Annotated in this window: 56 protein-coding genes, 1 tRNA gene and 1 pseudogene (2 of these 58 cut by a window edge); 17 read left to right on the top strand and 41 right to left on the bottom strand. The window is 67.8% G+C overall.

Features of this window, described 5'->3' with window-relative positions; genetic code table 11:
• Nucleotides 1–775 carry the 5' portion of an acetyl-CoA carboxylase, carboxyltransferase subunit beta gene (gene accD, locus MWN34_RS13585; protein WP_247029836.1) on the bottom strand. The gene continues 128 nt to the left of window position 1, outside the view, so 775 of the gene's 903 nt are visible here — the first part of the coding sequence; its start codon is at nt 773–775; the stop codon falls past the left edge of the window.
• Nucleotides 776–1,095: 320 nt separating this feature from the next.
• On the opposite strand from accD, the gene MWN34_RS13580 reads away from it, so the two are divergent.
• Nucleotides 1,096–1,266, top strand: coding sequence for a DUF3311 domain-containing protein (locus MWN34_RS13580; RefSeq protein ID WP_247029934.1), 171 nt, complete (start codon nt 1,096–1,098; stop codon nt 1,264–1,266).
• Nucleotides 1,263–2,753 (top strand): monocarboxylate uptake permease MctP, encoded by a 1,491-nt coding sequence (gene mctP / locus MWN34_RS13575; protein WP_247029835.1) that lies wholly within the window; start codon nt 1,263–1,265, stop codon nt 2,751–2,753. The genes MWN34_RS13580 and mctP overlap by 4 nt, the downstream gene beginning before the upstream one ends.
• Nucleotides 2,754–2,845: 92 nt before the next feature.
• Here mctP and trpA read toward each other — a convergent pair whose 3' ends face one another.
• The 4 genes from trpA to MWN34_RS13555 all read right to left on the bottom strand — a co-directional run bounded on the left by trpA (nt 2,846) and on the right by MWN34_RS13555 (nt 6,672).
• Complete coding sequence (gene trpA / locus MWN34_RS13570; protein ID WP_247029834.1) at nt 2,846–3,694, bottom strand: tryptophan synthase subunit alpha; 849 nt, start codon at nt 3,692–3,694, stop codon at nt 2,846–2,848.
• An 8-nt stretch (nt 3,695–3,702) separates the two neighbouring features.
• Nucleotides 3,703–4,914: a tryptophan synthase subunit beta gene (gene trpB / locus MWN34_RS13565; RefSeq protein ID WP_247029833.1), complete on the bottom strand. Its 1,212-nt coding sequence runs from the start codon at nt 4,912–4,914 to the stop codon at nt 3,703–3,705.
• A gap of 73 nt (nt 4,915–4,987) precedes the next feature.
• Entirely contained in the window at nt 4,988–5,725 is a 738-nt protein-coding gene (locus tag MWN34_RS13560) for a phosphoribosylanthranilate isomerase (RefSeq protein WP_247029832.1), read from the bottom strand.
• Nucleotides 5,726–5,814: 89 nt separating this feature from the next.
• Complete coding sequence (locus MWN34_RS13555; RefSeq protein ID WP_247029831.1) at nt 5,815–6,672, bottom strand: LysR substrate-binding domain-containing protein; 858 nt, start codon at nt 6,670–6,672, stop codon at nt 5,815–5,817.
• Between the two features lie 97 nt (nt 6,673–6,769).
• Between MWN34_RS13555 and MWN34_RS13550 the strand changes: the two genes are divergently transcribed.
• The 5 genes from MWN34_RS13550 to MWN34_RS13530 all read left to right on the top strand — a co-directional run bounded on the left by MWN34_RS13550 (nt 6,770) and on the right by MWN34_RS13530 (nt 11,489).
• The gene (locus MWN34_RS13550) at nt 6,770–7,702 is read left to right on the top strand and encodes a DMT family transporter (RefSeq protein WP_247029830.1); all 933 of its coding nucleotides are present in this window, start codon (nt 6,770–6,772) and stop codon (nt 7,700–7,702) included.
• Nucleotides 7,703–7,828: 126 nt separating this feature from the next.
• Entirely contained in the window at nt 7,829–8,863 is a 1,035-nt protein-coding gene (gene cysP / locus MWN34_RS13545; protein ID WP_247029829.1) for a thiosulfate ABC transporter substrate-binding protein CysP, read from the top strand.
• 165 nt (nt 8,864–9,028) lie between these two features.
• Complete coding sequence (gene cysT / locus MWN34_RS13540) at nt 9,029–9,862, top strand: sulfate ABC transporter permease subunit CysT (protein ID WP_247029828.1); 834 nt, start codon at nt 9,029–9,031, stop codon at nt 9,860–9,862.
• A gap of 11 nt (nt 9,863–9,873) precedes the next feature.
• On the top strand, nt 9,874–10,749 hold the full coding sequence (gene cysW / locus MWN34_RS13535) for a sulfate ABC transporter permease subunit CysW (RefSeq protein ID WP_247029827.1): 876 nt from the start codon (nt 9,874–9,876) through the stop codon (nt 10,747–10,749).
• A gap of 101 nt (nt 10,750–10,850) precedes the next feature.
• Nucleotides 10,851–11,489: a MarC family protein gene (locus MWN34_RS13530; protein ID WP_247029826.1), complete on the top strand. Its 639-nt coding sequence runs from the start codon at nt 10,851–10,853 to the stop codon at nt 11,487–11,489.
• A gap of 132 nt (nt 11,490–11,621) precedes the next feature.
• On the opposite strand, the gene MWN34_RS13525 is transcribed toward MWN34_RS13530, so the two are convergent.
• From MWN34_RS13525 to pxpA, 10 genes are all read right to left on the bottom strand, one after another.
• Complete coding sequence (locus MWN34_RS13525) at nt 11,622–12,974, bottom strand: acetyl-CoA carboxylase biotin carboxylase subunit (protein ID WP_247029825.1); 1,353 nt, start codon at nt 12,972–12,974, stop codon at nt 11,622–11,624.
• 4 nt (nt 12,975–12,978) lie between these two features.
• Nucleotides 12,979–13,215 carry an acetyl-CoA carboxylase gene (locus MWN34_RS13520; RefSeq protein ID WP_247029824.1) on the bottom strand — a complete coding sequence of 79 codons (237 nt, stop codon included), beginning with the start codon at nt 13,213–13,215 and terminating at the stop codon, nt 12,979–12,981.
• A 19-nt stretch (nt 13,216–13,234) separates the two neighbouring features.
• On the bottom strand, nt 13,235–14,209 hold the full coding sequence (locus MWN34_RS13515; protein WP_247029823.1) for a 5-oxoprolinase subunit C family protein: 975 nt from the start codon (nt 14,207–14,209) through the stop codon (nt 13,235–13,237).
• Nucleotide 14,210: 1 nt separating this feature from the next.
• Nucleotides 14,211–15,077: a 5-oxoprolinase subunit B family protein gene (locus MWN34_RS13510; RefSeq protein ID WP_247029822.1), complete on the bottom strand. Its 867-nt coding sequence runs from the start codon at nt 15,075–15,077 to the stop codon at nt 14,211–14,213.
• A 12-nt stretch (nt 15,078–15,089) separates the two neighbouring features.
• Nucleotides 15,090–16,469 (bottom strand): aspartate aminotransferase family protein, encoded by a 1,380-nt coding sequence (locus tag MWN34_RS13505; protein WP_247029821.1) that lies wholly within the window; start codon nt 16,467–16,469, stop codon nt 15,090–15,092.
• Nucleotides 16,470–16,486: 17 nt separating this feature from the next.
• Nucleotides 16,487–17,956 carry an NAD-dependent succinate-semialdehyde dehydrogenase gene (locus MWN34_RS13500; RefSeq protein WP_281503006.1) on the bottom strand — a complete coding sequence of 490 codons (1,470 nt, stop codon included), beginning with the start codon at nt 17,954–17,956 and terminating at the stop codon, nt 16,487–16,489.
• Nucleotides 17,957–17,992: 36 nt separating this feature from the next.
• Nucleotides 17,993–19,027, bottom strand: coding sequence for an ABC transporter permease (locus MWN34_RS13495; RefSeq protein ID WP_247029820.1), 1,035 nt, complete (start codon nt 19,025–19,027; stop codon nt 17,993–17,995).
• 10 nt (nt 19,028–19,037) lie between these two features.
• The gene (locus MWN34_RS13490; protein ID WP_247029819.1) at nt 19,038–20,555 is read right to left on the bottom strand and encodes a sugar ABC transporter ATP-binding protein; all 1,518 of its coding nucleotides are present in this window, start codon (nt 20,553–20,555) and stop codon (nt 19,038–19,040) included.
• On the bottom strand, nt 20,552–21,619 hold the full coding sequence (torT, locus tag MWN34_RS13485; RefSeq protein ID WP_247029818.1) for a TMAO reductase system periplasmic protein TorT: 1,068 nt from the start codon (nt 21,617–21,619) through the stop codon (nt 20,552–20,554). Before torT ends, MWN34_RS13490 begins: the two co-directional genes overlap by 4 nt.
• 67 nt (nt 21,620–21,686) lie before the next feature.
• On the bottom strand, nt 21,687–22,412 hold the full coding sequence (gene pxpA / locus MWN34_RS13480; RefSeq protein ID WP_247029817.1) for a 5-oxoprolinase subunit PxpA: 726 nt from the start codon (nt 22,410–22,412) through the stop codon (nt 21,687–21,689).
• 46 nt (nt 22,413–22,458) lie between these two features.
• Between pxpA and MWN34_RS13475 the strand changes: the two genes are divergently transcribed.
• The gene (locus MWN34_RS13475; protein ID WP_247029816.1) at nt 22,459–23,211 is read left to right on the top strand and encodes a GntR family transcriptional regulator; all 753 of its coding nucleotides are present in this window, start codon (nt 22,459–22,461) and stop codon (nt 23,209–23,211) included.
• A gap of 33 nt (nt 23,212–23,244) precedes the next feature.
• On the opposite strand, the gene napH is transcribed toward MWN34_RS13475, so the two are convergent.
• The 18 genes and pseudogenes from napH to MWN34_RS13385 form a co-directional block, all read right to left on the bottom strand.
• Entirely contained in the window at nt 23,245–24,126 is an 882-nt protein-coding gene (napH, locus tag MWN34_RS13470; RefSeq protein ID WP_247029815.1) for a quinol dehydrogenase ferredoxin subunit NapH, read from the bottom strand.
• Nucleotides 24,123–24,785, bottom strand: a complete 663-nt coding sequence (napG, locus tag MWN34_RS13465) for a ferredoxin-type protein NapG (protein ID WP_247029814.1) — start codon at nt 24,783–24,785, stop codon at nt 24,123–24,125. Before napG ends, napH begins: the two co-directional genes overlap by 4 nt.
• A gap of 22 nt (nt 24,786–24,807) precedes the next feature.
• On the bottom strand, nt 24,808–25,152 hold the full coding sequence (locus MWN34_RS13460) for a cupredoxin domain-containing protein (RefSeq protein ID WP_247029813.1): 345 nt from the start codon (nt 25,150–25,152) through the stop codon (nt 24,808–24,810).
• 13 nt (nt 25,153–25,165) lie between these two features.
• Nucleotides 25,166–26,257, bottom strand: a complete 1,092-nt coding sequence (mauG, locus tag MWN34_RS13455) for a tryptophan tryptophylquinone biosynthesis enzyme MauG (protein ID WP_247029812.1) — start codon at nt 26,255–26,257, stop codon at nt 25,166–25,168.
• A 13-nt stretch (nt 26,258–26,270) separates the two neighbouring features.
• A complete protein-coding gene (locus tag MWN34_RS13450; protein WP_247029811.1) occupies nt 26,271–27,146 on the bottom strand; it encodes a methylamine utilization protein MauJ in 876 nt (291 codons plus the stop codon).
• 25 nt (nt 27,147–27,171) lie between these two features.
• Nucleotides 27,172–27,531 carry an amicyanin gene (locus tag MWN34_RS13445; protein ID WP_247029810.1) on the bottom strand — a complete coding sequence of 120 codons (360 nt, stop codon included), beginning with the start codon at nt 27,529–27,531 and terminating at the stop codon, nt 27,172–27,174.
• A 74-nt stretch (nt 27,532–27,605) separates the two neighbouring features.
• Nucleotides 27,606–28,166 carry a methylamine dehydrogenase (amicyanin) small subunit gene (gene mauA / locus MWN34_RS13440; RefSeq protein WP_247029809.1) on the bottom strand — a complete coding sequence of 187 codons (561 nt, stop codon included), beginning with the start codon at nt 28,164–28,166 and terminating at the stop codon, nt 27,606–27,608.
• Between the two features lie 47 nt (nt 28,167–28,213).
• The gene (gene mauD / locus MWN34_RS13435) at nt 28,214–28,822 is read right to left on the bottom strand and encodes a methylamine dehydrogenase accessory protein MauD (RefSeq protein WP_247029808.1); all 609 of its coding nucleotides are present in this window, start codon (nt 28,820–28,822) and stop codon (nt 28,214–28,216) included.
• Nucleotides 28,823–28,827: 5 nt separating this feature from the next.
• The gene (locus MWN34_RS13430) at nt 28,828–29,385 is read right to left on the bottom strand and encodes a MauE/DoxX family redox-associated membrane protein (protein WP_247029807.1); all 558 of its coding nucleotides are present in this window, start codon (nt 29,383–29,385) and stop codon (nt 28,828–28,830) included.
• Between the two features lie 4 nt (nt 29,386–29,389).
• The gene (mauB, locus tag MWN34_RS13425) at nt 29,390–30,622 is read right to left on the bottom strand and encodes a methylamine dehydrogenase (amicyanin) large subunit (protein ID WP_247029806.1); all 1,233 of its coding nucleotides are present in this window, start codon (nt 30,620–30,622) and stop codon (nt 29,390–29,392) included.
• Between the two features lie 168 nt (nt 30,623–30,790).
• Nucleotides 30,791–31,648, bottom strand: a complete 858-nt coding sequence (locus MWN34_RS13420; protein ID WP_247029805.1) for a cytochrome c biogenesis protein CcdA — start codon at nt 31,646–31,648, stop codon at nt 30,791–30,793.
• A gap of 696 nt (nt 31,649–32,344) precedes the next feature.
• The gene (locus MWN34_RS13415; RefSeq protein WP_247029804.1) at nt 32,345–32,719 is read right to left on the bottom strand and encodes a lipopolysaccharide assembly protein LapA domain-containing protein; all 375 of its coding nucleotides are present in this window, start codon (nt 32,717–32,719) and stop codon (nt 32,345–32,347) included.
• Between the two features lie 51 nt (nt 32,720–32,770).
• Complete coding sequence (ihfB, locus tag MWN34_RS13410) at nt 32,771–33,064, bottom strand: integration host factor subunit beta (protein WP_247029803.1); 294 nt, start codon at nt 33,062–33,064, stop codon at nt 32,771–32,773.
• A gap of 73 nt (nt 33,065–33,137) precedes the next feature.
• Complete coding sequence (gene sppA / locus MWN34_RS13405) at nt 33,138–34,133, bottom strand: signal peptide peptidase SppA (protein WP_247029802.1); 996 nt, start codon at nt 34,131–34,133, stop codon at nt 33,138–33,140.
• Between the two features lie 153 nt (nt 34,134–34,286).
• Nucleotides 34,287–34,878 (bottom strand): annotated as a pseudogene (locus MWN34_RS13400) (LbetaH domain-containing protein).
• A gap of 11 nt (nt 34,879–34,889) precedes the next feature.
• A complete protein-coding gene (locus MWN34_RS13395) occupies nt 34,890–35,636 on the bottom strand; it encodes a DUF1045 domain-containing protein (protein WP_247029801.1) in 747 nt (248 codons plus the stop codon).
• 115 nt (nt 35,637–35,751) lie between these two features.
• On the bottom strand, nt 35,752–36,906 hold the full coding sequence (locus MWN34_RS13390; protein ID WP_247029800.1) for an alpha-D-ribose 1-methylphosphonate 5-triphosphate diphosphatase: 1,155 nt from the start codon (nt 36,904–36,906) through the stop codon (nt 35,752–35,754).
• Between the two features lie 79 nt (nt 36,907–36,985).
• A complete protein-coding gene (locus MWN34_RS13385; protein ID WP_247029799.1) occupies nt 36,986–38,581 on the bottom strand; it encodes a gamma-glutamyltransferase family protein in 1,596 nt (531 codons plus the stop codon).
• Between the two features lie 177 nt (nt 38,582–38,758).
• On the opposite strand from MWN34_RS13385, the gene MWN34_RS13380 reads away from it, so the two are divergent.
• From MWN34_RS13380 to MWN34_RS13350, 7 genes are all read left to right on the top strand, one after another.
• Nucleotides 38,759–39,010, top strand: coding sequence for a hypothetical protein (locus MWN34_RS13380; protein ID WP_247029798.1), 252 nt, complete (start codon nt 38,759–38,761; stop codon nt 39,008–39,010).
• Nucleotides 39,011–39,692: 682 nt separating this feature from the next.
• Complete coding sequence (locus tag MWN34_RS13375) at nt 39,693–40,823, top strand: type III PLP-dependent enzyme (protein WP_247029797.1); 1,131 nt, start codon at nt 39,693–39,695, stop codon at nt 40,821–40,823.
• Nucleotides 40,824–41,024: 201 nt separating this feature from the next.
• A complete protein-coding gene (locus MWN34_RS13370) occupies nt 41,025–41,705 on the top strand; it encodes a GNAT family N-acetyltransferase (protein WP_247029796.1) in 681 nt (226 codons plus the stop codon).
• Between the two features lie 178 nt (nt 41,706–41,883).
• Nucleotides 41,884–43,311 (top strand): homospermidine synthase, encoded by a 1,428-nt coding sequence (locus MWN34_RS13365; RefSeq protein WP_247029795.1) that lies wholly within the window; start codon nt 41,884–41,886, stop codon nt 43,309–43,311.
• A gap of 150 nt (nt 43,312–43,461) precedes the next feature.
• On the top strand, nt 43,462–44,172 hold the full coding sequence (locus tag MWN34_RS13360) for a glutathione S-transferase N-terminal domain-containing protein (protein ID WP_247029794.1): 711 nt from the start codon (nt 43,462–43,464) through the stop codon (nt 44,170–44,172).
• Between the two features lie 144 nt (nt 44,173–44,316).
• The gene (gene hemH, locus MWN34_RS13355) at nt 44,317–45,429 is read left to right on the top strand and encodes a ferrochelatase (protein ID WP_247029793.1); all 1,113 of its coding nucleotides are present in this window, start codon (nt 44,317–44,319) and stop codon (nt 45,427–45,429) included.
• An 18-nt stretch (nt 45,430–45,447) separates the two neighbouring features.
• Nucleotides 45,448–46,047 (top strand): sugar O-acetyltransferase, encoded by a 600-nt coding sequence (locus MWN34_RS13350; protein WP_247029792.1) that lies wholly within the window; start codon nt 45,448–45,450, stop codon nt 46,045–46,047.
• 26 nt (nt 46,048–46,073) lie between these two features.
• Here the strand turns inward: MWN34_RS13350 and MWN34_RS13345 are convergent, their stop codons facing one another.
• From MWN34_RS13345 to aroA, 7 genes are all read right to left on the bottom strand, one after another.
• On the bottom strand, nt 46,074–46,607 hold the full coding sequence (locus MWN34_RS13345) for a YqhA family protein (RefSeq protein WP_247029791.1): 534 nt from the start codon (nt 46,605–46,607) through the stop codon (nt 46,074–46,076).
• Nucleotides 46,608–46,807: 200 nt separating this feature from the next.
• Nucleotides 46,808–48,514 carry a 30S ribosomal protein S1 gene (rpsA, locus tag MWN34_RS13340; protein ID WP_247029790.1) on the bottom strand — a complete coding sequence of 569 codons (1,707 nt, stop codon included), beginning with the start codon at nt 48,512–48,514 and terminating at the stop codon, nt 46,808–46,810.
• 476 nt (nt 48,515–48,990) lie between these two features.
• A complete protein-coding gene (locus MWN34_RS13335) occupies nt 48,991–51,102 on the bottom strand; it encodes a putative bifunctional diguanylate cyclase/phosphodiesterase (RefSeq protein WP_247029789.1) in 2,112 nt (703 codons plus the stop codon).
• Between the two features lie 152 nt (nt 51,103–51,254).
• Nucleotides 51,255–52,061 carry a precorrin-6A synthase (deacetylating) gene (gene cobF, locus MWN34_RS13330; protein ID WP_247029788.1) on the bottom strand — a complete coding sequence of 269 codons (807 nt, stop codon included), beginning with the start codon at nt 52,059–52,061 and terminating at the stop codon, nt 51,255–51,257.
• The gene (locus MWN34_RS13325) at nt 52,058–52,516 is read right to left on the bottom strand and encodes a carboxymuconolactone decarboxylase family protein (RefSeq protein ID WP_247029787.1); all 459 of its coding nucleotides are present in this window, start codon (nt 52,514–52,516) and stop codon (nt 52,058–52,060) included. Before MWN34_RS13325 ends, cobF begins: the two co-directional genes overlap by 4 nt.
• Entirely contained in the window at nt 52,513–53,145 is a 633-nt protein-coding gene (gene cmk / locus MWN34_RS13320; protein ID WP_247029786.1) for a (d)CMP kinase, read from the bottom strand. Before cmk ends, MWN34_RS13325 begins: the two co-directional genes overlap by 4 nt.
• Nucleotides 53,146–53,152: 7 nt before the next feature.
• Nucleotides 53,153–54,541: a 3-phosphoshikimate 1-carboxyvinyltransferase gene (aroA, locus tag MWN34_RS13315; protein ID WP_247029785.1), complete on the bottom strand. Its 1,389-nt coding sequence runs from the start codon at nt 54,539–54,541 to the stop codon at nt 53,153–53,155.
• 236 nt (nt 54,542–54,777) lie between these two features.
• Here aroA and MWN34_RS13310 point away from each other — a divergent pair, with 236 nt between their 5' ends.
• Together MWN34_RS13310 and MWN34_RS13305 are read left to right on the top strand one after the other, a co-directional pair.
• Entirely contained in the window at nt 54,778–55,179 is a 402-nt protein-coding gene (locus tag MWN34_RS13310; RefSeq protein WP_247029784.1) for a TIGR02300 family protein, read from the top strand.
• 230 nt (nt 55,180–55,409) lie between these two features.
• Nucleotides 55,410–55,485: transfer RNA gene (locus MWN34_RS13305), tRNA-Ala, on the top strand.
• Nucleotides 55,486–55,671: 186 nt separating this feature from the next.
• Here MWN34_RS13305 and MWN34_RS13300 read toward each other — a convergent pair.
• A protein-coding gene (locus MWN34_RS13300) for a lipid-binding SYLF domain-containing protein (RefSeq protein ID WP_247029783.1) crosses the window boundary here: on the bottom strand, nt 55,672–55,795 show its 3' portion. Its footprint extends 311 nt past the window's final position; 124 of the gene's 435 nt are visible here — the last part of the coding sequence; the start codon falls outside the window, past its right edge; the stop codon is at nt 55,672–55,674.

The raw sequence follows: 55,795 nt of genomic DNA, 5'->3' as shown, positions 1-55,795 counted from the left end.
CCATGCCGTGGTCGCGCAGATATTCGGCCCTCTGGAAGCCCTCGGGCAGCTTCTCGCGGATGGTCTGCTCGATCACCCGCGGCCCGGCGAAGCCGATCAGCGCGCCCGGCTCGGCGAGTTGCACGTCACCCAGCATGGCGTAGGACGCGGTGACGCCGCCCGTGGTCGGATTGGTGAGCACCACGATGTAAGGCAGCCGCGCCTCGCGCAGTTCCTGGATGGCGCAGGTGGTGCGGGGCATCTGCATCAGGGAGAGGATGCCCTCCTGCATGCGCGCGCCGCCCGAGGAGGCGAAGATGATGAAGGGCGTGCCGCGCGAAACCGCGGTCTCCAGCCCGGTCACGATCGCCTCGCCGGCGGCCATGCCGAGCGAGCCGCCCATGAAGCCGAAATCCTGCACCGCAACGGTGACCGGAAGGCCGTCCAGCTTGCCGTAGCCGACTTTCAGCGCATCCTGCGCGCCGGTCTTGGCACGCGCGTCCTTCAGCCGGTCGACATAGCGCTTCTCGTCGCGAAACTTCAGCGGATCGGCGGCAACCGCCGGCAACGCCACGTCGAACCACTTGCCGCCGTCGAAGATGGAGCGCAGCCGCGACATGGGGTCCATGCGCATGTGGAAGCCGGAGCCGGGAATGACGTAGAGATTGGCCTCGAGGTCCTTGTGGAACACCATCTGCCCGGTCTCGGGGCACTTCACCCAGAGGTTTTCCGGCACTTCCCGGCGGTTCAGGAAGCTGCTGATCTTCGGGCGGACGACGTTGGAGATCCAGTTCAAGGGGCGTGCTCCGAACGGTGGACAGGCGGCGGTCGGCGAAAATGTCGCCGCGCGGGCCGGGAGGCCGGCCGCGCCCTCATCTAATGCCGAAAGCCCGCCAATGGAAGACGCGACGCTTGGTTTCGCGCCGCCTCCATGACAGCAACATGACGGCATCCCGGGCTATGGGGGCGAAAAAAGCGATCAGCTTACGTAACGATACCAGAAAAGACGCGCTGGACGGCGCCAAGGGCCCGTCCTATGCCGGTTGTCATATGTGCTCGAACGGGCTTGCCCGCCAACCGCGCCGTCAAAGACCACGCCTTCCGAGGAAAACGCTCATGCGCTGGCTGCTGATCTTGCCCTTCATAGGGCTCCTATGGGTGCCGTTCTACAATTTCATGGAGCCCCAGCTCTTCGGCTTCCCGTTTTTCTACTGGTATCAGTTGCTCTGGGTGCCGCTGACCTCGCTCATCACCTATGTGGCTTGGAAGGCGGGGACGGAAGAATGATCGCGGTACATAGCTGGGCCGAGCTTTCGGTCTTCCTCGCCTTCTTCGCGCTCGTCACGGTGATGGGCTTCATCGCCAGCGGCTGGAAACGGGCCGACAACCACGCCAAGCTGGACGAATGGGGGCTCGGCGGGCGCCAGTTCGGCGTCTGGATCACCTGGTTCCTGGTCGGCGGCGACTTCTACACCGCCTACACCGTCATCGCGGTGCCGGCGCTGGTCTATGCGGTGGGCGCCTATGGCTTCTTCGCCCTGCCCTACACCATCATCGTCTATCCCTTCATCTTCGTCGTGATGCCGAAGCTGTGGAAGCTGGCCCATTCCAAGGGCTACATCACCGCGGCCGACGTGGTGCACGGCACCTACAACAACCGCTTCCTGGAACTGGCGGTCGCGCTCACCGGCATCGTCGCCACCATGCCCTATATCGCGCTGCAGCTGGTGGGCATGAAGGCGGTGCTCTCCGCCATGGGCCTGCAGGGCGAGCTGCCGATCATCCTCGCCTTCCTCATCCTCGCCGTCTACACCTACTCGGCGGGCCTACGCGCGCCTGCGCTGATCGCCTTCGTGAAGGACCTGATGATCTATGTGGTCGTCATCGTCGCGGTGGTGATCGTGCCGATGAAGCTCGGCGGCTATGGCGCGGTGTTCAGCGCGGCGGATGCGGCGTTCCAGGTGAAGGGCGGCAATACCGGCCTGATCCTCAAGGATGCGCAGATGCTGCCCTATGCGACGCTGGCGCTCGGCTCGGCGCTCGCCGCCTTCATGTATCCGCACACGCTGACCGGCATCTTCGCGGCCCGCAGCGCCAACACCATCCGCTCCAACGCGGTGCTGCTGCCGGCCTACACCGTTCTGCTCGGCCTCATCGCCCTGCTCGGCTACATGGCCCATGCGGCGGGGGTGAAGGTCAGCAGCCCGACCGACGTTGTGCCGGTGCTGTTCCAGACGCTGTTTCCCGGCTGGTTCTCGGGCTTCGCCTTCGCCGCCATCGCCATCGGCGCGCTGGTGCCGGCGGCGGTGATGTCGATCGGCGCCTCGAACCTGTTCACCCGTAACGTCTGGAAGGCCTATGTGAACCCGGCCGTCACCGAGGCGGGCGAGGCGCAGGTGGCGAAGATCGCCTCGCTGGTGGTGAAGGTCGGTGCGCTGGCCTGCATCGTCTTCCTGCCGACCAAGTTCGCCATCGACCTTCAGCTGCTCGGCGGCCTGTGGATCCTGCAGACCTTCCCGGCGCTGGTGTTCAGCCTGTTCACCCGCTGGTTCCGCGCCCCGGCGCTGCTGCTCGGCTGGCTGGTCGGCATTGGCTGGGGCACGGTCACCGCGTTCTCGGACGGGCTGGTGCCGGTGCACAAGCTGGTCTTCGGCGGGGACACCTACGCGATCTATGTCGGCCTGCTCGCTTTCGCGGCGAATGTGGTGGTGGCGGTAATCGCCAACCTCGTGCTGTCCGCGGTCTCGCCGCGCCCGGTCTCCTCGCAGGCCTGAGCGCGGCCCCGTCAAAACGAAAACCCGTCCGGAGGAGGCTCCGGGCGGGTTTTCTGTTCCGTAGGGGAAAGCCCCCTTATTCTGCGGCAGCTTTATTCGGCGGCTTGCCGGCCAACCCCGCGCACCGCTTGCGCCAGCGAGCGCACCAGCGAGGTCACCGCCTCCACCGTGCCGGCGGTGGCGTTGCCCTCGCCGTCCAGGCTGGCGCGCACGGCGTCGACCAGCGCCGAGCCGACCACGACACCGTCCGCACCTGAGGCAATGGCGGCGGCCTGCTCGGGCGTGCGCACGCCGAAGCCGACTGCGACCGGCAGGTCGGTGTGTTGCTTGATGCGCGCCACGGCGCCGGTGACCGCGGAAGGATCCGGCGTCGCCGAGCCGGTGATTCCAGTGATCGAGACGTAATAGACGAAGCCCGCCGTGTTCGCGAGGACGGTAGGCAGCCGCTTGTCATCGGTCGTCGGCGTCGCGAGGCGGATGAAGTCGAGACCCGCCGCCAGCGCCGGCAGACAGAGCTCGCGATCCTCCTCCGGCGGCAGGTCCACCACGATGACGCCGTCGACGCCGGCGGCGATGGCATCGGCGAGGAAGCGGTCGACGCCATAGATGTAGATCGGGTTGTAATAGCCCATCAGCACGATCGGCGTGGCATCGTCGGTGGCGCGGAAGGCGCGCACCATGGCGATGGTCTTGGCCAGCGTCTGTCCGCCCTTCAGCGCGCGCAGGCCGCCGGCCTGGATCGCCGGGCCGTCGGCCATCGGGTCGGTGAAGGGCACGCCGAGCTCGATCACGTCGGCGCCGGCGCCCGGCAGCGCGTTCAGGATCGCCTGCGAGGTGGCGAGGTCCGGGTCGCCGGCCGTGATGAAGGTCACGAGTGCGGCGCGGCCCTCGGCGGCGCAGGCCTTGAAGCGGTGGGTCAGGCGGGTCGGGGTACGGGTCATGTCGGCACTCACAGGCGGCTACCGAGGATTTCGGCCACCTGCGGGATGTCCTTGTCGCCGCGGCCGGAGAGGGAAACGACCATCAGATGCTCCTTGGGCAGGGTCGGGGCGATCTCGATCACCTTGGCCAGCGCATGGGCCGGCTCCAGCGCCGGAATAATGCCCTCGAGCCGCGACAGAAGCTGGAAGGCAGCGAGCGCCTCCTCGTCGGTCGCCGAGATGTAGGTCGCGCGGCCGATGTCGTGGAGCCAGGAATGCTCCGGCCCGATGCCGGGATAGTCGAGCCCGGCGGAGATGGAATGGGCCTCGGCGATCTGGCCGTCATCGTCCATCAGCAGGTAGGTGCGGTTGCCGTGCAGCACACCGGGACGCCCGCCGGTGAGGGACGCCGCATGCTGGCCGCTGGCGAGCCCGTGGCCCGCCGCCTCGACGCCGATGATCTTGACCGAGGGGTCGTCGAGGAAAGGATGGAACAGCCCCATGGCGTTGGAGCCGCCGCCGATGCAGGCGATCACGCTGTCCGGCAGCCGGCCTTCGGCTTCCAGGATCTGCTCGCGGGTCTCGTTGCCGATGACCGACTGGAAATCCCGCACCATGGCGGGATAGGGGTGCGGGCCCGCCACCGTGCCGATGCAGTAGAAGGTGTCGCGCACATTGGTGACCCAGTCGCGCAGTGCCTCGTTCATGGCATCCTTGAGGGTTCTGGAGCCGGACTGCACCGGCACCACCTCGGCGCCCAGCATCTTCATGCGGAACACGTTCGGGGCCTGTCGGGCGACATCGACCGCGCCCATATAGACCACGCATTGCAGGCCGTACCGCGCGCACAGGGTGGCGGTGGCGACGCCGTGCTGGCCGGCGCCGGTCTCGGCGATGATGCGGCTCTTGCCCATCCGGCGGGCCAGCAGGATCTGGCCGAGCACGTTGTTGACCTTGTGGGAGCCGGTATGGTTCAGCTCCTCCCGCTTCAGGTAGATCCTGGCTCCGCCGAGATGCTCGGTCAGCCTCTCGGCCAAATAGAGCGGGCTCGGCCGGCCGACATAATGCTTCAGCCCGGCATCCATCTCCTGCCGGTAGGAGGGATCGGCCTTGGCTGCCTGATAGGCGGCATCCAGCTCCAGGATGTTCGGCATCAGGGTCTCGGCGACGAAGCGTCCGCCGAAAATGCCGAAATGCCCGTTCTCGTCAGGGCCAGTGCGGAAGGAGTTGGGTACGTTCACGGAGCTTCACTCGTCTCGTTGCGGCCGCGGCACGGCGTGCCCGGAAATGACCCCGAGGGGCACGGCGCGTTCCTCAGGTCTTCATGTCTTCGGCCGCGCGCCGGGAAACGGCGCGCACGGATGTCGCGATCCCGCGAGCATGGCGGGCGGCGGCCCGCGCGGCTTGCACGAAAGCGACGATCCGTTCGGGATCCTTCACGCCCGGTGCGCTCTCGACGCCGGACGACACGTCGACGCCGGGCGCGCGGGTCAGGCGGAGCGCCTCGCCCACCGTCTCCGGGGTCAGGCCTCCTGACAACATAAAGGGCTTCGGCCCGTCAAGCATATCGGGGCCGGCGGGTGTGAAATCGGCGATCAGGCTCCAGTCGAAAGGTAACCCATTGCCGCCGGGCAGCATGGCGCCGCGTGGTGGCTTGGCGTCCAGCAGAAGCCGGTCGGCGGCGCCTTCATAGGCGCGAGCGGCAGCCACATCGGCCGCCTCGGCGATGCCCACCGCCTTCATCACCGGCCGCCCGAAGCGGGCCCGGATGGCGGCGACCCGCTCGGGGCCCTCATGGCCATGAAGCTGGAGGAGGTCTGGCGACACCTTCTCGATGATGGCGGCGAGCTCGGCATCGGTCGCATCCACGGTCAGCGCGACGAGGCTGGCCCGCCCGCGGGCCCGGGCAGCGAGGCGTCTGGCGGTGTCCAGAGTTACGTTGCGCGGGCTTTTCGCGAAGAACACGAGGCCGACCAGATCCGCCCCGGCGCCGAGCGCGGCGTCGAGCGTCTCGGGGGTGCTGAGCCCGCAGATCTTGATGTCGAGCGACACGAAAAGCGCCTTCCTGTTTGGCGAAAGCCCGTCGACTTTCGGGGAAAAGGCTCTAGCACGCTTTGCCCCGCACCGCGAGGCAACCCGCTTCAGCGCAGGCTTGCAAGTTCCCGACGCAGCACCTCCTCCAGCCGCAGCACAGCGGGTGTCTCGGCGCCGGGATGGCGCAGCAGGCACATCTCCAGCAGCGCGAGTGGCGGCAGGCCCTCGGCCTCGCCGATGACCTTGAGCTGCGGCGGCACGCTGCAGGCCGCAAGCCCGGCCACGGCGAGACCGGCCTCCACCACCGCCGTCACCCCCAGCAGGGAGGCGCTGGAACACACGCCGCGATACGCCCGCCCGGCGGCGCCGAGCGCGTCGATCACGTTCATCCGCGCCGAGCAGCCGGGTTCGAACAGCGCGACCGGCAGCGGATCCTCCATCCACGGCACATGATGGGGCGAGGCGACCCACACCAGCGGCTCACGGCGCAGCACCTCGATGCGATGCGGGCGGGTGCCGGTGACGATAGCGAGATCGAGCCTCCCCTCCCCGATCGCCGGCAGAAGGTGGGTCGAGGGCTCGCATACCACCTCCAGCGCCACCCGCGGATGCGCCTCGGCGAAGCGGGCGAGGGCCTGCGGCAGCAGCATGGCGGCATAGTCGTCCGGCACGCCAAGCCGCACCAGCCCGGTTTCCACCGGCCGGGAGATGCTGGCGACTGCTTCTTCCGAGAGCTTCAGCAACCGACGCGCATAGACGAGGAAATCGGCCCCCGCCGGGGTCAGCTCGACCGAGCGCGGCAGCCGCAGCAGCAGCGGAGCGCCGAGGCTCTGCTCCAGGCGCTGGATCTGCATGCTCACTGCCGACTGGCTGCGCCCGATCCGCGGGGCCGCCGCCGACAGCGTGCCCGCCTCCACCACGGTTACGAAGGAACGCAGCAAGTCGAGGTCGAGATGTGGTGTCATTCCATCAGCATGACAGATGGCAGCCTTCCGATCTATTCGTTTGATTGGATACATGCCGCGGCGGAGACTCCCCGCTCCGCCAATCGAGGCCCGCCCCATGTCCGCCGCCGAATCCGCCACCGGCCTGCCCCTGCCTGCTCGCGGCTTCAGCCTGCCGCCCGGTGCCGCTTTGGCGCTTGCCATGACTATCGCGGGCACGGTCGGCGCCTTTGCCACCCAGTCGGGACTCGATCCGGTGCGCATCGTGTTCTGGCGTTGCGTGTTCGGCAGCCTGTTCCTCGGCGCATGGTGCGTATTGCGCGGCGAATTGCGGGCAGACCGGCTCAAGGCCCGGCACCTGATGCGCGCCGCGCTCGCCGGCGTCTGTACGGTTCTCACCTGGACCTGCTTCTTCGCGGCGATGCGGATGACCACCATTGCCACCGCCACGATCGTCTACCACATCCAGCCCTTTTTCGTGGTGCTGCTCGGCATGGCGCTGCTGGGCGAGCGGGCGAGCGCGGCACAGCTCGGCTGGATGGCGCTCGCCTTTCTCGGCGTCGTGCTGGCGAGCGGGTTGACCGGCTTCGGTGCCACCCCGGATGCGCACTGGGTCGCCGGCATCGGCATGGCGCTGGTGGGTGCGATGCTCTACGCCGCCGGCACGCTGCTGGCCAAGGGTCTTGGCGACCAGCGCCCGGAGGTCACCGCCTTCTGCCAGACGCTGACCGGCATCGTGCTGCTCGGCCCCTTCGCCGACTGGAGCGCGCCCATACCTCCAACCGCCTGGCCGTGGCTGATCGGCATCGGCGTGCTGCACACCGGCATCGCCTATGTGCTGATGTATTCGGCCTTTCCGCGCCTGAAGACGCCGGCCATCGCCATCCTGACGTTCGTCTATCCGCTGGTCGCGATCGCGGTGGACTGGCTGATCTACGGCCATCCTCTGGGGGTGGCGCAAGGGCTTGGACTTGCCTTCATCGCCACCGGCACCATCGCTGGGCGGCTCGGCTTGCGGCTGCCTTTGCCACGGGCGCGTCGGCCGTCCTGATCGCCACGCGGGGCGGACACGCATTTTTGCACTTTCCTCAGCGACAAGGGGTGTGCTAGGTCGATTACGATTGTGAAATTGATAATTTCACTCTTCTGAAATGCATTTTATCGACCGGAGAGTCCCATGCGCCTGTCGCGCCGCCAGCTTCTCAATGCCGCGCTCGTCGCCGCCCTTGCCCCGCTGGTGACCGGGGCGCTCGGCGCGGGCGCGGCCCGTGCCGATGAGCCGACCACCCTTCTGAACGCCTCCTATGACGTGGCGCGCGAGGTGTTCGAGGCCGTCAACGCCCAGTTCGTCCCGGCCTACAAGACGAAGACCGGCAAGGAGCTCACCATCAAGCAGAGCCATGCCGGCACCTCCAAGCAGGCGCGCTCCATCGTCGAGGGGCTCGACGCCGACGTGGTGACCTTCAACCAGATCACCGACATCCAGTTCCTGGTCGACAAGGGCTTCGTCGCCAAGGACTGGCAGGGGCGCCTGCCCAACGCCTCCTCGCCCTGGTACTCCTTCCCCGCCTTCCTGGTGCGCAAGGGCAACCCCAAGGGCATCAAGAACTGGGACGATCTGGTACGGGACGACGTGAAACTGGTCTTCCCCAACCCCAAGACATCCGGCAATGCCCGCTACACCTATCTCGCCGCCTATGCCTTCGCGCTCGAGACCTTCAAGGGCGACACCACCAAGGCGGACGCCTTCGCCAAGAAGCTGCTCGGCAATGTGGTGGTGTTCGACACCGGCGGGCGCGCGGCGACCACCTCCTTCGTTGACCGCGAGCAGGGCGACGTGCTGATCACCTTCGAGTCCGAGGTGCTCGGCGTGCGCGACGCCTATAAGGACAAGGGCTTCGAGGTGGTCGTGCCGCCGGTCAGCCTGCTCGCCGAATTCCCGGTGAGCGTGGTCGACAAGGTGGTGGACAAGCGCGGCTCGCGGCAGATCGCGACCGACTACCTTACCTTCCTCTATTCGCCGGAAGGCCAGAAGGTGGCGGCGCAGTTCAACAATCGCGTGGTCGACGCCAAGGTGGCCGAGGAATTCAAGGCGAAATTCGTCCCCGTCCGCCTGCTGAAGGTGGAGGACGCGCTGGGCAGCTGGGCAAACGTCCAGAAGGAGCACTTCGCCTCCGGCGGCAAGCTCGACACCCTCTTCGTCGCACAGTGACGGGCGGCGCATGAGACAGGACGGGTGCCGCCCGGCGCCCGTCGATCTCCCCTGCGCACTGGACATTGCCGGCCATTTGCGGCATGGCCCCGGAACCGGCACAATCCGGGGCCGGGTTCCCTGCACGACAGAAGAGGCCGAGAGAGCCGCCATGTGGGCCGCGTTATGAGCCGCGACATCAGCCGCGTCATCCCCGGCTTCCCGCTCGCCCTCGGCTTCACGGTGCTGTATCTCAGCCTCATCGTGCTGCTGCCGCTGGGCGCGCTGGTGTGGCAGGCCGCCGATATCGGCTTCGCCCGCTACATCGTGATCATGACCGGGCCGCGCACGCTCTCGGCGTTCCGCATCACTCTCACCACCGCCGCCGCCGCAACGGTGTTCAATGCGATCTACGGCCTCGCTCTCGCCTGGGTGCTGGTGCGTTACGAGTTTCCCGGCAAGCGCCTGCTCGACGCGCTGGTGGACGTGCCCTTCGCTTTGCCGACGGCGGTCGCCGGGCTATCGCTCTCCGCACTGTTCGCCAGCAATGGCTGGTTCGGCGCGCCGCTGGCCCAGCTCGGTATCAAGGTCGCCTACACCCCCGCCGGCATCGCCTGCGCCATGGCCTTCACCAGCCTGCCCTTCGTGGTGCGCACGGTGCAGCCCGTGCTGGAAGACCTCGCCGCCGATGTCGAGGAAGCCGCAGCGACGCTCGGCGCCTCGGACGGCCGGATCTTCCGCACCGTGATCCTGCCGGCCATCCTGCCAGCCTTCATCACCGGCTCCGCGCTCGGCTTCGCGCGTTCGCTGGGCGAGTTCGGCGCCATCATCTTCATCGCCGGCAATCTGCCGCTGAAGACCGAGGTGGTGTCGCTGCTCACCTTCATCCGTATCGAGGAATATGACTACCCGGCCGCCGCCGCCATCGCCGCGACCCTGCTGGGGCTGGCCTTCCTGCTGCTGCTGGCGGTGAACCTCACCCAGCTCTGGCAGCAGCGCCGCTACGGGCTGGCCAAATGAGCGGGTCGGCCATGGATACGGAGAAGACCCGCACCGCGTCAGGCCCGCTGCGGGTCGGCGACGGGAAGCTGACGCGTCGCCTGCTGATCGGCATCGTTCTGTTCGCCACGCTGTTCGTTCTGGTGGCGCCGCTCGCCGCGATCTTCCACCAGGCGTTCCGGCATGGCACGGCGGCCTATCTTGCCTCCTTCGCCGATCCGGACACCCGCTATGCCATCGGGCTCACGATCTTCACCGCACTCGTGGTGGTGCCGATCAACATCGCCTTCGGCATCGCCGCCGCCTGGGCCATCGCCAAGTTCCGCTTCCCAGGCCGCGGGCTGCTGCTGGCGCTGGTGGAGTTGCCCTTCTCGATCTCGCCGATCATCGCCGGCGTCGCCTATCTGTTCGTCTATGGCGGACAGGGCCTGCTCGGACCGTTCCTCGAGGCGCACGACATCCGCATCATGTTCGCGGTGCCCGCCATCATCCTCGCCAGCCTGTTCGTCACCGCGCCCTTCGTGGCGCGCGAACTCATCCCGCTGATGCTGGCACAGGGCTCCGAGGAGGAAGAGGCGGCCGTCACGCTCGGGGCCGGCGGCTGGCGCATCCTGCGGCTCGTCACGCTGCCGAACGTCCGTTTCGCCCTCCTCTACGGCGCGGCGCTGTGCAATGCGCGGGTGATGGGCGAGTTCGGCGCGGTGTCTGTGGTCTCCGGCAACATCCGCGGCCAGACCAACACCCTGCCGCTGCAGATCGAGTTGCTCTACCAGGACAACAACGCGGTGGCGGCCTTCGCCGTGGCCACCATCCTGGCCGGCGTCGCCCTCTTCACCCTCATCGCCAAGGCCGTGATCGAACGGCTCGACGCCAATGCGGTGCGCCGTGCCGGCGGGGCAGGACACTGAAGCCGGCCTGACCGCGCATTTCGGGCGGATTCGCCGCGCCGGCCATTGGCAGCGTTCCGCAAATCGGGCACCTCAACAGAATTGTCGCGCCGGAGGCCTGCATGATCGACCTGTCGCTTGCCGCCAAGCTGTTCGCGGCCCTGTTCGCCATCATGGGCCCTCTCAGCACCGTTCCGATCTTCCTGGCACTGACGGAGGATCTGGATGCGGCGGGCCGGCGCAGCGCGCTGCTGGCGCTCCTTGCCACGGTGAGCATCGGCGCCTTGGTCTGCGCGCTGGCCGGCAATTGGGTGCTGGCGCTGTTCGGCATCGATGTCGCGCATTTCCGCCTCGCCGGCGGTTTGCTGGTGCTGCTGATCGCACTCTCCATGCTGAATGGTGAGGAGCATGCCTCGCACAAGGGCACGCCCGGCGAGCAGACCCAGTATCGTGCCGCCGACAATCCCGGCATCTACCCGCTTGGCCTGCCGCTTTCGCTGGGCCCCGGCACGATGGCGACGATCATCGTCTATGCCGACAGCGCGCGCAGCCGGGCCGAGGTCGCCGGCTTCTACACCGGGCTCGCGGTCTATCTCGCCTTCTTCGCCGCGGTGATGCTGCTGGCGCCATGGCTCGGCACACGACTCTCACCGACCGTGCTGTCGGTCGCCAAGCGGCTGATGGGCATCGTCCTTGCCGCCATCGCCATGGAGATGATCGGCGACGCGCTGGGCGTCATCTTTCCCGGCTGGCTGCATTAGGCCCAAGCCGGCGCTCCGTCATCGTCCGCCATCGCGCGGGAGAGAGCGCGAGCGCTCGCTCCCTTCGAGGTTACCGGTTCGCCCCGCTCGCAATACCTCCAGGGGAAGAAGCGTGCGGACCCTGCCCCCGTCTCATGCGGGCTTCGCCGCCTGCATCCAGCGTTCCAGCCAGGAGGTATTGACGTTGCCGGCCACCACGTCGGGAGCCTTCAGCAGGGTCCTGTGCAGCGGCGCGGTGGTCTTGATGCCTTCGACGCTGAGGCTGCCGAGGGCCTGTTCCAGCGCGGCAAGAGCACCCTGCCGGGTCTCGGCATGCACGATGAGCTTGCCGAGCAGCGAGTCGTAGAACGGAACGACCTTGTAGCCTTCATAAACGAAGGTATCGAAGCGGCCGGTCGCAGGAGGCTCGTATCGCGTGATGGTTCCCGGTGACGGCATGAAATGCCGGGCCGGATCTTCCGCGTTGATGCGCACCTCTATGGCGTGGCCCTTGCGGATCACGTCCGCCTGCGTCAACCACAGCGTTTCGCCGCCAGCGATGCGGAGCTGTGCCGCGACCAGATCGATGCCGGTAATCGCCTCGGTCACCGGGTGCTCGACCTGGATCCGGGTATTCATCTCGATGAAGAAGAATTCGCCGGTCTGGTCGTCATAGAGATATTCCAGCGTTCCCGCGCCGCGATATCCCACCCGCTCGGCCAGCGCCACGGCGGAGGCGCAGAGCCGCTGCCGCGTCTCTTCGGCGAGCGCGGAGGATGGCCCCTCCTCCCATACCTTCTGGCGCTTGCGCTGCAGCGAGCATTCGCGCTCGAACAGATGAACCGTGCGCTCCCCGTCGCCGAGGACCTGTACCTCGATATGGCGGGCCCGCTCGATGTAGCGTTCCAAATAAAGACCGTTGTCGCCGAACGCAGCCCCGGCCTCGGCCATCGCCAGCGGAAGCTGCTTTTCGAGATCGGCCGCGTCGCGGGCGACGCGGATGCCGCGCCCGCCGCCACCGGCGCTGGCTTTCACCATCACCGGATAACCGATCTCCGGGGCGAGGCGCAGCGCTTCCGCCGCGCCGTCGACGCGCCCGGGACTTCCGGGCACGACCGGTACGCCGGCGGCAATGGCCTCGGCCCGCGCCGTCGCCTTGTCGCCCATCCGCGCGATGGTGTCCGCACCGGGGCCGACAAAGGTGATACTGGCCGCCTCGACGGCCTGCACGAAAGCGGGATTTTCGGACAGGAACCCGTAGCCGGGATGCACGGCATCCGCCCCGCTCTCCGTGATCGCAGCCATCATGGCCGGGATGTTGAGATAGGATTCGGAGGCTTTGGCCGGGCCGACCACGCTCACCTCGTCGGCCAGGCGACAAGCCAGCATGTCGCGGTCGGCCTCGCTTGCGGCCTGCACGGTCGCGATACCCAGCGAGCGCGCGGCGCGGTTGATCCTGACCGCGATCTCGCCGCGGTTGGCGATGAACAGCTTCCGTATGGCCATCGGATTACGCAATGTCCGCGATCACGTCGTCGGCATCGACCGTCTGGCCGTCCTCGATCCGATAGGCGACGAGCCGTCCGGCCGTTTCGGCCTCCACCGGAAAGAAGGACTTCATCGCCTCGACCAGACCTATGGTGTCGCCCACGGCCACCGCGTCGCCTTCTTCCTTGAACGGCGGCTCGGCGGGCGTGGGGCGGCGATAGAACACGCCGGGAAGGGGAGCGAGGATCTGCGTGGCCATGGAGGTATCCCTTCGGTGTTCAGAGCGTCACGAGGTTGCCGGCGACACAGCGCGCCTTGATCGCGCGCGCCATGTCCTGCGCCTCCTCGACGCTCACCTGGCGGAAGCGGAAGATTTCGCCGGGCTTTGCCTGGCCGAGCTTCCAGAATGCGGCGGACGGCACCGTGTAGGGGTTGATGAACCCTCCCATCGACGGACCGTCATTGACGAGGATGATGGGGGTCTGGCCGGCGAGGTTGATCGCGCCGAGCGGGTACCCGTGATCGATGATGTTGGACGGCAGCGAGCCGTGCTCCTTCGGTTTGTTGATCGCCTTCTCCGCAAAGGTCCATTCCGGCCCCTCGAGCCGGAAGCCGGTACGATCCGATTTCGCCGACAGCTTCCAGTCCGAGGACAGAAAACGCTCCTGCCCGGCCGCGTCGATCCAGTCGTCGTTCGGTCCGGCGCAAACCTCGATCTCCCAACGCCTGTCGGTTCGGATCTCAGGCCGCAGCGCTTCCGGGACCACGAGCCCAGCCGTCCCCGTGCCGTCGAACACGGGCAGCACCTGACCCGCCTTCACCGCATGCCCGTCGATGCCGCCAACCCCCGCCTTGTGGAAGGTGGAGCGCGAACCGAGGCGTTCCGGGTTGGCGATGCCACCGGCGATCGCGATATAGGCGCGAGCCCCGAGACGGGCTGCGCCAAGCGCAAGCACCTGTCCCGCCCGCACCGCCACCGATTGCCACAGCGGCAAGGCAATGCCGTCGAGCGTCGGCCTCATGTCGGCCCCGGTGATCGCCACCACAGTGTCCTGCTGGAAGCCGAGCGTGGGGCCGAGGAACTGGCATTCGAGCCCCGCCGCCCCCGGCGCATTGCCGACCAGGATGTTGGCCATGCGAAACGACCAGCTGTCCATCGGACCGGACGGCGGGAAGCCCTGGTTCCAGTAGCCGATGCGGCCGGGATAATCCTGAATGGACGTCTCGAGCCCGGCTTTGACGATCTCGATCATGTCAGGCCCTCTTCCCGGGAAGCTTCTCGCACCACGCCTTGTAGTCGCGAACGACGAATTTCTGATATTCGACAACGGTTACTTCGTACCGGTTCTCGTTCACCTGGGCCTCGACAGCGTCATACTCATCGCGTGTCACGGGAACGAAGCGGATGCGGTCGCCCGGCCGGAAGAGGCACAGGGCGCCGTCGAAGCCGCGCCGCGTGCCGGTCGCATCCCAGATCGGGACGGGGGTGCGCGCGAAGATCTGGTACCCGCCGGGCGTCGCGACGGGATAGATCGAATTGGCCGCTCCGCCGAGCCCGATCGCGCCCTGCGGCGTGTTGGTGCGCGGCGGGTTGTATTTCGGCGCGGTGAGCCGCGCACGCGGATCGAGCGGCATCAGGAAGGGCAGCCCCGGCCAGAAACCGAGCGAGGCAACCCAGTATTCCGAGGAGGAATGCAGCCGCACCAGATGGTCTACGCCGTCGAGCCCGTTCTCCTGCACCAGCAGTTCGGGGTCCGGCACCTTCTTCGCGATGCGGGCGCAATAATCCTCCACGCATTCGCGGGTCCACGGATCGAGATAGAGAGCCGGCAAATAGAACAGCCGGCTCGACAGCTCGATATCGTCCGAACGGCCGAGCGAGGCGGCGAGGCCTCCCAGCAGATCCGCTGTCTGCGACAAGGTGAGGATCTCGGGATCGTAATGAACCAGGAGCGAGGCGAAGCACGGCGCCGTCTCGATGATGCCGGGAATCGCCGCCTGTCGCACCGCAGAGGCGAGGCCCTGCGCCATGAAATTGAGGTCGAGATTCATTTCGTTGCCGAACTCGATCAGCACATAGCGATCGCCGGCAGGAAGGAATGTGGGTTGGGCGTAGATCACCGGGCGTCTCCCTCAACCGAGCTGCAGGTCGGGCAGTTGCGCCGCGACGTCATCCAGGGTCCGCCCGAGGCGCGCCACCAGCTCCAAGACCTGCGATTCCGTGATGACCAGCGGCGGACACAGCGCCACCGTGTCGCCGATGGCACGCACGATGAGGCCGTTGGCATGGCCCGCCGCATAGGCGGCAGCGCCCACCTTGCCGATCGGCGCGAACGGCGCCTTGGTCGCCTTGTCGCTCACCAGTTCGAGCGCGGCGATCAGGCCGGCGCCGCGCACCTCGCCAACCAGGGGATGATCGGCAAAACGGGCGAGCTCACGCTGCAGCACCGCGCCGACACGCGCCGCGTTGCCGACGAGGTCCTTCTCCTCGATGATGGCGAGGTTCTCGAGTCCGACCGCCGTAGCGACCGGATGGCCGGAGGCGGTGAAGCCGTGGCCGAAGGTGCCGATACGCGCCGTATTGTCGGCGATGGCGTTGTAGATCGCTTCGCTGAATACGATCGCGGCCAGCGGCATGTAGGACGAGGTGATCTGTTTGGATGCGACCAATATGTCCGGCGTGAAGCCGTAATGGACGCAGCCGAAGCTGGAGCCGAGCCGGCCGAAGCCGTTGATGACCTCGTCCGCGACCAGCAGGATATCGTATTTCCGGCACAGTGCCTCGATGCCCTGCCAGTAGCCTTCGGGTGGCGGCAGCACCCCGCCGGCGGCCATCAGCGGCTCGCCGATGAAGGCGGCGATGGTCTCCGGCCCCTCTTCGAGAATGACCTGCTCGGCTTCGGCGACCAACCGCGCGGTGAATGCTGCCTCGCTCTCGCCCGGCAGGCCGAAGCGATAGAAGTGAGGGCAGGTCAGGTGGCGCACCGGAATGGCCGGCAGATCGAAATCGCGATGGTTGTTTGGCAGGCCGGTCAGCGAACCCGAGGCGACGGTGATGCCGTGATAGGCCTTGGTGCGTGCGAGGAACGTCTTCTTCCGCGGGCGCCCCAGCGCGTTGTTCATGTACCACACCATCTTGACGACGGTGTCGTTGGCTTCCGAACCCGATGAGGTGAAGAAGACGCGGGTCAGGTTCTCCGGCGTCATCTCCACCAGCTTCTCGGCGAGCCGGATGGAAGGCTCGTGCGATTTGCTGCTGAAGGTATGGTAATATGGCAATTTCGCCATCTGCCGCGCTGCGGCCTCCACCAGCCGCGGCTCGTCGAAGCCGACCGCCACCGACCAGAGCCCGGCGAGCCCTTCGATATATTCCTTGCCGCTGTCGTCGTAGACGTAGATGCCCTTGCCCCGATCGATGACGATCGGACCCTTCGCCTCATGAGCACGGGCATCCGTGTAGGGGTGCAACAGGGTGGTGATGTCGGCATGGGCCAGCGAATTGGAAGCGCTCATGGCAGTTCCTCCCCCGATCACGCGGCCAGCGCCGGTGAAATCATGATGTATTTCTGCTCGAGATATTCATCGATCCCGTAGCGCGAACCTTCACGGCCCAACCCGCTCTCCTTGATGCCGCCGAACGGCGCCACCTCGTTGGAGATGAGTCCCTCGTTCACACCCACCATGCCGGTTTCGAGCGCGTCGGTGACGCGCCACATCCGGTCGAGGCTGGCGGTGAAGATGTAGGAGGCAAGGCCGTAGCTCGTGGCGTTTGCCAGAGCGATGGCCTCGGCCTCGTCGGCGAAGCGGAACAGGGGAGCCACGGGACCGAAGGTTTCATCATGGGCGAGGTCCATCTCGTCCGTCGCACCCTCGATGACGGTCGGTTCGAAGAAGGTGCCGCCGAGCGCATGACGCGTACCGCCGAGCACGATCCGCCCGCCCTTCGCGACCGCATCGGCGATGTGTCGCTCCACCTTGGCGACCGCCGCACGGTTGATCAGCGGCCCGATGGTCACGCCTTCCGACAGGCCGGGGCCCACTTTCAGCCGCTCGACCGCCGCCACCAGCGCCCGGCTGAAGGCAGCATAGATGCCGTCCTGCACATATATCCGGTTGGCGCACACGCAGGTCTGGCCGGCATTGCGGAATTTCGAGTTCATGCACGCCTGCACCGCGGTCGGAATGTCCGCGTCGTCGAAGACGATCAACGGCGCGTTGCCGCCCAGCTCCATCGAGGTGCGCTTCACCGTCTGGGCCGCCTGTGCGAGCAGCAGCTTTCCGACGCGGGTCGAGCCGGTGAACGAGATCTTGCGCACCACCGGGCTGGCCATCAGCGCTTCCCCGATCGGCGCGGGATCGCCGGTGACGACATTCACCACCCCCTTGGGAAGGCCGGCCTGCTCGGCCAATGCCGCGAGGGCCAGCGCGCTGAACGGGGTGAATTCGGAGGGCTTCACCACCACCGTGCAGCCGGCTGCGAGGGCCGCGGCAACCTTGCGGTTGAACAGCGCCGACGGAAAATTCCACGGAATGATCGCAGCGACCACGCCGACCGGCTGCTTCTGGACGATGATGCGGCTTCCCGCCTTGGGGGCGGGGATCGTGTCGCCATAAACACGCTTGGCTTCTTCCGCGAACCATTCGATGAAGGTTGCGCCATAGGCGATCTCGCCGCGGGCTTCGGCGAGTGTCTTGCCCTGCTCGGTGGTCAGGAGATGGGCCAGCCCCTCGATATGTTCGAGCACAAGCCCGTGCCAGCGTCGGAGATGCGCGGCGCGCTGCTGGGCGGAAAGCCCGCGCCACGCAGGAAGGGCGTTCTCTGCCGCCGCTACCGCCGCAAGCGCCCCGCTCGCGTCGAGATTGGGCACGCTCCCCACCCGCATGCCATCGGCGGGATTGGTGACGTCGATCACTCCGCCGGACGGCGCGGAAACCCAGCTCCCTCCGACAAGCGCCTTTTCATGGAGATGGGGAATGGCCTTGGCCGGCACATGGGACATCACGACAACCTTTGGCATTGAGAAGAGGGCGCCGCCTCAGCGTCGCGCCGAGCCCGAGCCCGAGCCCGAGCCCGAGCGATAGCGATCGAGAACCACGGCTCCGACCAGCACGATGCCGAGCACGATCATCTGGTAGTTCGAGCCGATGCGCAGGAGATCCATGCCGTTGGCGAGGACCGTGATGAAGATCACGCCGAGGAAGACGCCGAACACCCGCCCCTCGCCTCCCCGCAGCGAACACCCGCCGATCACCGCGGCCGCGATCGAGTTGAGCGGGAACTCGCCACCGAGCAACGGCTCGCCGGAGGAGACGCGTGCCGTCAGCAGCCAGCCGGAAAACGCGGTGACCGTGGCGCACAACACATAGCTGGCGATGAGGTAGAAGCGGATGTCGACGCCGGCGACGACCGCGGACCGGACATTCGCGCCGATGGCATAGATGTAGCGGCCGAACCGCATGTGGTGGACCAGAAGATAGATCAGGACGAGCACCGGCAGCGCCAGCCACACCGACATCGGCACGCCGAGGAAGCGGCCCGAGCCTATGCCATAGACGAAGTCGCGCGGCAGGCCGCTCACCTGTAGCCCCTGCGAGATGACCAGCGTCACGCCCTTGAAGATCGAGGCCGTCGCCAGGGTGACGATGAAGGCGTTGACCTTCAGCACCGCGACGCCGAAGCCGTTGATGAGCCCGGCGACCACGCCGGTCGCAAGCATGGCGCCGAACCCAGCGGCAATCGGCAGCCACTGGCTGTCCGGGTAGGCGTTCGACACCGCGACCATCGCCTGGGCGGAGACGATCGAGGTCAACGCCACCACGGCGCCCACCGAAAGGTCGAACCCGCCGGAGAGCAGCACGAGCATCTGCCCGAAGGCGATGAGCATCAGGAACACGCCCTGCTGCATCATGTTGATGGTGTTGGCGCTCGACAGGAACCGCGGATTGCCCATCTGGAACACCACGATGCAGATGACGAGCACCACCGGCAGGGCGCCGAAGCGCAGGAGGCGCGCCCGCAGGCCGCCGGCCATGGAGGTCTTGTGACCGGCCTCGGAACGGGAAAAGCTCATGGACAGATCCTCACGCTGCGGCGCCGAAGGCGTGGGAAACCACGGCATCTTCAGTGATGGCCTCGCCCTGCAGATGGGCGACGCAGACCCCTTCCTGCATGACGTAGACCCGGTGCGACAGGTGGACGAGTTCCTGCAGATCCGATGAGATCAGCAGGATCGCGGCCCCGTTGGCGACCAGCGCCGAAAGCTGGTCGTAGAAATCGCGGCGAGCCGCCACGTCGATGCCGGAGGTCGGCTCGTCGAAGACATAGACCTTGCGCGGCAGGGAGAGCGCGCGCCCCAGCACCACCTTCTGCTGGTTGCCGCCTGAAAGCTCCTGCACCTGCTTGTCCGGCTGCGCCGGCGAGATGTTGAGCCGCCGCACGAGATCGGACACGATGGACGACAGCTTCGAATAAGCGAGCAGCCCGAGCCCGCCCGACCGACCGATCACCTCCATGGTGATGTTCTCGGCGATCGACCGGTTGAGGGCCAACGCTTCCCCGCGCCGGTCCTGCGGGAGATAGATGAAGCCGCGCGCGAGCATCGCCCTCGGGCCGACGCCGGTCACCTCCGCGCCATCCAGCCAGACGCTTCCGCCATCGACCGGAACCAGGCCGAAGGCCGCGCGCGCCACCTCCGCCTTGCCGCAGCCCACCAGCCCGCCAATGCCGACAATCTCGCCATAGCGCGCGTTCAGGGAGGCATCCTTGAGGCGGCCACCGGCCTTCAGAGCCCGGGTCTCGAAAGCGACGTTGCCGGGACGCGGCATGATGTCGGGGTAGAAGTGCCCCATGTCGCGGCCGACCATCTCGGCCACCATCTTCTCGTTGGTGACCTCGCTCAGGCGGTGATGCCCGGTCAATCGGCCGTCGCGCAGGATGGTGACGACGTCGCCGAGGCGGCGGATCTCCTCCATCCGGTGGCTGATGTAGAGGATCGCCCAGCCCTCGGCACGCAGCTTCAGGACCGCGGCGAACAGGCGTTCGGATTCGTCGTGGCTCAGCGTTGCCGTCGGCTCGTCGAGAATGAGAGCGCCCGGCTTGCCGCCCAGCGCCCGGACGATCTCCAGCAATTGCTGCTCGGCGCGGCTCAGGCGGTCGACACGCAGGTCGGGATCGAGCGCGACGCCGATCGCCGCCATCGCCGCAACCGCCTGCTCGCGCATCGTCCGGGTGGACAGAAGGCCGCCCCAGGTTTCTTCTCGGCCAAGCGCATAGTTCTCCGCGACCGTCATCGTCGGCGCCAGCGCGAAGTCCTGCAGAACCGCGTTCACGCCGGCCTCCCGCGCATAGGCGGGCGTCAGGCCTTCCACACGGCGGCCGAGCAGCGTGACCTCGCCTTCATCCGGGCGGTTGGCACCCGTGAGCAGGCTGACCAGCGTGGATTTGCCGGCGCCGTTCTCGCCCAGCAGCATGTGCACCTCGCCCCGCCTGAGGGTGAGGCTGACATCCTTGAGCGCCGCATAGGAGCCATAGAACTTAGAGACTCCCGAAAGCGAGGCAAAGACCTCGCCTTCGGAACGCGCTTTCGCCGCCTCGCTCATTTCTTTGCGTCGAGCGTGAAGGTGACGGAATATCCCTTCGGTGCGAACATGTCGGTCATGGTGAACGACTTGATGGTCTCGGAGGTCACCATCTCCGGCTTGGGGCCCGCGCGACGCGCCGGGAGCTGCTGGCCCTCCAGCAGGCGCACCACCATGTCGGCCGCGAGGCGGCCCTGCAGGGAGGTGAAGTCGGTCGGCGAGGCCTTGGTAGCACCCGCCTGGATGTCGTCGAACACCGGCGGGATGATGTCGAAGGCCGCGACATTCACGGTATCGGTCAGGCCCGCATTGCGCACCGCGACCGCCGCCGCCTGCGCGGCGATATCGACGCCCACCAGCCAGTTGATATCGGTGTAGGTCTGCAGTGCATTGTTGATGAGGTCGAGCTGCACATTGAGCCCGGTGTCGCCGCGACGGGTCACCACCACGTCGATATTGCTGCCCTTGATGGCATCGTTGAAGCCGCGCACCGCATCATCCGACCAGCCCGCACCCTGCGGTCCGGGAAAGAAGCCGACCTTCAGCGGCTTGTCCTTCGCCTGCTCGACCAGATATTTGCCGGTGGTGAAGGCGAGGTCGTAGAAGCTCACCAGCGCGTGGCCGGCAACGTCCGGGCCGTTGACGCCGTTCACGAAGTCGATGACCGGGATGCCGGCTTCCTTCGCCTTCTTGACCAGCGCGCCGACGCCGTCCGCACTGATGGCGCCGAGAATGATGCCGTCGGCCTTCTGCGCGATGCAGTTGTCCATCTGGCTGAGCTGCGTCGACAGGTTGGTGTAGCCGCCGGCCTCATACAGCGTCATGCCGACGCCGAGACGCTTCAGCTCGTCCGCAACGCCATAATTCGCCGCCACCCAGTAGCTGTCCTTCAGATGCGGAAACAGCACGCAGACCGTCCACGGCTTCGTGACCTCCTCGGCCTTGAGGAGCTTCCAGTCGAAATCCTTCTTGGCGCCGTCGACGACGAGCTCGACGGGAAAGCTGACCTTGGAATCGGCATGTGCGGCGCCGCCGACAGCAAGCGCGCCCAGCGCAAGGCCGAGACCCATGGAAATCTTGTTCACGTCATTCTCCTGATCTGGAAGGTTTTGAAGGATTGGGAGACGGGATCTGCGCCCCGCTTCTTGGATCTCAGACGGCGTGGGCGTCGAGCACCCCACGCATTGCTTTCGCCACCTCGTCGGCGTTCGGAGGATCGGAGTGGATGCAGACCGTGCCGAAGCGTACTGGGAGCGGTGTGCCGTCGATCGCGGCCACCCGCCCTTCGCTGAGCGCGCCGCCAAGGCGCGCCGCAGCGCGCGCGACGTCCACCGCCGACTGGGTGCGCGGAATGAGCAGCTCGCCAGCAGGTCCGTAGGCGAGATCGGCGAAAAACTCGCCTACGAAGGGCAGGCCGATCTGGGTCGCGGCCTGCTCGTGAAACGTGCCCGCCATGCCGAACAGCGGCACCTCGAAGACCGCGACTGCCTCGGCTATGGCACGCGCGGTGTCCATGTCCCGGGCCGCCATCCCGTAAATGATGCCGTGCGGCTTCACATGGGCGAGCGAGACGCCTTGCGCCTTCAGGAACCCGGACAAAGCGCCGATCTGGTAGATGAAGGCCGCCTTGAGTTCGGCCGGCTGCAGCCGCATCTCGCGCCGGCCGAAGCCTTCTCGGTCCGGCAGGGACGGGTGGGCGCCGATCGCCTTGCCGTGCTCCAGCGCCAGATCGACGGTGCGCATCATGGTGGCGGGATCGGAGGCGTGAAATCCGCAGGCGATGTTGGCGCAGTCGACGAAGGGCATGATCGCCGCATCATTGCCGAAGCGCCATTGCCCGTAGCTCTCACCCATGTCGCAATTCAGTGTGACAGCCACCGTCGTCACTCCTCGCTCACTGTTATAACACAGGACAGCCACACTGTTGAGCGAGCGGGGAGAGGTGTCAACCCTCTTGTTTGGTGTTATAACGGATTCGTCGGCAGCGAGGGATGACGCATTGGACGAGCACAGCACGCCCTTTGAGGACGGGGAGCATGAAGGTCCGGAACTCGCCCCCGTGCAGAGAGAGGTGCTTCACGAGCAGATCTACGGACTGCTGAAGCGTAACCTGATGGTGGGACGCTTCGTCCCCGGCCAGAAGCTGCCCCTGCGAAGTCTGGCAAAATCGCTCGGCACCAGCCTCATGCCGGTGCGCGATGCGTTGCAGCGGCTGGAAAGCATGGGTTGCCTCGCCAGCACGCCGCTGCGCACCATGGTGGTACCTAAATATACGCAGAAGGAACTCGACGACATCCGCTCACTGCGGATGCTTCTCGAAGGCCGCGCCGCGGAGGCCGCAGCCGTGCATCGCTCGGACGAGCATCTGGCACGGCTGGAGCAGCACTGCATCGCGATCGAGACATCCGCGCAGACCGCCGATCTCGACCTGTTTCTCGAGGCCAACTACAATTTTCACATGACCATCGCGGACGCCAGCGGCATCTGCTTCATTGGCAGCCTGCTCGAACCGCTTTGGATGCGGATCGGTCCGTCGGTTCGCCGCTCGAAGCCGGGGCAAGACCATATTCGCAAGGCCGTCGGCTTTCACCAGTCGGCCTTGCGCGCCATTGCGGCGAAAGACGCCGGCAATGCGCGCCGGGTCATCTGCGAAGACATTCTCGAATGTAACAGATAGGCCGTCCCGGATCGGGCCGGCCGTGGGACCTGCCTATTCGACGGGGAGGGCCGGTGCCTCGCGGGGCCGCATCCGCGTCGCCATCTCGAAGACGTCGACGGGGCAGGCGTCGATGCAGCTTCCGCAATTGACGCAGTCCCCCGAGAGGATGAGCGTCGACCCGTTGCCCTTCAGCGCGGGCACGATGACGTGGGGCTCGGTGCAAACGTTGAAGCAGGCGCCGCAATTGGTGCAATCCGCCCGGCGGGCCGCGGCGACGCGCGTGATGCTGGCGCGGCCGATGAGACCGTAGAACGCTCCCACCGGGCAGAGATGGCCGCACCAGCCCCGGCGCGTGACGAGCAGGTCCAGCAGGAAAACCGCGGCGATGATGGTCCAGCCCGCGCCGAGACCGAAGATCAGTCCCCGCTGCAGAATGCTTACCGGGTTGACGAACTCCCAGGCGATGGTGCCGGTCAGCAACGAAGCGAGACCGGCGGCGGCCATGACCCAGAGGCGGGTGCGGCGGTCGAGCTTGCGGTCGCGCGTCAGACCCAGCTTCTCGCGCAGCCAATGGGCGGTGTCGGTGACGATGTTGACCGGACAGATCCAGCCGCAATAGGCGCGTCCGCCGACCAGCAGATAGAACCCGGTGATGAGCCCCGCGCCGAGCGCCGCAATGGCGGACGGCCTCATGCCGGCCACGACCGATTGCAGGAAGATGAAGGGATCGGCGAGCGGCACCACGCCCAGGATCTCGCTGGAGGCGAAATTGCCGCGCACGATCCAGAGCCCGAGCGGCGGGCCGGCCATGAAGGTGCCGAGCGCGGCCAACTGTGTAGCACGCCGCAGCAACCACCATCTGTGGGCGCGCAGCCACCCCTTCGCGGCCACGGCCTCCCTGCGCGCATCGGCGGTGAGGGAAAAGCCTCTCATGCCGGCCTGCCCGCGGGATTGCGGCCGTGCCCGCCCAGCCCGAGTTCGCGCGGCAGCACGCGGATCGCCGCCTGCCCGAGCACGCAATGCTTCTCGCAGGTTCCACACCCGGTGCACTGGTCCGAATGGACCGTGGGGATCACCATGCGCCTGCCCTTGATGATCTGGATCTCCAGGGTGATGGCTTCGTCGCGGATGGGGCAGACCCGGTGGCAGATGCTGCAGGTGATGCCCTTGTAGTTCAAGCAGCTTTCATGCCCCACGAGCACCGCGACACCCATATCGGCCTTGCGGATGCCCGGAATGTCGCGGTCGAGCGCGCCGGTCGGGCAGGCCCGCGCGCACGGCACGTCGGCGCACATGAAGCAGGGCGTCTCGCGGGCGATGAAGAACGGTGTGCCGAGCGGCGCATCATCGCCGAGTTCGGCGAGCCGGAGCGTGTCGAACGGACAGGCGCGCACGCACAACCCGCACCGCACGCAGGCGGAGAGGAACGCCGCGTGCGGCAGCGCGCCCGGCGGCGGGAGGGCTCGCGCCTCGGCGCGGCGCGAGGATTCGACATAGGCGGTGAGCGAGAGGCCCGCGAGGCACGCCACGCCCGCCGCCTTGACACCATCCGTCAGAACCTCGCGCCGCGAGGGTTTCCTGGCCTGGGCCATCGCCATCCTCCACCGCTCGCCGCTAGTGGGGGGCGACGTCGAACTCCATCCGGATGATCGGATGGATCCAGCACCGCACGATCACGTGGCCCGCCTGCTTCAGCATGGCCCGCTTGGTGGTCCCCGGAGGCTGGGTGTCGAGGGTCACGACGGTACCGTCCTCATAGGTGAGGTAGAGATTGTGGGCGATCTCGGCATGGTTCACGAACGACAGAACGTCCCCGACCCGCGGAGAGATGCCGGGATTGAGCACCTCGGTGTGGTGGATCTGGACCTCGAACTCTTCCGCCCTCGCGGGTGCGGCAAGCAGAAAGGTGCCCAGCAGGAGGACAAGCACTCCCGGAAACAGACGCGGGATCATGGCCATGGAGGTTCTCCCATCAGGGAAGGTGAGGAAGAGCGACCGGAACGGGCTCCGCCTTCAACGTCTGGAGAAAGGCGACGAGCGCCCGGCGTTCGTCTGCGGCGAGTTCGAGCGGCTTCATCTCGAAGGACAGGCTCGGGCGCTTCTCGCCGCCGCGCGCATAATGTTCGAGCACGGCGTCGAGATCGGGGAGCTGGCCGTCATGCATGTACGGCCCCTGCATCCTGAGCTCGCGCAAGGAGGGCGTCTTGAAGGCGTGCTGCATCGCCGTCACGCTTGGGGGCGCGAAGGCTCCGCGGCCCACATCTTCGGTGACGGCAAGGCCGATGTCGTGAAAGCTGTCGTCGGTGAACCGCCAGCCGGAATGGCAGGCCGAGCAGCCGGCCTTGCCGATGAAGAGCGCGAACCCCTGCTTCGCGTCCGGCCCGATGGCGGCCTCGTCGCCCTCGATCCAGCGGTCGAACGGAGCCCGCGGGGAGACCAGCGTGCGCTCATAGGTGGCCAGCGCCGCGAGCAGGTTGCCCGCGTTGAGCGGATCATCGCCGGCGAACGCGGCGCGGAACAGCGGTGCATAGCCGGGCGCCGCCTTCAGCCGGGCGATCACGAGGTCCATCGTCATGTTCATCTCCGCGGGAGCGGTGATGGGCATTCGGGCCTGCATTTCAAGACTGTCGGCACGGCCGTCCCACTGAAAGGCGGCAGCCCAGGCGAGATTGCGGACCTGCGGGGTGCGACGCGGCAGGATCTCCATGCCGAAGCCGACGGCGCGGGGCAGGCCGTCCGTCCAGCCGAGGCTCGGATTGTGGCAGGTGGCGCAGGACACACTGCCCGAGCGCGACAGCCGCGGATCGAAAAACAGCGCCTTGCCGAGCGCCTCCTTCTCCGGGGAGAAGGGATTTGTCCCTGGAAAGGGCGTGTCGGCCGGACGCCGGAAGGCGGCTTTCGTCGACCGCACCGCCTCGCCCGCCAGCTCGGGAGGTGCGCTGCGTCCGGCCTGCGCCAGCCCGAGCCCCGATGCGAGCGCGCAGAGCGCCGCAAGGAACGGGACCGTCAGCGCGGGACGGAAGGCCCGTCGGCGAAGCCGATTGTCTTGCGCACGGTCTCCCATCGGCTCCACCGTGTCAGCACGCCAGCGCGAGCGCCGAGGCACGGCGCATCGCAAGCTCGGCAAGAAGGACATCGCGGGCGGCAAGATCGGCAAGGCCGGCCATCGCCACCAGACGCCAGTCGGCGGCATCCTCGCGCGCCGTGCCCGCAGCGAGATCGGACAGGATCTTCGCCTGCAATCCGACCAGCTCGTCGACGAAACCGGCAAGCGGCCGGTCCCTGAGATCGGGCGCATAGGCGAGCGCGCCGCTGTGCACCAGCATCTCGAACGTCACGAGACGCTGTCCCCGGCCCCCGGACGCCGTGAACGGAGCCGCGCCGTCGCGCCAGAGCCGCAGCAGGCTGGATGCGTTCAGCAACCTCCAGGACGGGTCGGCGGCGTTGCGGGCGCGCTGATAAAGACGGATAGCCGGCTTCATATCATCCGGCATGTCTCCCACGGCGTCGAGATCGATGTCGAGCGCGCTCGGGCGAAACGGCGTACAGCGCCAGCGCGCGCCATGCGCCGGATCGGCCATCCGCCAGCCGGCGACGGCCATGCCGCGGCCGAGTTCGAGCGTCCATCGGGCGAGCCGGTTTCCGACGTCCTGCAGAGCCGCCGACAGCGCGGCCATGGGATCGGACGCCTGCACCCGGTAGATGATCTCGCCGAGCTTGCCGGCTTCGCCGCCATGGAACGATATCTCGTAGGCCATTCCATGCATGACACCCGGCAGCACCCGATCGAGGCAGGGCATCCGCACATCCACGTCCCAGCTCTGGGTGACGGGATTCCTCACGAAGAACCCGACGAGCACGTCGCGGGCCGAGCGATCCGCCTTGGAGCGGCGGATCGTCTCGGCATCGGTCTCGGATTTGAGCGCACCGAGCAGATCGTAAGGAATCCACATGTCGGTCTGCCTGCGGTCGAACGGATTATTCGACGATGACCTTGCCGGTCATGAAGGGATGGGGCGTGCAGATGTAGTTATAGGTGCCGGGAGCGTTGAATTTCAGACTATAGGTCTGGTTCGCCCGCAGCATCGGGCCTTCAACGTCTTTTTCGACCGGCCCGCCCGCCTTGAAATGAACGTTGTGAGGCAGCGGCTCGGTGTTGGTCCAGGTCACCGTCTCGCCAACCTTGATCTTCACTTCGGGCGTCTGGAACTTCATCTTGGCGATCTTGACGTCGGCGGCGCTGGCGGTGGCGCCGGTCACGACTTCCACGGCCTCCCCGGCATGGGCGGCGGCGAGCGGAAGGGCGGCCAGGACCGCCGCGAAGAGGATGGAACGCATTGGGTTTTCTCCAGAAGGGCAACGGTGCCGAGACCGGCTGACGACGGCGCGGCGCGCCGTCGTCAGCCGATGGCTCAGCTTGCTTTTCCGACGATCGGCGAAATCGTGCAGTGATAGGTCATCGCGTCGTCGTCCGCGCCGAAACACCAGATGATGTCGTTGCCGAATTCCGGCCGGTAGACCGGCAGTTCGCCCTCGGTGTTCAGGCAGGCGCAGCGGCCGGAGACGTTCTGGCCGCAACAATCGCGATAGGAGATGAGGTAGCTCTGCTTGTCGGTGGGATTGTAGCAGCTCGCTACCCAGGAGCTGGAGGCGAGCCGGGTGCCGGGCGGGCAACTGGTGAGCGTGCCGCCCGCGCAATCGCAGATGTTTCCGTCGATGGAGCAGTGCCGCCAGTAGTCGCAGGCCTGCACGTCATGATCCTGCGGAACCCACTTGCCACGCGGATCGCCGGCGCTTTCCGCCGCATTGGCACGGCTGACCCGGCCGCGCCGGTCGACCGGCAGCAGCGGCACGATGGCCGCCCCCGCCACCACCGCGCCGACCCGCCCGATGAAGCCGCGCCGCGAGGTGTGGCCCGCCACCCGGCGGGTCAGCTTTTCAAACATGTCGTCGAACTGGGATTTTCCGAGCATTGTTTCCCCCTGTGATCTCGAAGGGTTCCTGTGGTGAGCGGCCGGCGTCACGCCGCGTGCGCGTGCTTCCGGCTGCTCATGAACTGCTGGATGGAGGCGAAGCCGCTCTTGTCCGCCTCGAGGAGGCTTTCCAGATGCTCGCGGGTGTTGGTGAGGCCCTTCGCGCGGATCACGCCATCGGCGTCGAGCAGCACTCCGTAGGGAATCTTGCCGACCTGGAACGCCATGCCGATCTCGGCGGAAACCACGTAGCGGATGTCGCCCAGCTCGTGCTTCGCCAGGAAGCGCTCATGCTCGTCGGGCTGGCCGTCGCTGATCATGATCACCGACACCTTCTCCGCCTTGGCGATCGACTTGATCAGCGGGAAGAGCTTGTCGCAGACCGGGCAGGTCGGCGCGGTGAACATCAGCAGCGTGGCGCGACGGCGCTCGCTCGCCCCGCCGATCTTCACCGGCGCGCCGAAATGATCCGGCAGGGTGAAGGTGGGTGCGGCATCCCCGATGTCCGGGCCGTGATCGGTGATCATGGCCCCCATCGGCGACGAGCGCTCGTGGAGCAGGCCGATCTGGCGCAGAAGTCCCAGCATGACGACCGCGACGCCGATGAAGGCCAGCCAGAGCAAGATGTTGGAAGCGACAAGAAACTGCGTCGTCATCGCCGTCATCCTTTCGAGAAGAGGGAGGTGTTGGACCGCGCGCCCTGGAGATGTCCGAGGAGCGACGCGCTGAGATAGAGGAGCATGGCAAGGGCCGCCGCCACGACGCCGAGCCCGAGTTCCAGCGGGTCCGGAGCGCGGCCCAGCGGGACGCTGACGGCAAGGGCGAAGGCCATCGCCGCGAGCACGGCATTGCGCAGGACGAGGCGCCCGCTGACCGACTGCTTCAGCCCGCCGCGGAAGCATCCGCAGTCGATCGCGGTGCGGCCGCGCCAGACATTGATGCCGATCGCCACGCCGAACAGCGCGAGGAGAAGCCCCGCGACCGATGCGGCGTGGGCGGCCGTCGCCGGAACCGCCAGACCGATCGCCGTGGCAAGCTCGACCCAGGGAAGCGCGGCGGCGAAGGGGCGGGCAAGCCACTCCGGCATCAGCCGGAAATTGCGGACCACCCCGAAGAACTCTTCGCCGTGGCGCAGCTTGGAGAAAGCTGCGCCGGCAAACAGAAGGATCAGGAACGATCGCAGGAAGATCGAGATCACCGGTTCAGCGAGTATCGACATGGCATTACATGTCCGCCGTGGTGATCACCTGCGGGCCCGCGCCGAGCTGGTCGACCTTACCGGTTTCCATGCCGGTTTCCGGATCGAAGATGAACAGCGTGCGGGCACCGGTGGAGAGCGCGTAGAGCTGCGGGGTCGCATCCTGGCTCACGCCAAGCGAGTCGATCTCGTGGCCGAGTTCGATCTTCTTGATGCGCTTGCCGGTCTTCGCGTCGATCACCAGGGCGAAGCGGCTCGGCGCCTTGTGCCGCGACGGCGCGCGCTGGTCGACCAGCAGGTAAATGCGGTCCGTCGCGCGGTGATAGGCGACCTGCTGCCAGCCGCCGGGTGCCCAGCCGTCCTTCCTCTCCTCATCCGTCAGGGCCTCGACGGTGGGCAGGAATTTGGCGTCGCCCGAGGACAGGTCGATCTGGAACAGCTTGCCGGTATAGGTCGGCCAGACCAGGCGGCCATTCTTCGGAGAATAGGCCGGGTGATTGATGAGATGATCGGATTCCTTGTGGAAGATTTCGGTCTTCTTCACCTCGTCCTTGCCGTCGGCTCCCATGGTGACCTTGGCGAGGCTGCCGTCGCGGCAGTGCATGAAGAAGCTCTGATCGTTCGCCGGAAAGATGTGATAGCAATCCGGCACCGTGATGAGCCGATCGAACTTCTTTCCGGCGATATCCACCACGCCGACCGCGGGGTTCGGCGAGAACTGGTAGAACAGCATGGTCTTGTTGTTCGGGGTGAGCGCCGTCATCCACGGATAGGTGCCCACCAGGAAGCGCGGGGCGTCGGGCAGCGCGATGTCCGCGATCGGGTCGGTGGTGCGCGGGTCGAGAACCTCGACATAGTCGGTACGCTGGCCGCGGGCGATGCGCGAGAACACGGTGTTCGCCAGGGCGAAGAAGGAACCGTCGCTCGCCACGACCGGGTTGGCCATGAAGCCGCCATCGGCCATGCCGATCACCCGTGCGCTGTCGCCATCGATGATGAACTGCTGCGAGATCGCGGCGAAGTGCTTGGCATCATAGACATAGACGCGGCGGGCGTTCGGCTCCGGCGCCTTGACGACGGTGGGGTCGTCCTCCTTGCCGGCGGCGAGATGGGCGGCCGCCTCCCGGGCCATCGCCGCGCCGTGGCTCTCGGCGGCGGAAACGGGCGTGGCGAGCAGCAGCGCGGCGAGAGCGGCGGCACCGGCGAGCGCCGTGCCCGTGCGCAGGGCATGCCGGGTAGACCTATAGGCGTGCGTCATCATTTCCTCCTTGAGGCGACGGCGAACAGAGACGAGTGATGAAGAGGGCGCGGACCGCGGCGGCACCGGAGCGTGCTCCGGGCAAGCCGCTCGATTGTCGCCCGCGGACGTGGTCGAACCGAGCGCTTTCCGTCGATCAGGCGGGTTCCGACCTGACCGTGACCGCCGCTAGAGCGTGGCCAGGGTCAGCAGCGCGGCACCGAAGGCCACGAGCAGGGCGCCGTCGAGCAGCGCGGCGCCTTCCTGGCGGCGCGCCAGCCAGTTCTGCACGTCGATATCGCGGACGGGCAGGTAATTCACCAGGATCGGCAGGAAGCGGCCGGCATTGAAGACGGCGAACAGCGCGATCGCGGTGACGACATACCCGCTGAGCACGGCAGCAGCGGTGACGAGATAGAGGATCGGTGTCTGCACATAGGTCAGGTAGTTCAGACCGAGCGAGAAACCGTAGAGCCCGCCGATGAACCACTTGGGGAACCGCTGCCGGGCGTCATGAGGCACCTGCGCACGGCGCTGCGGATACGGCACCTTCACGAAGCCGAGCTGATGGGCGCCATAGAGCAGCGCGACGAGGCCCAGTCCGATGGCGGCCGCCAGCGAGGCCCCCGCGAAGCCGGCCATTGAGCCGGCAAATCCCAGCGCGCCGCCAAGTACGACCGCGCCGGCGGCGTAGCCGAGGCCATGCAGCAGCACGGTCGGCGTGTAGCGCAGGAGGGAGCGCGGAGAATAGTTGCCGCTCGGCCGCAGCAGGCACAGGCTCGAATAGCCGCAGGGCGACCAGGTCGAGAGCAGGCCGCCCATGAAGGTCAGGCCGAGCAGAAGGCCGATCCCGAGGGGTTCGGCACCCGGATGGCGCGAGCCGATGGCGGCGACACCGACGCCCAGTGCCGCCGAGGCGAGCAACGTGGCAACGCGCATGCCCCGTGACTGCTCGTGCGGAAACACGACGCAATCGGGAATGCCTTCGACGGTGGTGCGGGCGAGCACGAGCGCTTCGCCCCCTTCCGAGGGCGCTAAAGTGGTCATGGGGGATGTCCTCTAGGCGCTTTCCAACCAGTAGCGCGGTCGCACTTCTCTGCCGGGTGCGATCCGACAAACCTTTCTCTAAAGGCAACAAACGAACTTCGCAAGAAAAAATATGGCGCGCGATTAGCCAACTGCCCAACATGCGAGCGAAAATTTTGCTTCAAATATTTTCATATCGCCTGATTTTTAAACAAACTGAGCCGGGTATAGACCGGTGGGTGCGCATCACCCGGATGCCGCCCGATCGCTCCGGAACCGGCACCGTGCCCTTGAATCGCTTCGAAAAAACGCAGCCGAAGGCCGGCCATCCATCTCCCTGCCGGAAGCCGACGACATGAGGCCGAGCGGGCGTGAATCGGGATGTGCAGACGGCACCGCCCCGCCTTGGAGGGCGGACAGAACGAGGCGGAATCATGGCATTGTGTCGCACGTCATGCCGCTGCGTGAAGCCCGCGGCCCTGCACAGCTGTGCGCGACGCCGGAAATGCCCGCCCCGGCATCAGCGATGGCACGATACGGAAGGGATCGTCACGCGAGAAACCGGCAGCCTCCCGCCGGCCGCAACACGGGCCTCCGTCGCCACAGCCGCCACCTACGGGCCGCAGCCATCCGAGCGGCGGCGGGTGACGACGGTGGGCGCCACGCAGGCGAACGCAGCTCTCATATGGACGAGATCGAGGCGAGGCTCGGCCCGGCTCAGGCCGCGTTGCGCCGGTCGGTGATGGCATAGCCGGCGGCCACGCCGGGCACACCGCGCCCGTCAGGATCGGTCATCGCCGCCATGCGCTCGCGCAGTTCGCCCGCCTCCCTCTCGGCGTCGCGGGCATCGCGGCGGGCGCGGCGTGCGGCACGGCGATAGCGGAGCTGTCCGGCCCACACCGCGACCCCGCCCAGCACGACGCCGAGGATCAGGCTGCCGAACACCAGCAGGAACAGCGGCACCTCGATGCCATAGCTTCCGGCAAAGGGGTCGAGGTTCACCGCGACCGCCTGCCGATTCGCCACCGCGAGCAGGATCGCGACGAGCGAAAGCGGCAGGACGATGAGGATGAGGCCGATGCGACGCAGCACGTCGAGCTCCTTCAAGCATTGCGGGCGGCCACGCCACGGCGGCCGCGCCCTTTATTCGAGATCGAGACCGCCGTTCAGGCGCTCGCGCATTTCCTTGCCCGTCTTGAAATAGGGCACGGCCTTGCCGTCGACAGCCACATGCTCGCCCGTGCGCGGATTGCGCCCGGTACGCGCCGGCCGGCTCTTGACGGAAAATGCTCCGAAGCCGCGAAGTTCCACGCGATCCCCTCGTGCCAGCGCCGCGACGATCTCGTCGAGAATCGCATTCACGATGTTCTCGACGTCACGCTGATAGAGGTGCGGATTCGCCTCGGCGATCCGCTGGACCAGTTCGGACTTGATCATCGACGCCCAGTCCCCCTGACGAAATGTGTCGTCCTAACCAAAATACCAATTTTTTCAAATGGTTTACTGGCCATCACTCACCCGGGCGAGGGTGCCAGAGGGCCAGAAGACCGTCAAGGCGCCCGACCGTCGCCGCCTCGCCTGCGCTCTCGATAAAGCGCGCAAAAGCCCCGAGACCCAGCCCGTCGAGGCCCGCGGCAGCGGCGTGGAGCCAGCGGAAACCATCGCCCGAGCGGCCCGTGCTCCACTCCCGCAGGCCCAGATCTTCCGGCACGCCCTTCTCGCGCGCAAGCCAGGCCCGGGCGGCGCGCTCGTCGCCCAGTTCGTCGACCAGACCCAGCGGCAGGGCCTGATGCGCGGTGAAGACGCGCCCATCCGCCGCCTTCTCCAACGTCTCCCCGGAAATATGCCGGCGCTCGGCCACCAGGTCGCGGAACCAGGCGTAGCTGTCGCCGACCATGGAGGCGACCGCCTCGCGCGCGCCGGGCGGGGTCGGGGTCAGGCCGTTCGGCGCCGCCTTGAGCGGGCTCGACTTGATCTCCTCCAGCGACACGCCGACCCTCTTCATCAGCCCGGTCACGTCGGGGTACTGGAACAGCACGCCGATCGAGCCGACCAGCGCATTGCGCGGGGCGAAGATCCTCTCGGTACCGAGCGCGGCGATATAGGCGCCGGACGCCGCCATGCCCTCCACCACGCCGACCACCGGCTTGGCGGCATTCAGCCGGCGCAGCGCGTCGAAGAGCGCCTGCGAACCGACCACGGTGCCGCCCGGGCTGTCGATGGCGATGATGACCGCGCGGGCCCCGGATTTGGCGATGTCGTCGAGCATCTCCACCCGCTCGCGCTCGGCGCGGATGGTGCCGCCGAGGAAGACCCGCGCCACATGGGGCTGCTGGCGCGACACGCCCTCGCCCGACCACCAGCCGGCGAAAATCGCCAGCAGGCCGACCAGCATCAGCGCACCGAACACGCGCCAGAAGGCGAGCTTCCGGCGCAACCGCCGGCGATCGAGAATCCGGTCGACCTCTCCGGCGCCGCTGCCGGGTGGCGCAGTCCCGAAAGCCATCGGCTCGCTCCCTCCGAAAGAACAGGAAGCGGACTTAAGCGGCTGGCTCCGCCGAGCGCAACCGTCAGCAGCATCTCTTACCTACGGAAAATAAAGGAAAATATCACGGTACACGGTATATGGTGTTTGGGTACCTCGTAAGCGACCGTCACCTCAAGCGCCGTGTCTCTCGAGGAAGGCCGCCACATCCAGCCGGCGGAAATCCTCCAGCGCACCACGCAGCCGCGCATGGTCCCAGTCCCACCAGGCGAGCGCCGTCAGCCGCTCGACGATGGCGGGAGCAAAACGCTCGCGCACCGGCCGTGCCGGCACACCGACGACGACGGCATAGGCGGGCACGTCCTTCGTCACCACCGCGCCGGCCGCGACCACCGCGCCGCACGATGGCGCCATGGCCGATCCAGACGTCATGGCCGATGGTCACACCCTGGCCGCGGCGCCAGGCGAAGAAGCTCTCTTCGTCTTCCGCATCGTCGAAATAGGCCGAAGCGCGATAGGTGAAATGCGACTGGCTGGCCCGCTCCATCGGGTGGTTGCCCGGATTGATGCGGGTCATGGCGGCGATCGAGACGAAGCGGCCGATCCGCGCATAGGCGATGTCGGCGTCGTTCACCACATAGGAATAATCGCCGAGCTCGACCTCCAGCAGCCGCGTGCGCGGGCCGATCTCGGTGTATCGGCCGAGCGTCGAACCCGTTACCTCGGCACTCGGATCGATGAGCGGCTCGACACCCAGCTTCGCCATGACACCGGCCCTCAGGCGCCGAGCGGGAAGCGCTCGATCAGCCGGAAGCGCGCGCCGGGCTTCGCCTCCTGCCGGTAGAGCGCGATCTCGGCGACGATCAGCGGGCCGTCGGCCTCGCTCTCGGCGAACAATGCGCGCAGCTCGTCCTCGGCACGGCTGCGCGTGGCCTCGTCCATCGCCCCGGTCAGGGTCATGTGGAAGCGGAACTCGTCCATCACATAGGGATAGCCCCAGCGCGCCAGATAATCGCGCTGGCGCTCGGTCAGGGGCGCGCGCAGCCGCTTCTCCATTTCCGCTTCATTCAGCGGGGCGCGGAAGGCATCGAAGGCGGAAACCGCGCCGGCCGCCAGGCGGTCGATGCCGGCGCAGGGCTGCACGGTCCGCAGGGCGAGGAAGCGGCCGATCGAGGACACCGCAACGCCGGCACAGGCAAAGCGCGGCCGGCTGGCGGCAAAGCGCGCGCAGCTCGCCCGAAGCCCCGCCTCGTCATGGCCGGGTGCGAGGCGGAACGGCGCCTTCAGCGTGCCGTGGAAGCCGTAGCGCCGCGGATCGGCGGTAACCGCGCGCCAGCTTTCGGCATCGAAATGGCGCAGTGGCGGGGACTCCAGATCCTCGCCGGTCTCGGCATCATAGCCGATGACGCGCGAACCGAAGCGCCAGAGCGGCCTCGCCGCCGCGGGTGCGTAATAGACCGCATAGCGCGACGCGGAAGGACCGGCTTCGGCCGCGCGTATCGAAACGGGAAGCGCCTCGCTCATGATGGCCTCCTCCTGAAACAGGTCGCGCAGCAACGCGCAGCGATTCGGCCGGACCGACGGCCGGGCGACGACACGCTCTGCCACGTCCGCGGCGCCGGCGTCCACCGGGCGGAGACTAGAAGACGCGACGGCCGGCACAGGTCACCTCCCGCACGACCGGCGTGCCGCCGAGGACATCGAACCGGATCAGGTCGGCGCGCAGTCCGGTCGCCAGCGTGCCGCGATCGCCGAGCCGCGCCAGCGCTGCCGGGCGGGCCGTCACCAGCGCGAAGGCCTCGTGAAGCGGCAGGCCGGGCGCGCGGGTCAGGGCCAGAGCGCCCTGCAGCAGGCTCGCCGGGACATAATCGGAGGCGAGGCAGTCGATCAGCCCCTCGGCCGCAAGATCGCGGATGGCGACGCCGCCGGAATGCGAGCCGCCCCGCACCACATTGGGCGAGCCGCCCACCGTGGCGAGCCCCGCCGCCTTCGCCGCGCGCGCCGCCTCCAGCGTGGTGGGGAATTCGGAGATGGTGCAGCCGGCCCGCACCGCTTCGTCGACGTGGTCGGGCGTGGTGTCGTCATGGCTCGCCAGCACCAGCCCGGCGGCGGTGAGCACCGCGACCATCTGCGCGTGATTGCCGGCCACCGCGCCGCGCGCCCTTACGATCCGGTCCTCGACCTCGCGGTCGATCTCCGCACCGCCCTTGCCGATGCCGGTGAGATAGACCTTCAGATGCTCCACATTGCGCCATTGCCGGGTGCCGGGCGTGTGATCCATCAGCGAGGCGAGGCCAAGGGTGGGGCGGCCCAACGCGACCTCCACCAGCTCCGGCAGGCTGTGATCGGTCAGTTCGCAGCGCAGGTGGATACGATGATCGGCGCGGAACAGCCCCTCGCGCGTGCCGTCCTCCACCGCGTCCAGCATCACGTCATAGAGCGCGCGGCGCGATGCCTTGGCCTGATCGAAGCCGCCGGCGCAGATGGCGTCGAATACGGTGGTCACCCCGGACGCGACCACCTGCGCATCATGGGCCAGCGCGGCGGCGCGGGCATCGGGCCAGTACACCTTGGGCCGGGGCACGAAATGGCCTTCCAGCGCGTCGGTGTGCAGGTCGATGAGGCCCGGCGCGAGGAAGGCGCCGGCGCAGTCGATCGCGGCGGGAAGGGAGGAGACGCCTTCCTCCACCGCCCGGATCACGCCGCCCGCATGGACGAGCGTGCCCAGCACCTCGCCATCCGCCAGAACGAGGCGGGCATTGGTCAGGACGGTTTCGATGGAGCTGTTTTCCATGGGCGCGGCCTTTCGCACGTTCCTGTGACCGTTCGATGAAGCCGCCGGGCCCCTCCCGGCACGCTGCGGAACCGGGGGCTCAGACCCCCGCCGCACCGCCGTCGCTGCGCGGGTCATGAGCGCCCTCGATGCGCCCGCGCGGGTGGAGAATCACCGCCCCCGCATGGCCCACCACGTCGGAATAGGGCTCGTCGATGATGGAGAGATTGTGCCCGGCGCGTTCCAGACGGTCATAGAGCTCGCCGTCGAAACGGGGCTCGATCCGCAGGCCGATGTCGCCGGTGCCCCAGGTGGGGCCCAGCACCCAGCGCGGCCGCTCGATCGCCGCGCCCAGCGGCACGCCGAACAGGGCGTGCCGGGTCAGCACCGCCGCATTGGTCTGCGGCTGGCCTTCCCCGCCCATGGTACCGAAGGCGATCACCCGCCCGTCCGCCAGTTCGGCGAGGCAGGGATTGAGGGTGTGGAACGGCCACCGCCCCGGCTCCAGCGGGTTGGGCGCGGCGGGATCGAGCGCGAAGGAGGTGCCGCGATTCTGCATCAGCACGCCGGTCGCCGACGAAACGACGCCGGAGCCGAACTCCCAATAGACCGACTGTATGTAGGACACCGCGACGCCGCCTTTGTCGCCGGCCCCCAGCCACACCGTGTCGCCCTTGCCCGCCGGCTGCGGCCAATCGAGCGCGCGGCGCATCGAGATCTGCGCCGCCTCGCGCTCCAGCGCCGCCGGGGTGAGGAAGGAGGATGCGTCGTGCCGCATCCGCTCGAAATCGGTGATGACGCGGTCGCGCACCAGAAAGGCGCGCTTGGTCGCCTCGATGAGCCCGTGCACATGCTCGAAGCTCTCGGCCCGCGCCACGCCCAGCCGATCGAACTGGCCGAGGATCATCAGCGTTGCCAGCCCCTGCGTCGGCGGCGCGGAGGAGAACACCTCCATGCCGGCCAGCTTCACGCTCAGCGGGGGACGCAGCACGGCACGGTAACGCTCGAGATCGGCGCGGGTCACCGGGCTGCCGACGCGCTCCAGATCGGCCGCGATCTCCCGTCCGACATCGCCGCGATAAAAGTCCTCCAGCCCGGCGGAAGCGAGATGGGCAAGCGTGTCGGCGAGGCGTGGGAAGCGCTGGATGGTACCGGTTTCGGGCGCTTTTCCCTCGGCAAGGAAGGTCGCCGCGAAGCCGGGCACATCCTTCAGCTCGGCCAGCTTCTCCAGCGTCAACCGGCTCTGCGAGCGCGAGACCGCGGCGCCGTTGCGGGCAAAGGCGATGGCCGGCTCCAAGAGGCGCGACAACGGCATCCGTCCGCCCAGCGCCTTGGCCGCCTCCAGCGCCAGCATCCAGCCGCCGATCTGCCCCGGCACGGTGAGCGCGGCGAGCGGTCCCCGGCTCGGAATCCGGTCGAAGCCCTGCGCCTCGTAGAAGGCGCGCGTCGCCTTCTCGCCCGCAAAGCCCGCGGCCTCGATGTAGCGGATGCGCCCCGAAGGTTCGCGGATCAGCCAGAAGCCGTCGCCGCCGAACTGGTTCATATGCGGATAGACCACGGCGATCACGGCAGCGGCGGCGATCATCGCCTCGACGGCATTGCCGCCCTCGGCGATCACCGTCGCGCCGGCCTCGCTCGCGAGATGATGGGGGGCGGCCACCACCCCGTGGCCGGCAAAGGTGCTTTCATAGCTCATGAGCGCTCTCCGTCACATGCGCCGGACCGCCTGCCCGCCCGCTCGCGGAAGCGCGAAGCGTGCCATGCTTGACCGGCGGGCCGGGGCATAGCAGTTTGCGGGCCGCCCTTTAAGCCCGGAGCCCGGCCGCGGCGCGCTTGCGCGTCCATCCGCCCGGCAAGCAGGAACGACGAGACGATGAACGCAGCCGCCAGCGCAACCCGCCGCATCCGCTGGGACCATGTCACCACGGTGGTGAGCGCCGCCATCCTGCTCGGTGCCGAACTGATCGGCGCGGGCCTTGCCGCCGGCTGGGCCATCGCCGCGCTGTTCGACGCGAACTGGATGTGGGAACTGGCCTTCGAGGGCACGCTAGCCCTGCTGGCCATCTACGGCATCTACCGTTTCGTGATGAAGGCGAAGAGCATCGAGCCCTTCGTGGAAGGTTGACGTCATTCTTAGCCGGCAGCGCGATACGCCGCGCTCTTTCGCCCCCGGCTCCGCGAAGACAGCGAATCACGCTGTGCCTGCACAGGATGGGGCGCACGCCCCCGTCCTGCCCTTCATTTTCAGGTGCAAGATCGGCCCGTTTCATCCCCCGGGGCGCCCCGACGAGCGCATCGGACTGCGGCCGAATGATTTTTCTTGAAAACCCGCTTGCATCTGCGGGCTGATTTTCCTACATCACCCCTCGCCCAATATTCGCACGTGCCTGTGGTCGCGTGCCGATCGGCGGTAGTCCGGACAAGAGGCCGGAACGTCGCCACCCAGATCGGTAGCCGGAGGCGAAACCGGCGCACCTCGCTCTCAGCGGGGAACGTGACTTGAAGCAACGACGTAGCGGGCTTTTTTGGTCTCTGCCGGCCCTCCAAAGGTCGGGCGATACTGAAGAGGCACTACTTCTTGCCGGGCGTGCGGATCGGGACATTCCCCATCCAAGCGAAGGCATCGGTCGAACGTCGCTCCCTCTCCACATGGGCGCGCGGACGTATCGCTGCCACGGCTCCATACCGGTCGTCGGAACCCTCCGCCGGCCGCGAGCGGATGCACCGCCGCGTTCAGCTCGCTTGACGGGCGCGGAACGGGACGGCGCATCCTTGGATCTGAGCTTCGGGTCACGGGGGAGAGTGCCATGACCGACCGCATCCGCGAATTCCTGCGCAACCGACGCGAGGACGGCCCCTGCGTGGTGGTGGACCTCGATGTCGTGCGCGCCAATTACGCCGCCTTCGCCCGCGCCCTCCCCGACACCCGCGTGTTCTATGCGGTGAAGGCGAATCCGGCGCCGGAAGTGCTGGGCGTGCTCGCGGAGCTCGGCTCCTGCTTCGACACCGCCTCGGTCGCCGAGATCGAGATGGCGCTCGCCGCCGGCGCGACCCCGGATCGCATCTCCTTCGGCAACACCATCAAGAAGGAGCGCGACATCGCCCGCGCCTTCGAGCTCGGCGTGCGCCTGTTCGCGGTGGACGCGAAGGCGGAGGTGGAGAAGGTCGCCCGCGCCGCCCCCGGCGCCCGCATCTTCTGCCGCATCCTGTGCGACGGCGCCGGCGCCGAATGGCCGCTCTCCCGCAAGTTCGGCTGCGACCCCGACATGGCCGCCGACGTGCTGGAGCACGGCCACCGCCTCGGCCTCGCCGCCTATGGCGTGTCCTTCCATGTCGGCTCGCAGCAGAAGAACGTCGAGGCGTGGGACGGGGCTCTGGCCTCGGCCGCGGCAATCTTCGAGGAATGCGCGCTGCGCGGCCTGCCGCTGAGCCTCGTCAATCTCGGCGGCGGCTTCCCGGCGAAGTACCTGCAGGACGTTCCGGCGGCGGAAGCCTATGGCGAGGCGATCTTCCGCGCGCTGTCCCGCCATTTCGGCAACCACCTGCCGGAAACCATCATCGAGCCGGGCCGCGGCATGGTCGGCGCGGCGGGCATGATCGAGGCCGAGGTCGTCCTCATCTCGACGAAGTCCGACGACGACGCCATGCGCTGGGTGTATCTCGACATCGGCAAGTTCGGCGGCCTCGCCGAGACGATGGACGAGGCGATCCGCTACCCGATCCGCACCGAGCGGGACGGCGACGCGGTGGAGCCCTGCGTGCTCGCCGGCCCGACCTGCGATTCGGCCGACGTGATGTACGAAAAGGATCCGGTGCTGCTGCCGGTTTCGCTCGCGATCGGCGACAAGGTGCTGATCGAAGCGACCGGCGCCTACACCACGACCTATTCGGCCGTCGCCTTCAACGGCTTCGACCCGCTCCGATCCTATGTGATCTGAGCCTTTCCGGGCCGGCTGAGCCTCTCCCGAGGACGCGCCTTTCCTGCTCCCGCGGCCACGCGCCGCCGGATGCGGGCGAAGCGCGCGCGCCGAGGATCGAGGCCGCCGGCCCGGCACAGCCTTCGGCGCGATCGTCCGGGCTGCCTCGCAACCTTTTCCCCTCGTCTCTGTTACCCGTGTCCGGGTTCTGGAGGCTTTTAGATGACCTTCTCCGAGCGTTTCGAGCTCACCGCCGCCACTCCGGCTGCCCCCGTCCACGCGCCGGTCCCGGCCTTCGCCGCGACCAGCTTCGCGACCGCCCCGGCGATCGCGCTGGAAACGCCGGCCGACATCCCGCAGCGCGAGGCCCTGCTGGACCTCGCCTTCGGCCGCGCCGCGCGCCTCGCCAAGACCTCGGAGCGGCTGCGCGAAGGCCGCCGCCCGGCGGAAGGCCTCGCCTTCTGCGCCCACGGCCCGGACGGGCGCGTGGCGGCGACGCTCCGGCTGTGGCACGTCACCGCCGGCCCGGCGCGCCCGGCGCTTCTGCTCGGCCCGCTCGCCGTGCATCCGTGGTTCCGCAGCCTCGGCCTCGGCGGCGCGCTGATGTCGACCGCCATCAACGAGGCGACCCGGCTCGGCCATGGCGCGATCCTGCTGATCGGCGACGCGCCCTATTACGAGCGCTTCGGCTTCTCCACCGCCCCGACCGCGGGCCTCTGGATGCCCGGCGCGTTCGAGCGTTCGCGCTTCCTCGGCCTCGAACTGGTGCCGGGCGCGCTTGCGGGGGCGCGCGGCCTCGTCAGCCCGACGGGAGAGATCGCAGCGCAGCCCTCGATGAGCGAATTGATCGCCCGCGAGAGCGCCGGCCTCGCGGCTCCCGCCGCGGAGCGCCGCAGCGCCTGAGCGCGCCGCAGGGGCCTGCGCCGTACCGCCAGCCGGGAGCCGGCGGCGGGCAGGCGTCACCGGCACGTCACCATTGACGCCGAACCTTCCGGTACGCATGGTGCCGCGTCCTGCGCGGTGCCGTGCGGCACCCGTGTTTTTCCGCAGCTTTGCGCATCCCTGGAGGAGTCCCCAAAGAATGTCCGTCTGGCCGGTTTATGCTCATATCGACGGTCCCATCGTGATGATCGGCTTCGGCTCGATCGGTCGCGGCACGCTGCCCCTGCTGGAGCGGCACTTCACCTTCGACAAGGAGCGGCTGACGGTCATCGACCCGGTGGACGACCACCGTCACCTGCTCGACGAACGCGGCATCCGCTTCGAGCAGCTGGCGATCACCAAGGACAATTACCGCGACGTGCTCGGCCCGCTGCTTACCTCCGGCGGGCGCGGCTTCGTCATCAACCTATCGGTCGACACCGGCTCGGTGGACCTGATGACCTTCGCCCGCGAATGCGGCGCGCTCTATATCGACACGGTGGTGGAGCCGTGGCTCGGCTTCTATTTCGACAAGAATGCCACCACCGCCAGCCGCTCCAACTACGCGCTGCGCGAATCCATGCTCGCCGCCAAGCGCGCCAATCCGGGCGGGCCGACCGCGGTGTCCTGCTGCGGCGCCAATCCCGGCATGGTGTCCTGGTTCGTCAAGCAGGCGCTGATGGACATCGCCCGCGACACCGGGCTCGACGTGGCGGCCCCCACCAGCCGCAATGGCTGGGGCGCGCTGATGAGCCGACTCGGCGTCAAGGGCGTGCACATCGCCGAGCGCGACACCCAGCGCGCCCGCGATCCCCGTCCCTTCGGCCATTTCGTCAACACCTGGTCGGTGGAAGGCTTCGTGTCGGAAGGGCTCCAGCCCGCCGAGCTCGGCTGGGGCACGCATGAGAAGTGGATGCCGGAGAACGGCCACACCCACAATTCCGGATGCGGCGCGGCGATCTACCTGCTGCAGCCCGGCGCCACCACCAAGGTCCGCACCTGGTGCCCGACGCTCGGCCCCCAGCACGGCTTCCTGGTCACGCACAACGAATCGATCTCGATCGCCGACTTCTTCACGCTGCGCGAGGGTGCCGGCGTCGCCTTCCGCCCGACGGTGCACTACGCTTACCACCCCTGCAACGATGCCGTGCTCTCGCTGCACGAGATGTTCGGCAATGAGGGCAAATTCCAGGGCGAGTGGACCATCCTCAGCGAGAACGAGATCGTCGACGGGCGCGACGAGCTCGGCGTGCTGCTCTACGGCCACGCGAAGAACGCCTACTGGTTCGGCTCGCAGCTCACCATCGAGGAAACGCGCGACCTCGCGCCCTACCAGACCGCGACCGGCATGCAGGTGACCTCCGCCGTGCTCGCCGGCATGGTGTGGGCGTTGGAGAACCCGGAGGCCGGCATCGTCGAGACCGACGAGATGGACTATGCCCGCTGCCTCGAGGTGCAGAAGCCCTATCTCGGCACGCTGAAGGGCTACTATACCGACTGGACCCCATTGGAAGGCCGCCCCGGCCTGTTCCCCGAGGACATCGACGAAAGCGACCCCTGGCAGTTCCGCAATGTGCTAGTGCGCTGACGCGCGAGGATCAGGGACGTGAGGACGCGGCCGGGCATTGCCCGGCCGTTTTCGTTATCGCAGACGCATCTCGACGCGGCCCCGCACTGGCACCGCACGTCCCAGCGCATAGATAAGCCACGACCTCCCCTCCCCCGAAGGAGCATCCGCGTGGCCGATCTCTCCGCCTTTCCGATCACACGCCGCTGGCCGGCGCAGCATCCCGACCGCCTCCAGCTCTATTCCTTCCCCACTCCCAACGGGATGAAGGTCTCGATCATGCTGGAGGAGACCGGCCTTCCCTATGAGGCGCACACCGTCAATATCGGCAAGAACGAAAGCTGGACGCCGGAATTCCTCGCGCTCAACCCGAACGGCAAGATCCCGGCGATCCTCGATCCCGACGGGCCGGGCAAGGCGCCGCTCGCTCTGTTCGAATCGGGCGCCATCCTCATCTATCTCGCGGCGAAGACCGGGAAATTTCTGCCCGAAGACCCCGCCGGGCGCTTCGAGACCATCCAGTGGCTGATGTGGCAGATGGGCGGCGCGGGTCCGATGTTCGGCCAGCTCGGCTTCTTCCACAAATTCGCCGGCGCGTCTTACGAGGACAAGCGCCCGCGCGACCGCTACGCCGCCGAATCGAAACGGCTGCTCGGCGTGCTCGAAGCCCGCCTTGCCGGGCGCGACTGGATCATGGGCGCGGACTACACCATCGCCGACATCTCGCTGCTCGGCTGGGTGCGCAACCTCATAGGCTTCTACGGGGCCGCCGATCTGGTGGATTATGCCGCGCTGAAGAACGTGCCGGCCTGGCTGGAACGCGGCCTTGCCCGCCCGGCGGTGCAGCGCGGGCTCGACATCCCCCCGCGCCCGGCAGCCTGACGCACCCTCTGCCTGACATACCCTGCGCCGACGCGCTCTCCGCGCGACGCCGCCACACAGTGGCAGGGCGGGGAAATTACCCTATAAGGCCCTGCATAGACCCGGCTGGGGGCTCGCGCCGGGCCCGAGGATTTCGAGGCTTTCATGAACCTGAACGTGCCGCCGCCCCCGCAGCCGCCCAACCCGCAGCCGTCCCGGCCGGCGACCTTTGCCGCCGGGGCGGCCCCGCATCTGCCGGAGCATCATCCGAGCGTCGCCTTCGGGCGCATCGGCGTGCTGATCGTCAATCTCGGCACGCCGGACGGCACCGATTACTGGTCGATGCGACGCTATCTGGGCGAATTCCTCTCCGACCGCCGCGTCATCGAGGTCAACCGGGCGCTGTGGTGGTTCATCCTCAACGTCATCATCCTGTCCCGCCGGCCGCAGGCGAAGGGCAAGGACTATGCGACGATCTGGAACACCGAGCGCAATGAGGGGCCGCTGCGCACCATCACCCGCGCCCAGGCGGAGAAGCTGGCGGCCCGGCTCGGCCCGCAGGACGATCGCCTCGTGATCGACTGGGCGATGCGCTACGGCAATCCGTCCATCGCTTCGCGTATCGAGGCCCTGCAGAAGGCGGGGTGCGACCGTATCCTGCTGGTGCCGCTCTATCCGCAATATGCCGCGGCGACCACCGCAACCGTCTGCGACAAGGCCTTCGAGGCGCTGATGAAGATGCGCTGGCAGCCGGTGCTGCGGGTCGCCTCGCCCTGGCCGGACGAGCCGGCCTATATCGAGGCCATCGCCACCTCGATCGAGACCTCGCTCGCCGGGCTCGACTGGGAGCCGGAGATCGTGCTCGCCTCCTTCCACGGGATCCCGAAAGAATATTTCGAGAAGGGCGACCCCTATCACTGCTATTGCTACAAGACCGCCCGCCTCGTGCGCGAGCGGCTCGGCTGGCCGGAAGAGAAGCTGAAGCTCACCTTCCAGTCGCGCTTCGGCAAGGCGGAGTGGCTCCAGCCCTACACCGACAAGACCGTCGAGGCGCTGGCGAAATCCGGCGTGAAGCGGATGGCGGTCATCACCCCCGGCTTCGTCGCCGACTGCCTGGAGACGCTGGAGGAGATCGGCGGCGAGAATGCCGAGATCTTCCACCACAATGGTGGCGAGAAGTTCCACTTCATCCCCTGTCTCAACGATTCCCCCGGCGGCATCGACGTGCTGGCGACGGTCATCCGTCGCGAGCTGGCCGGTTGGGCCGATCTGCGCTGAGGCAGGGCGGAGACGGCCATGACGACGGACGAGGGGGAGCGCGACGGGGGCAGCGACGGCGCGGCCGACGGGCGCAGCCAGATGCAGCGCATGCTGGCGGGCGACCTCTATGTCGCCAGCGACCCGGAGATCGTCGCCGCCCATCGCGCGGCCTGCGCCTGGATGGCCCGCTACAATGCCAGCCTCGCCGAGGACGACGCGACGCGCCTCGCCTTGCTGCGCGCGCGGCTGGCGGCGGTCGGCGAGGGCGCCGTCATCCGCCCGCCCTTTCATTGCGACTACGGCTTCAACATCAGCATCGGCGCGGGCGTCTTCATCAATTTCAACGCCGTCATCCTCGATGTGGTGGCGGTGACGATCGGCCCGCGCACCGCGGTCGGCCCGGGCGTGCAGATTCTCACCGCCGACCATCCCCGCGACCCCGCCGAACGGGCAAGCGGGGCGGAATTCGGCCGGCCCATCGCCATCGGCTCGGATGTGTGGATCGGCGCCGGCGCCATCCTGCTGCCGGGCGTCGTGGTCGGAGACGGCGCCGTGATCGGCGCCGGGGCGGTGGTCACGCGCAGCGTGCCGGCCGGCGTCACGGTCGTCGGCAACCCGGCCCGACCGCGCGGCTGAAGCCGCGCGGAGCTCTGCACCCGGTCTTATTCCTCCGTCCGCTCGTCGGCATGAGCGAAGCGGTCGGTGAGGGCGAGCACTGCATAGGCCACCACGAAGATTACGTTCGCCGCCATCAGCCAGCGCACCTGCACCTCGCTGACATCGACCTCGAGGCGCATCAGTGCCTTGAGCAGCGTGATGGCGCTGATCGCGAGCAGCGAGGCGAACAGTTTGAGCTTGAGGCCGGAAAAGCTGATCCGTGTCATCCATTCCGGCGAGTTGGTGGCCTGCCGGCGATCGATCTTCTCGACGAAATTCTCGTAGCCCGACTGGATCATGATGACGAGCAGGCCGCCGACCAGCACCAGATCGATGAGCGAGAGCAGCGCCATGATGACCTGCGTCTCGTCCAGGACGAACAGATGGGTGCCGAACATCCAAAGCGTGCGCAGGAACGCGATCACCAGCAGCAGCAGCGCGACGGCGAGGCCGACGAAGAGCGGCACCATCGCCCAGCGGCTCACCAGCACCAGCCGCACGATCAGCTGCCCGAACGCGCTCGTCCCGAAACGGCTCATCCTTCATCCTCCGATGACGACGCAATGCTAGCCGCGGCGGGGGTGAGCGCGCCAGCCACCCGATGAGCGAAGATCGGGGCAGATGAACGAAGATCGGGCATGAGCCCGCACGAAAACGGCCGGCGCGCTCTCCGCACGCCGGCCGTCCTGTCTTCGGGGATCCGGCACGCCACGCGGGCGCGCCGGATCCTGTGCCGACCTCAGTCGGCCTTCTCGTTGGCGCGCTTCAGCGCGGCACCCAGGATGTCGCCCAGCGAGGCGCCGGAATCCTGCGAGCCGAACTGGGCCACGGCTTCCTTCTCCTCGGCGATCTCCAGCGCCTTGATCGACACCTGGACCTTGCGGGCCTTGCGGTCGAACAGGATGACGCGGGCGTCGAACTTCTCGCCGACGGCGAAGCGCTCGGGGCGCTGGTCGCCGCGGTCGCGCGCCAGCTCGGAGCGCTTCACGAAGGTGGAGAGGTCGGTGCCGATGAGCTTCACCTCGACGCCGCCGTCCTTCACGTCGGTGACTTCGCAGGTGACGATCGCGCCCTTGCGGACCTCGCCGGCATCGGCGAAGGGGTCGCCCGCCAGCTGCTTCACGCCGAGCGAGATGCGCTCCTTGTCGACATCGACGTCGAGCACCACCGCCTTGATGATGTCGCCCTTCTTGAACTCGTCGATGACCTGCTCGCCCGGACGGTTCCAGTCGAGGTCGGACAGGTGCACCATGCCGTCGACGTCGCCGTCGAGGCCGAGGAAGAGGCCGAACTCGGTCTTGTTCTTGACCTCGCCTTCCACCACGGCGCCGGCCGGATACTTCTCGGCGAAGGCATCCCACGGGTTCTGCAGGGTCTGCTTGAGGCCGAGCGAGATGCGGCGCTTGACCGAATCCACCTCGAGGATCGCGACCTCAACCTCCTGCGAGGTGGAGACGATCTTGCCGGGATGGACGTTCTTCTTGGTCCAGCTCATCTCGGAGACGTGGATCAGGCCTTCGATGCCCGGCTCCAGTTCCACGAACGCGCCGTAGTCGGTGATGTTGGTCACGCGGCCCTTGAAGCGGGCATGCACCGGATACTTGGCCTCGATGCCCTCCCACGGATCGCCGAGGAGCTGCTTCATGCCGAGCGAGATGCGGTGCGTCTCGTGGTTGATCTTGATGATCTTCACCTTGACCGTCTGGCCGATGTTCAGCACTTCGGTCGGGTGGTTCACGCGGCGCCAGGCGATGTCGGTGACGTGCAGCAGGCCGTCAATGCCGCCGAGGTCGACGAACGCACCGTAGTCGGTGATGTTCTTCACCACGCCGTCGATGACCTGACCCTCTTCGAGGTTCTGGACCAGCTCGTGGCGCTGCTCGGCGCGGGTCTCTTCCAGCACGGTGCGGCGGGAGACCACGATGTTGCCGCGGCGGCGATCCATCTTGAGGATCTGGAACGGCTGCGGGTTGTGCATCAGCGGGCCGACGTCGCGGATCGGGCGAATGTCGACCTGGGAACGCGGCAGGAAGGCCACGGCGCCGTCGAGATCGACGGTGAAGCCGCCCTTCACCTGGTTGAAGATCACGCCGGTGACCTTCTCCTGGGCGTTGAACGCCTTTTCGAGGCGGACCCAGCTCTCTTCGCGGCGGGCCTTGTCACGCGACAGGACGGCCTCGCCCAGCGCGTTCTCGACGCGCTCGAGATAGACCTCGACCTCGTCGCCGACCTGGATCTGGCTGTCGCGGCCGGGGCCGGCGAACTCGCGCAACGCCACGCGACCTTCGGTCTTCAGACCGATGTCGATGATGGCAAGGTCCTTCTCGATGGCGACGACGGTGCCTTTGACGACGGTGCCTTCGGCGAGCTCGGACTGGCCGAAGCTCTCCTCGAGCATGGCAGCGAAGTCATCACGCGACGGGGAGGCGGTTTGAGTGAACGACATTGAAGCTCCTGAGCCAGTCGGATTGCGCCGGTTCTTGTTGAAGGCATCCCCGTTTCCGCCACGGGCACCGGGTCTGGCGGTCCCGGTGCAGCCTGCGGGGCGAACCCGCTGGCCCGGCGCGATGCCGCGGCGGAGAGGATGATCTTGAAGGCGGCGGCCGCGAACCCGGCGTCCGGCCCGCTCCCCGCGCCCCGGAAGAGGCGGAACGAACGCCGCGCGACACGGGGCCGACGACGCTTCGAGCGGAACGATGTACGGAACGCGGCGGCCTCGCGAGGCCGTGAAAACAGGGAACGGACGACCGAGGTCGACGGCGCGGCGGGCTTGTCCTCCATGACGAAGCCGCGTTCAACGCAGCCCCGGCCCACCCCGACAGCTCCTCACATATAGGTGCCCGGACGGGCGTTGCCATAGCGCAAGGGGAGCCGAAAGGCAAGGCGGATGCGGCCGGAACCCCGATCCGCCGGGTCTTCGGGCTACGCTGCGGCGCAGCCGCACGCCGCCTCCACCTGCCGCTCCGGCCGGCCGAACAGGAAGCCCTGCACCTCGCTGCATCCCTCCTCCGCCAGCAGGGCGAGCTGCTCGATCGTCTCCACCCCCTCCGCCAGCACGCGGATGTCGAGGCTGCGGCCGAGCGTCAGCACCGCGCGCAGGATCGCCCGCGACTCGGCGCTGGTGGCGATGTCGCGCATGAAGGTGCGATCGAGCTTGATGCGATGGAAGGGGAAGGAGCGCAGCGTGTCGAGCGAGGAGTAGCCGGTGCCGAAATCGTCGAGGGCGATCGTCACCCCCAGCGCCCGCACCGCTTCCAGCGCCGCAAGGCAGCGGGCCTTGTCCTCGATGATCGAGGTCTCGGTGATCTCCAGCTCCAGCCGGGTCGCGGGAAGCCCGCTTTCCGCCAGCACCTCCGCCACCAGCGCCGGCAGGTCGCAATGGGCGATCTGCACCGCGGACAGGTTCACCGCCACCCGGTAGGAGCCACGCCACGCCGCAGCCTCGCGGCAGGCGGCCCGCAGCACCCACGCGCCGATCGGGAGGATCAGGCCGGTTTCCTCCGCGAGCGGAATGAACTCCGCCGGGGAGACGTAGCCGCGCACCGGATGCCGCCAGCGCAGCAGCGCCTCATAGCCGACGATGGTGCTCGTTCCGGCGCCGAGGAGGGCCTCCGCCGCCACGGCCGGCGCCTCGCCCGGCGGTGGCAGCGCGACTGGCGCGGACCGGGTCGGAAGCTCGGCCTGGAGCTGGTAGTGCAGCTCGAACTCCTCGCGTTCCGCCGCGCGGCGCAGTTCCAGGATCAGCTCGCGCCGCAGCCGGGCGGCCTCGTCCATCTCGGCCTCGTAATAGCACACGCCCCGGCGCATATCGGCCTTGGCGCGGTACATGGCGAGGTCGGCATTGCCGAGGATCTGCGCCGCGCTGTCGCCGTCGAGCGGGAAGATCGACACCCCGAAGCTCGCATGCGGAAGCACGTCGTACTCCCTGATGCGGATCGGCAGGGCGAGCGTGGTCTCCAGCCGGCCGATGAAGCCGTCCACCGCGTGCGCACCCTCCTGGACGCCCTTGTGGGGAACGATGGCGGCGAATTCGTCGCCCCCGATCCGGGCCAGGAACTCGTCCGGCTGCAGCACGGCGCGCATCCGCTCCGCCACGGCAGCGAGCATCCGGTCCCCGCCCTCGTGGCCATGCACGTCGTTGACGGCCTTGAACCTGTCGAGGTCGATCATCACCACCGCGAAGCCGCGCCCGTCGTCGAGGTGACGCAGAACCTTCAGCTCCAGCCGGTCCGTGAAGCTCTGCCGGTTCGGCAGTCCGGTGAGGCTGTCGCTCAGCGCCATGCGGCGCAGCGCCCCCATCGCCTGCTCGGTCACGTCGGTGTCGATCATGTAGCTCGCCGCCCCCACCGCGACGATGATGAACACCCCCAGCACCACGGCCGCCGCCAGCCCGCCATGGCTCACCGCATTGCCGAGCGGCAGATCCAGCGGGACCACGGTGAGCGCCGCCATGCCGGTGAAATGCAGGCCGAGAATGGTCGCGGCGAAGGCGGCGAAGGCCAGCCATGGCCGTCCGCGCGCTTCCGCGGCGAGACAGAACGCGCCGCCGGCCAGCGCCACCGCCACCGACGCCACGACATAGGACGACGACCAGTCCAGCGTCCCGCGGATCTCCATTGCCGCCATGCCGAGATAGTGCATGGCCGCGACCGAGCCGCCGAGCAGAAGCCCGCCGGCCAGAGTGCTCAGCCAGCCGTCGGGATGGCCGGCCCGGTTCTGGCCGACAAGAGCCATCGTGAAGGCCAGCGCGCCCCCGCCCATCGCGATCATCAGCGACAGCAGGGTGACGACCGGGTCGAAGCTGGTGGCGAGATCGGGCTGATAGGCCAGCATGGCGACGAAATGGGTACACCAGACCGAGGAGCCCGCCGCCACCGCCGCCAGGAACACCCAGCCGGTGCGCTGAAGTCCCTCGCGCTGGCGCGCCCGCCGATAGAGCTGGAGGGCGACGGCGCTGCCGACCAGGCAGACAGGCACGACAAGCGCAAGCATCCACAGCGTATGCTCATGGACGATGCAGGACAGGATGCGCATGGCTGGTGGTACTTTCCATCCCGGATCGGGAGCTTTGAGCGTTTTATCCGGTTTTCCGGCTCAGGAAATTAAACAAGTACGTAATCCAGGCGGATTCTCGCACGCTTCAACCGGAACCGTGTTTGCCGGCAGCCGGGCCCGCGCGGCCGGCGTCAGCCCGGCTCCCCGTTACGCCCCAGCCAGGCATCCATGACCCAGCCCCTGCGTGCCCGCAGCTCGCCGCGAAGGGCGAGGATGGCGTCGCCGACCTCGCTGAGCCGTCCCGCCAGCAGCCGTTCGTCCGGTGTGCCCAGCATCGCCCCCCACCACACCTTGCCCGACCAGCCACGCGCCATGAGCGCTCGCAGGCCGGCGCCGTCGTCAAGCAGCACGGCGAAGGCCGGCGCATCCGGCGTCGCTTCCGCGATCCTGCGGCCGGTGGTCACCAGCACCGGCTCGCCGACGCCGTTGAGCGGGATGGCATGGGCGGCGCAGAGCATCTGCAGCGCCGAGATGCCGGGGAGGACCTCCACCTTGAAATCCGGTGCTCGGGCCAGCGCCCGAGCCCCGGCGAGCACGCGCAGGGTGGAATCGTAGAGCATCGGGTCGCCCCACACGAGCAGCGCCGCCGTGCCGCCGGGCGGCAGCTCGCCGATCGCCTCCGCCATCAGCCGGGCGCGCGCGCCATGCCAGCGCGCCACGCTGTCGCGATAGGGCCCTGCCCCCGCCACGCCCTCGCCGGGGGCGGGAAAAGCCGGGCGCTCAAGGCGCGGGCTCTCGCGGCGCAGGATGCGATGGCCCGGCTTGCCGAAGCGGGCGATGAGCGCCTCGCGGGCCGCCACCAGCGCACCCGCCGCCTCGCTCTTGTCGAGCAGCAGGAACAGATCCGCCCGCCCGATCGCCTCGGCGGCCGCGAAGGTGAGCTGCGAGGGCTCGCCCATGCCGATGCCGATGACGAGAACCCGACGGTGTGTGGTCATGTCCCGTCGCTTCGGCCGGCATCCTCGGGAGCAGGGGCGGCATCGCGGGCGGCGAACACCTCCTTCGCAACCAGCAGCGCATCCAGCGCCGCCGGGAAGCCGGCATAGAGCGCCATCTGCATGATGACCTCGACGACCTCCTCGCGGGACGCCCCGACATTCAGCGCCGAGCCGATATGCACCTCGAGCTCCCGCCTGGCATGACCGAGCGCCACCAGCCCGGCGACGGTCGCGAGCATGCGGGTGCGCAGGTCGAGGCCGGGGCGGGAGTAGATGTCGCCATAGCCGAACTCGAAAATGTAGCGCGCGAAATCGGGCGCCACCTCGCCGAGCGCGGCCATCACCTCGGCACCGGAGCGACCCGTGATCTCGGCCAGCCGGGCACGGCCGCGCGCCAGCCGGTCGCCGTCGGGTGATCTGGACTCATCGTCCTCCTCACCGGACTGACTGGTCACCGTCTGTCTCCCAGCCGCGCGGCGACGAGCGCGAGCGCCTGCTGCCAGCTTTCCTCGACCCCGAGCGCGGTATTGTCGAGCAGCATCGCATCGGCTGCCTGCACCAGCGGGGCGCTGCTACGGCCAGAATCGCGGGCGTCTCGCTTGCGGATGTCGGCAAGCACGTCGTCGAGGCCAAGCTGTTCGCCGCGCTTGAGAAGTTCGTGCCAGCGCCGCTCCGCCCGCGCCTGCGCAGACGCAGTCACGAAGAGCTTGGCATCGGCCTCCGGGGCGATCACCGTGCCGATGTCGCGCCCATCCAGCACCGCCCCACCGGGCTGGTGCGCGAAAGATTTCTGTAAAAAAAGCAATGCCTTGCGCACCTCCGGTACGCTGGCGACCCGCGAGGCCGCCTCACCGACGGGACCCGCCTTCAGCGTCTCCTCGTCATAGGCCGCGGGGTCGATCCGGGCCGCGATCCGCGCTGCGGCAGCCTCGTCCTCGAGCGAAAGCCCCGCCTCCAGCATCGCATGGCCGACCGCGCGGTAGAGCAACCCGGTATCGAGGTGCGGCAGGCCGTAATGGGCCGCGAGGCGCCTCGCCAGCGTACCCTTTCCCGAAGCAGCAGGGCCGTCGATCGCGATGATCACAACCGCCTCACCCCACTGTCGCGATGTCGGCGCCGAGCCCCCGCATCAGCGGCACGAAGGCCGGGAAGCTGGTGGCGACAAAAGAAATGTCGTCTATTTCCATGGGCTTGTCGCTCGCGATACCCATCACCAGGAAGCTCATCGCGATGCGGTGATCCATGTGGGTGACGACGCGCCCGCCCCCCGTCACCGTGCCACGGCCCTCGACGATCAGGTCGTCGCCCTCGATCCGATGATCGACGCCGGCGGCAGCGAGACCGGCGGCGACGGCGGCGAGACGATCCGATTCCTTCACCCGCAGCTCGGAGAGCCCGCGCATCCGCGTCGTACCCTCGGCGAAGGACGCGGCGACGGCGAGCACCGGATATTCATCGATCATCGAGGGCGCCCGCTCGGCCGGCACGTCGACGCCACGGAGGCACGAGGCCTTCACATGCAGGTCCGCGACGCTCTCGCCGCCCTCGACGCGCTCGTTGGCAAGCGTGATGTCGGCGCCCATCTCCTTGAGCGTCAAGAACAATCCGGTACGCAGCGGATTCGTCATCACCCCTTCGATTACCACCTCCGAGCCGGGCACGATCAGCGCCGCGACCAGCGGAAAGGCCGCCGAGGAGGGATCCGCCGGCACTCGAATGGGGGCGGGCTTCAGCTCCGGCCGCCCCTTCACCGTTACGGTGCGGCCATGCGCGCCATAGGGTTCGACCCGCACCTCGGCACCGAAATGGGTGAGCATGCGCTCCGTATGGTCGCGGCTCGCCTCGGCCTCGGTCACGCTGGTTTCCCCGGGCGCGCCAAGGCCCGCCAGCAGCACCGCGGACTTGATCTGCGCGGAAGCGACGGGGCTCTTATAGGCGATCGGCACCAGATCCTTCGGCCCGCGCAGCGTGATCGGCAGGCGTCCGCCTTCCGCCGAATCCAGCGTCTCCACCCCCATCTGCGCGAGCGGATCGAGGATGCGCCGCATCGGCCGGCGGCGCAGGCTGGCATCGCCATCGAAGGTCGCGGTGATGGGATTGCCGGCTACCATGCCCATCATGAGACGGGCGCCGGTGCCCGAATTGCCGAAATCGAGTGCCGCCGCCGGGGTGCGCAGCCCGCCGACGCCCACGCCCTGCACCCGCCATTCGCCGTCGCCGATCCGCTCCACCCGGGCACCCAGCGCCGCACAGGCCTTGGCGGTGTTCAGCACGTCCTCGCCCTCCAGAAGCCCGGAGATCGCCGTCTCGCCGACGGCGAGCGTGCCGAAGATCAGCGCGCGATGCGACACCGACTTGTCGCCGGGCACCCTCACCCGACCGTTGAGCGCCCGGCCCGCGCTGGCGCGCGCCGGGCGGGCCGGCAGGTCGCCGTGAGGATTGGCGGCGGCAGTGACGGCAGGCGAGGCGGGGTGGCTCATGTCGGACTTTCCGAAAACGTCTCTTGAGGTCAGCGGCTCTCTATCATGATCGGTGCTGCGGCGTCATGGGGCGATGCGTGCCGGACAATGCGGACCCTTGCGCGAGCCGCCCGCCCGCCCATATGCCGGGCATCAGGAGGCCCACCCTGGCCCGGTTGCCGCGATTGCTGCTTGACAGTGTCAACGGCCGCGCCTTATGGGAGCCGCCTTCATCCACAGCATCCGAGGCCAGACCCGTGGCGAAGCCAGAACTCGGCACGAAGCGCATCTGTCCTGTGACGGGGCGCAAGTTCTACGACCTGAACAAGGATCCGGTGATCTCGCCTTATACGGGCCAGATCGTGCCGATCTCCCTTCCGGTAACGCGGTCCGCGCGACCCGAGACCGCCCGCGTCGTGCCCGAAACCACCGACACCGAGGCCGAGGAAACCGGCGATATCGAACTCGTGTCGCTGGAGGATGCCGACGAGGAAGCCAACGCCTCCCCGGCCAAGGCGGCTTCCACCGAAGACGACATCGAGATCGAGGACGAGGTCGACAGCGATGACGACGACACCTTCCTCGAAGAGGACGAGGATTCGGACGACGACGTTACCGATCTGATCGGCGACGGCATCGAGGACGACGAAGAGGGCTGAGGCCTGGAGGAAAGGCGGGCGACGCGGCTGAGGGCCGCGCCGCCTGCACACGGCGAAGGCATCGGGCACAAAAAGTTGTCCCCAGCCGCCGCCTTCGGAACAGGAGGCCCTTGCAGTCTCCGGCTCCATGTGGTTTACGACGCTCCGCCGCGGCAAACACCGCGACGCACCGCCGGGAGACGATCCCAGACGCAGCGCCCTCGGGCCGCTGCATCCCGGCAACCCCCGGTGGGGCCATAGCTCAGTTGGGAGAGCGCTTGAATGGCATTCAAGAGGTCGGCGGTTCGATTCCGCCTGGCTCCACCAATCAAATCTCTCGATGATCTTAAGAGATTGACTACCCTGAAACGGTGGCGCTGCTGGGACATGGTGCCCCGCTGATTTTCTTTTTCCCGTCCTGACGCCGCGTGCTCTCAAAACAGCCCAACCGGCTGGCGATGTCGGTCGGGCTGATGCAGACTCGGACGGCGTTCATCGAGGGTGCCGATACCCTCACTTCAGCGACAAGGCCAGTCCGCTCAGATCAAGGCTGACGATGACGCCCTTTTGCTCGCCGCTCAGCTCCAGAATCGCGCCGTTCTGGTTTGTCAGGACAACGACTTGCGCACCCTTGCCG

This window comes from Ancylobacter crimeensis (assembly GCF_023016805.1).
Lineage (GTDB): Bacteria > Pseudomonadota > Alphaproteobacteria > Rhizobiales > Xanthobacteraceae > Ancylobacter > Ancylobacter crimeensis.
The sequence above is the reverse complement of the archived record's forward strand: the minus strand, read 5'-3'. Positions and strand labels throughout refer to the sequence as shown.

Excerpts from the sequence above, each read along its gene's own strand:
- ihfB (WP_247029803.1), bottom strand. The coding sequence starts at position 33,064 with ATGATCAAGTCCGAACTGGTCCAGCGGATCGCCGAGGCGAATCCGCAC.
- cysT (WP_247029828.1), top strand. The coding sequence starts at position 9,029 with ATGAGCCGCGACATCAGCCGCGTCATCCCCGGCTTCCCGCTCGCCCTC.
- MWN34_RS13375 (WP_247029797.1), top strand. The coding sequence starts at position 39,693 with ATGACCGACCGCATCCGCGAATTCCTGCGCAACCGACGCGAGGACGGC.
- mauA (WP_247029809.1), bottom strand. The coding sequence starts at position 28,166 with ATGCTCGGAAAATCCCAGTTCGACGACATGTTTGAAAAGCTGACCCGC.
- MWN34_RS13525 (WP_247029825.1), bottom strand. The coding sequence starts at position 12,974 with ATGGCCATACGGAAGCTGTTCATCGCCAACCGCGGCGAGATCGCGGTC.
- napH (WP_247029815.1), bottom strand. The coding sequence starts at position 24,126 with ATGAGAGGCTTTTCCCTCACCGCCGATGCGCGCAGGGAGGCCGTGGCC.
- MWN34_RS13390 (WP_247029800.1), bottom strand. The coding sequence starts at position 36,906 with ATGGAAAACAGCTCCATCGAAACCGTCCTGACCAATGCCCGCCTCGTT.
- MWN34_RS13380 (WP_247029798.1), top strand. The coding sequence starts at position 38,759 with ATGAACGCAGCCGCCAGCGCAACCCGCCGCATCCGCTGGGACCATGTC.
- MWN34_RS13520 (WP_247029824.1), bottom strand. The coding sequence starts at position 13,215 with ATGGCCACGCAGATCCTCGCTCCCCTTCCCGGCGTGTTCTATCGCCGC.
- MWN34_RS13580 (WP_247029934.1), top strand. The coding sequence starts at position 1,096 with ATGCGCTGGCTGCTGATCTTGCCCTTCATAGGGCTCCTATGGGTGCCG.
- MWN34_RS13490 (WP_247029819.1), bottom strand. The coding sequence starts at position 20,555 with ATGAGCGAGGCGGCGAAAGCGCGTTCCGAAGGCGAGGTCTTTGCCTCG.
- MWN34_RS13550 (WP_247029830.1), top strand. The coding sequence starts at position 6,770 with ATGTCCGCCGCCGAATCCGCCACCGGCCTGCCCCTGCCTGCTCGCGGC.
- MWN34_RS13350 (WP_247029792.1), top strand. The coding sequence starts at position 45,448 with ATGACGACGGACGAGGGGGAGCGCGACGGGGGCAGCGACGGCGCGGCC.
- cysP (WP_247029829.1), top strand. The coding sequence starts at position 7,829 with ATGCGCCTGTCGCGCCGCCAGCTTCTCAATGCCGCGCTCGTCGCCGCC.
- MWN34_RS13555 (WP_247029831.1), bottom strand. The coding sequence starts at position 6,672 with ATGACACCACATCTCGACCTCGACTTGCTGCGTTCCTTCGTAACCGTG.
- trpA (WP_247029834.1), bottom strand. The coding sequence starts at position 3,694 with ATGACCCGTACCCCGACCCGCCTGACCCACCGCTTCAAGGCCTGCGCC.
- MWN34_RS13445 (WP_247029810.1), bottom strand. The coding sequence starts at position 27,531 with ATGCGTTCCATCCTCTTCGCGGCGGTCCTGGCCGCCCTTCCGCTCGCC.
- mauD (WP_247029808.1), bottom strand. The coding sequence starts at position 28,822 with ATGACGACGCAGTTTCTTGTCGCTTCCAACATCTTGCTCTGGCTGGCC.
- MWN34_RS13345 (WP_247029791.1), bottom strand. The coding sequence starts at position 46,607 with ATGAGCCGTTTCGGGACGAGCGCGTTCGGGCAGCTGATCGTGCGGCTG.
- hemH (WP_247029793.1), top strand. The coding sequence starts at position 44,317 with ATGAACCTGAACGTGCCGCCGCCCCCGCAGCCGCCCAACCCGCAGCCG.
- MWN34_RS13420 (WP_247029805.1), bottom strand. The coding sequence starts at position 31,648 with ATGACCACTTTAGCGCCCTCGGAAGGGGGCGAAGCGCTCGTGCTCGCC.
- sppA (WP_247029802.1), bottom strand. The coding sequence starts at position 34,133 with ATGGCTTTCGGGACTGCGCCACCCGGCAGCGGCGCCGGAGAGGTCGAC.
- MWN34_RS13395 (WP_247029801.1), bottom strand. The coding sequence starts at position 35,636 with ATGAGCGAGGCGCTTCCCGTTTCGATACGCGCGGCCGAAGCCGGTCCT.
- mauG (WP_247029812.1), bottom strand. The coding sequence starts at position 26,257 with ATGGGAGACCGTGCGCAAGACAATCGGCTTCGCCGACGGGCCTTCCGT.
- MWN34_RS13495 (WP_247029820.1), bottom strand. The coding sequence starts at position 19,027 with ATGAGCTTTTCCCGTTCCGAGGCCGGTCACAAGACCTCCATGGCCGGC.
- MWN34_RS13335 (WP_247029789.1), bottom strand. The coding sequence starts at position 51,102 with ATGCGCATCCTGTCCTGCATCGTCCATGAGCATACGCTGTGGATGCTT.
- MWN34_RS13450 (WP_247029811.1), bottom strand. The coding sequence starts at position 27,146 with ATGTGGATTCCTTACGATCTGCTCGGTGCGCTCAAATCCGAGACCGAT.
- MWN34_RS13460 (WP_247029813.1), bottom strand. The coding sequence starts at position 25,152 with ATGGCCATGATCCCGCGTCTGTTTCCGGGAGTGCTTGTCCTCCTGCTG.
- mauB (WP_247029806.1), bottom strand. The coding sequence starts at position 30,622 with ATGACGCACGCCTATAGGTCTACCCGGCATGCCCTGCGCACGGGCACG.
- MWN34_RS13385 (WP_247029799.1), bottom strand. The coding sequence starts at position 38,581 with ATGAGCTATGAAAGCACCTTTGCCGGCCACGGGGTGGTGGCCGCCCCC.
- MWN34_RS13370 (WP_247029796.1), top strand. The coding sequence starts at position 41,025 with ATGACCTTCTCCGAGCGTTTCGAGCTCACCGCCGCCACTCCGGCTGCC.
- MWN34_RS13505 (WP_247029821.1), bottom strand. The coding sequence starts at position 16,469 with ATGAGCGCTTCCAATTCGCTGGCCCATGCCGACATCACCACCCTGTTG.
- MWN34_RS13515 (WP_247029823.1), bottom strand. The coding sequence starts at position 14,209 with ATGATCGAGATCGTCAAAGCCGGGCTCGAGACGTCCATTCAGGATTAT.
- aroA (WP_247029785.1), bottom strand. The coding sequence starts at position 54,541 with ATGAGCCACCCCGCCTCGCCTGCCGTCACTGCCGCCGCCAATCCTCAC.
- napG (WP_247029814.1), bottom strand. The coding sequence starts at position 24,785 with ATGGCCCAGGCCAGGAAACCCTCGCGGCGCGAGGTTCTGACGGATGGT.
- MWN34_RS13365 (WP_247029795.1), top strand. The coding sequence starts at position 41,884 with ATGTCCGTCTGGCCGGTTTATGCTCATATCGACGGTCCCATCGTGATG.
- mctP (WP_247029835.1), top strand. The coding sequence starts at position 1,263 with ATGATCGCGGTACATAGCTGGGCCGAGCTTTCGGTCTTCCTCGCCTTC.
- cysW (WP_247029827.1), top strand. The coding sequence starts at position 9,874 with ATGGATACGGAGAAGACCCGCACCGCGTCAGGCCCGCTGCGGGTCGGC.
- rpsA (WP_247029790.1), bottom strand. The coding sequence starts at position 48,514 with ATGTCGTTCACTCAAACCGCCTCCCCGTCGCGTGATGACTTCGCTGCC.
- MWN34_RS13430 (WP_247029807.1), bottom strand. The coding sequence starts at position 29,385 with ATGTCGATACTCGCTGAACCGGTGATCTCGATCTTCCTGCGATCGTTC.
- MWN34_RS13500 (WP_281503006.1), bottom strand. The coding sequence starts at position 17,956 with ATGTCCCATGTGCCGGCCAAGGCCATTCCCCATCTCCATGAAAAGGCG.
- cobF (WP_247029788.1), bottom strand. The coding sequence starts at position 52,061 with ATGACCACACACCGTCGGGTTCTCGTCATCGGCATCGGCATGGGCGAG.
- MWN34_RS13530 (WP_247029826.1), top strand. The coding sequence starts at position 10,851 with ATGATCGACCTGTCGCTTGCCGCCAAGCTGTTCGCGGCCCTGTTCGCC.